Genomic DNA, 57,671 nt, shown 5'->3' with positions numbered 1-57,671 from the left:
TCCGGGGGAGCGTCTCTACCGGACCGGCGATCTGGTGGCCCGCAATCGCGACGGTGAACTCGAATACCTGGGCCGCACCGATTTTCAGGTGAAGCTGCGCGGCCAGCGGATCGAGTTGGGCGAGATCGAGTCGGTGCTCGCCGCCGTCGACTCGGTGGTGCACGCCGCGGCGACCGTGGCCATCGCGCCTGCGGGCGGCGAGCACCTCGTGGCCTATCTCGCCGGTCCCGCCGTCGACCTGGAATCCGCGAAAGACGCGGTCGCGCAAGCGCTTCCCGAGTACATGCGTCCGACCGTGTGGACGGTGCTCTCGACGGTGCCGTTGAACTCGGCCGGCAAGCTCGACCGACGTTCGCTGCCCGAACCCGACTTCGCGTCGGCGCGCACGGGCACCGAGTTCGTCGCACCGGTGGGTGCGGTCGAAGCCCGGATCGCGGAACTGGTCGCGGCGGTGCTGGGCGTGGAGCAGGTCGGTGCCACCGACTCGTTCTTCTCGCTCGGCGGTGACTCGATCATGTCGATCCAGTTGTCCTCCCTGCTGCGCGGTGCCGGTTTCGCGTTGGCCCCGCGCGATATCTTCGAACGTCGCACCGTGCGCGGCCTGGCCGCCGCGGCCGCCTCGGCCGGTGCCGCGGTGCTCGCCGAACTGCCCGGCGGTGCGATGGGCGACGTGGACATCACGCCAACCATCGCGTGGATGCTCGAGAACTCGGTTGACGCCGCAGCTTTCGCCGACTACTCGCAGGCCATGGTCCTGACGCTGCCGGCCCGGATCAGCGACGCCGACGTGAGGACCGCACTGACCGCGGTGCTGGCCCGACATCCGATCCTCGCCGGGGCGCTCACGCGCGATGGCGGCTCGTGGCGGATGGTCGCCGGTGCACCGAGCGATCCACGTCGCCTCCTCCGGTTCCGCACCGTCGAGTCGGCCATCGGAACCGAGCGTTTCGACGACGAGCTGCGCCGTGCCCACCGCGACGCGCTCGAGGCCCTCGATCCCGCCGCCGGCGTCATGGTCGCCGCCGTCGCCGTCCGCACGGCCGATGGATCGGGTCGTCTGGTCCTCACCGCACACCACGCAGTCGTCGACGCGGTGTCGTGGCGCATCGTAGTGACCGATCTGGCAACGGCCGCAGCACAATTGCGCAGCGGACTGCCGGTCGAACTGTCGGAGTCGAGCACGTCGATGCGACGGTGGGCGCGCGTGCTGACCGACCTGGCGGCCACCCGGATCGCCGAGATTCCGCTGTGGCGCAGTCACCTTCCGGCCTCGCCGGTGTGGGGTGACGCACCGGCGGCGCGGGTGGCGGAGGTGGCGAGCGTCGTGACCGCCGTCGACCCAGCCGTCACCGAGGCGATCCTGCGTGACGTGGCCGCCGCCTACCGCACCGGCGTCGACGACGTCCTGCTCGCCGCTCTGATGGTCGCTGTGGCTCGACGGCACACCGGGACAACGAATCTCGGGGCCCAAGCGATCGCGGTCCTGATCGAGGGCCATGGGCGCGAGGAATCGATCGCCCCGGGCGCCGACCTGTCGCGCAGCGTCGGGTGGTTCACCAGCGTGTCACCGGTGTCCGTGCCGCTCGACGAGCTCGGCGCGGGCGTGTCCGCGGCGGTCAAGGCCGTGAAGGAGGCGCTGGCCGGGCGTCCCGACGACGGGATCGCCTTCGGGGCGCTGCGCTGGAATCTGGCGGACTCGCCGTTGGCGCGGTTGCCGCTGCCGCCGATCGTGTTCAACTATCTCGGGGCGGGTGCGGCGTCGCGCCCCGGACCGCACACCGCTTCGGCAGCCGCGAATGCCGAGGACGTCGCCTACGCGCCGGTCGCCGACGCGCCACGCCTGCCTGGGTCGGTCCGCGGCGCGATGAACGCACCGGCGCTGACCGTGAACATCAACACCATCGGGAACATCAACACCGTCGGCGCCGGGACATCAGCAGCGGGCCGACGATTCGACATCGACCTCGCCGCGGCGCCGGCGGTGCTCGACACCGCGGCGCTGTCCGCCCTGGGCACCGAGATCGGCGATGTACTCGCGGAGGTGGCCGAGCACGTCCAAGCCGTCGGCGATCCGGGCCCGAGCCCGTCGGATATTCCGGGAACCGAGTTGTCGCAGAACGAGATCGACGCGGTGATCGCGCGATACCCGGGTGCGGGGCTGTGGGCTCTCTCGCCCCTGCAGCAGGGGTTGTTCTTCCAGACCGAGCTGATCGGACGACTCGCACCCGGCGCGGCCGCGCCCGACACGGCCACATCCGACGACGAGGTGATCGACCCGTATGTGATGCAGGCGGTGATCGAGCTCTCGGGTGACCTCGATGCGGAACGGATGCATGCCGCCGCCGCGGCGCTGGTGTCCGCGCACGGCGCGTTGCGCTCCGGCTTTCTGCGTACCGACGAGGGACACGGCCTCGCCGTCGTCGTTCCCGAGGCCGAACCAGGCTGGCGTACCGCGGATCTCGCCGATCTCCCGGTCGATCAGGCGCAGCGTCGTGCCGACGGGATCGCCGCGGCGGAGCAGCGCACGAGTTTCGATCTGTCCGCGCCGCCGCTGGTTCGATTCGTACTGGTCACGCTGCCCGGGGCCCGATATCGACTGGTGGTGACCAACCATCACCTCATCGCCGACGGATGGTCGTCACCGCTGCTGCTCGCGGGCCTCTTTGCGGCCTACCACGACAACGGACGACTTCCGGTTCCCGACCGTGACTACGGCGACTATCTGACGTGGGTGGCCGACCGCGACGTCGAGGCCGGCATCGCGGCGTGGCGCACTGTTCTCGCCGATGTCACGGGACCGACGCTGGTCGGGCGCGGTGAGATGCCGACGGCCGGGCAACCCGCGCTTGAGATCAGCCATCTCCTGGGGCCGACGACCGCGGTGGCCCTGGAGCGGTTCGTGCGGGAACACGAACTGACCGTGCCGACCATCATCCAATTCGCCTGGGGTGTGGTGCTTTCCCGCCTCACCGGCAGTGCAACCGTGGTGTTCGGTGAGACGGTGTCGGGACGACCCGCAGAGATAACCGGGGTCGAGCAGATGGTCGGCCTGTTCATCAACACCGTCCCGGTGGCACTCACTCTCGATGACGACGACACCGTCCTCACGGCCGTCGCCGGCCTGGCCGCCGTCAAGACCGCCGTGCTCGATCACCAGCACCTGACGTTGCCCGCCATCGCATCGAGTGTCGGCCAACAGGAACTCTTCGACACGCTGACCGTGTACGAGTCCTATCCGGTCGATGCCGACGCGGTGTCCGGTACGGGAGCGGCCATCGGAGTCGACATCGCCGGAGTGCAGTTCTCGGACGCCACCCACTACCCGTTGACCCTGGTCGCCGCACCGGTTCGTTCGCCCGGTGATCCGTCGGCGGGCGAGGACGTCTCGCTGAATCTGAAGTACCTGCCGGCCGCCTTCGACGCGACGGTGGCCCGATCGATCCTCGAGACCGTCGCAGCCGTGCTGACCGCGGTCGTCGACGGTTCTGCCGGCACGGTCGGCGAACTCCCACCCGGCGGTGGGCGCGACGTCGGTGACCTGACCCCGGTGGGCCGGGAACCCGGGCACGCCCCGGTGCTGCTGCGTGAGATCTTCGCCGACTCGGCAACGAGATTCGGCGACGCGGTCGCTGTCGTCGCCGAAGGGTCGTCGCTGACCTATCGCGCACTCGACGCGGCGTCGAATCGACTGGCGCGGTACCTTCTCGACCGCGGAGTGGGGCCAGAGGTCCTTGTCGCCCTGGCATTGCCGCGGTCGATCGATCTCCTGACCGCGATCTGGGCGGTCGCCAAGACCGGCGCCGGTTACGTACCCATCGATCCGGAGTACCCCGCACAACGCGTCGCGCATATGATCGAGGACTCCGGGGCGAGCATCGGACTGACCCGGAGGTCGGCGGGCGAACTCCCCGATCGCGGATGGCAGTGGCTGCGTGTCGATTCGCCAGAGTTCCTCGACGAGGTCCGCGGCCACTCCGATACGGCCTTGTCCGCAACCGAACTGCCGACCACCCTGGTCGAGAACACCGCCTACATCATCTACACCTCCGGATCCACCGGGCGGCCCAAGGGTGTGGTTGTGTCCCACCGTGGCCTGCGCAACTTCGGGATCGAGGAAATGCGCCGTGCCGACCTGCAGGCCGGCTCCGGTGCGCACGTGCTGGGATTCGCGTCGCCGAGTTTCGATGCCTCCGTGCTCGAGTACCTGCTGGCCACCCTGTCCGGTGGACGACTCGTGTATCGGTCGTCGACGGCCGTCGGCGGAACCGAACTCGCCGAGTTGATCACGCGCGAGGCCATCACACACGGCTTCCTCACGCCCTCTGTGCTCGCGTCGCTGGAACCGGGCGCGTGGCCCTCGCTGAAGACCCTCTACGTCGGCGGTGAGGCGGTACCGGAGGTACTTCGCGATCAGTGGGTGGCCGCCGGACATCGCCTGCAGAACCTGTACGGCCCCACCGAGACCACCATCGGCATCACCATCAGCGGCCCGATGGTCCTCGGCGAGAAGATGACGACCGGCGGTCCGATCGACGGTGTCGACCTGCTCGTCCTCGACGACCGGCTGCGCCCGGTACCGTGGGGCTTCCGCGGCGAACTCTACGTCGCCGGACGCGGACTGTCGCGCGGCTACCTCGACCGGCCCGGTCTGACCGCCGATCGTTTCGTCGCGAATCCTTTTGGTGCACCCGGTGATCGGATGTACCGGACCGGCGACGTCGTGCGCTGGGTGCCGGCCGGTGACGGCCGTCCGGTGGTCTCCTACGCCGGCCGCAACGACGACCAGATCAAGATGCGTGGTCTGCGCATCGAGCTCGGCGAGATCGAAGCGGCGCTGGCCGACGACGTCGGTGTGGCAGCCGCAGTCGTGGTCGGACTCGACGCGGACGGCGAACTCGTGCCCACCGGTGTCGGGGTGGTCAGCGCATTGGCCGCATACGTGGTCCCGGTGGGCTACGGGCACACGACGGACGATTTCGACGCCGCCGCCATGGCGGAACGACTCGCAACACGACTGCCGGGACACATGGTTCCCGCGAGCATCACCGCCATTGCCGAACTTCCGCTGACTCCGGTCGGCAAGCTCGATCGCGCTGCTCTGCCCGCACCGGCACCCATGCATACGGACGCCTACGTCGCTCCGTCCTCCGCCGCGGAGGAAACAGCCGCGGCGGTGTTCGCCGAGGTCCTCGGTGTCGACCGGGTCGGCGTCACCGAGTCCTTCTTCCTACTCGGCGGCACCTCGCTGTCGGCGACGCGGGCGGTGGCCCGGTTGTCGTCGGCGCTGGACACCGAGGTCAGCGTCCGCGACCTGTTCGACGCGCCGACAGTGCGGTCGCTGGTTGCGCGGATCGGTGAATCCGACTCTGCCGCAGTGCCTCCGGTGGTGCCGGTACGGCCACGGCCGACCCCGATACCGCTGACCTTCGCCCAGCAGCGCATGTGGTTCATCAACCGCTTCGATCCCGATTCGCCCGCCTACAACCTGCCGCTCGCGTTGCGCCTGGTCGGGCCCGTCGATTCCGACGCACTGCGCGCCGCCGTGGGCGACGTGATGGCTCGGCACGAGGTGCTGCGCACCGTCTTCCCCGAGGTGAACGGTGTGCCGCAGCAGCAGGTCACCGCGGTAGAGGCGGCGCGCGCCGCACTGAACTGGGCCGTCGTCGACAGCGCGGAAGCTCTTTACGCTGCCGCCACCGCGGGCTTCGACGTCACCGCGGACCTGCCCATCCGGGTCCGGTTGTGGTCCCCGGACGCCGATTCGACGGTGGTGCTGGTGGCCCTGCACCACATTGCCGCAGACGGAGAGTCGTTGCGTCCCTTGGTCGGTGACCTGATCGCGGCCTACCGCGCCCGGGTCGCCGGTGGGCAACCAGACTTTCCCGACCTGCCCGTTCAGGTCGCGGACTACGCACTGTGGCAGCAACAGCACCTGGGCTCGATCGACGCGGTGAACTCGACGGTCGCCGGTCAATTGGATTACTGGCGTGGACAACTCGCCGGCCTGCCCGACATCGTCGAGGTGCCGACCGACCGCCCACGCCCTCCGGTCGCGTCCGGCGCCGGGGCCGACCTCGGATTCACGATCCCCGCCGACATCACCACCGCCGTCGCGGAATTGGCGCGGGCGCGCGCCATGACACCGTTCATGATCGCTCACGCCGCGCTGGCCGCCGCACTGGCCACCGTGTCGGGGGAGAGCGACATCGCTATCGGCACACCCATCGCCGGGCGTGGACGGGCCGAGATCGACGATCTGATCGGCATGTTCGTCAACACCCTGGTGCTGCGTACCGACGTTGCGGGCGACGAACGGTTCGCGACCCTGCTCGACACGGTGCGCACCACCGATCTCGACGCCTTCGCTCACGCCGATGTACCCTTCGAATCGGTTGTGGAGGCGCTGAATCCGCCCCGGACCGAGGCCGCCGCACCGCTCACCCAGATCCTGCTGTCCTTCGGTGAGGTGTCGGACACCGCGGCCGTCGCCGCACTCGACGACGCCGGCGTGGTGGTGGAATCCTACGATGTGGGCGTCTCGGTGTCCCGCGTCGATCTTGCGGTCACCCTCGATGCCGCCGACCTCTCCACGGATGTGCGGGGCCGGATCACCTACGCGACCGATCTGTACGAACCGGAGACCATCGGCCGATTCGCCGACCTCTACGTCCGGATGCTCGGCGCGCTGGTCCGTCACCCGGACATGGCGATCGGCTCCGTCGAGGTCCTCGACCCGGTCGCGCGCGCCGAACTCGTACCGGCCACCACCGGCCCGGGAGCGGGGGCGGGCACGATCGCCGGCTCGATGAGCACGGTCGCCGGCATTCGGGGCGATGCCATCGCGATCGAATCGGGCGAGCGTCGCATCACCTATCGCGAACTCGACCAACGAGCATCGCAGTTGGCACGGTTCCTGATGTCGCAGGGCGCCGGACCGGACACCTTGGTGGCGATCGGCATGCCGCGCAGCATCGAGGAGGTCACCGCGATGATCGCGGTGATCAAGTCCGGGGCCGGATACGTCCCGGTCGATCCCGCCTATCCGCAGGACCGCATCGTGCACATCGTGACCGATTCGCGGGCGCTGATCGGTCTCACCACCTCCGCCGCCCCCGACCTACCCGCGGCGGGTGCGATGAGGTGGCTGACGATCGACGACCCGGACACCGAGAACCTCTGGCAGGCATTCGCTTCCGGCCCCATCCAGAACGCCGAACGGGTGCGGCCCATCCTGGGCAAGGACATCGCCTACGTCATCTACACCTCGGGCACCACGGGCCTCCCCAAGGGCGTCGCCGTGACCCATCGCGGTGTGCGCAACTACGGCGTGGCGGCCTTCGCGCGGGCCGGCGCCGACGAGCACAGTCGCGTATTGCACTTCGCCTCACCGAGTTTCGACGCGTCTGTGCTGGAACTGCTGCTCGGCCTCCTCGGCGGCGGCACCGTGGTGATCCGCCCGGAGGAGATGATCGGCGGGCCGGAGCTGCGGGAGTTCCTGCTGCGCTCACGACTCACGCACGTCTTCCTGACCCCGAGTGTCCTGGCCACCATGGACCCGGTGCCCGCCGGGACATGGCGCGCGTTGCTGACCGGCGGCGAGGCGCTCTCGGCGTCGCTGCGCGACGAATGGGCCTCGCGCGTACCGATGTTCAACGGATACGGGCCGACCGAGGCGTCGGTGGCGGTGACGATCAGCGAACCCCTGAAGGTCGGAGAACCGGTGCGGCTCGGCACGCCGCTGCCGGGAGTCCAACTGCTGGTGCTCAACGCGCGGCTCAACCCGGTGGCCGTCGGTGCCGTCGGTGAACTATATGCGGCGGGCCCGGCGCTGGCCCGCGGATACGTGCGTCGGATGGCGCTGACCTCCGAACGGTTCGTCGCCAACCCGTTCGGTTCGCCGGGCGAGCGAATGTACCGCACCGGGGACCTGGTGCGCTGGCGGTCCACCGAGTCCGACGGATACGTCCTCGAATACGCCGGGCGTGCCGACGACCAGGTGAAGCTTCGTGGTCTGCGTATCGAGCTGGGGGAGATCGAATCGGCGCTCGGCGGCATCGACGGGGTCGATGCCGCGGTGGTCGTCGGCGTCGGCGGTTCGGTCGCGACGTCGCTGGCCGCCTACTACTCGGGTGCAAGCGAGATCGACACCGCGGATCTGCGGGCCGCGCTGCGCCGCACGATGCCCGACTACATGGTGCCGGCGAGCTTCACCCATCTGCAGCGACTGCCGCTGCTGCCGTCGGGGAAGGTGAACAAGCGGGCGTTGCCCGCACCGGTCCTCGTCGCCGACGGTCCGCGCGCCGAACCCGTGGGTGAGATGGAAGCCGTTGTCGCCGAGGTCTTCTCGAACGAGCTGTCGGTACCTGCGGTGGATGTCACCACATCGTACTTCGAACTGGGTGGCAGTTCGTTGTCGGCGACCAAGGTCGCCGCACAGTTGCGCGACCGCCTCCGACGACAGCTGTCGGTCCGCGACATCTTCGACGCGCCGTCGGTCCGCGAACTCGCCGCGCTGCTCGACGACGCTGCCGCGGTGTCGAGTTCGCCGCTGACCGCTCGGCCGCGGCCGGCTCGGATCCCGCTGTCGGCGACCCAGCGTCGCATGTGGTTCCTGAACCAGTTCGACGTGTCGTCGAGTGCCTACAACATCCCGCTGCCGGTGCGGCTTCGTGGTGAGGTCGACCTCGACATCCTGCGCATGGCAGTGGGCGATGTCGTCGCCCGTCACGAGGTGCTGCGCACCCGCTACCCGTCCGACGACTCCGGTCCCTACCAGGACATCCTCGACGCCGACGATGCGCGGGCACAGCTCGATTGGGTCCAGGTTGGCTCACGTCAGGCCCTTCTCGACGCGGCGACCGGCGGGTTCGACGTGGCATCCGAGCTCCCGCTACGGGTCCGGGTACACGCGGCCGACGATGTGCAGGCAGGCGTGGACGATCACCTCGACGTGCTCATCGTGCTGCACCACATCGCCTTCGACGGCCAATCGACCGGGGTTTTCCTACGCGATCTCCTCACCGCCTACGCAGCTCGTGTCGCCGACCCCGACCGCAGCGGGCCGGTGCTGCCGGAATTGGACGTGCAGTACGCGGATTACGCGTTGTGGCAGCTGACCGAGCTGGGCGACGTCACCGACCCGCACAGCGAACTCGGGCGGCAACTCGCCTACTGGACAGACCATCTCGCCGGGCTTCCGGCCGTGACCGATCTGCCGATGGACCGACCGCGTCCTGCCGTCCTCGATCCGGCGGCGGGCCGTTTGCGGATCACGGTGGACCCCGAACTCGTCACCGGCCTGCGGGAGGTGGTGACACGTGAAGGTGCGACCGCCTTCATGGGATGGCATGCGGCACTGGCGGTGACCGTCGCCCGACTCGCGGCGACCACCGATGTGGTGATCGGTGCTCCCATCGCCGGCCGCGACGACGTCGCCCTCGCCGATCTCGTCGGGATGTTCGTCAACACCCTGATCCTGCGGACCGAGATCGACCCGAATATGCCCGTCGCCGAGCTGCTCGCCGGGATACGCTCGATCGACGTCGATGCGTTCGCCCACGCCGACGTCCACTTCGAGCAGCTCGTGGAAAGGCTTGCGCCGCAGCGATCGACCGCACACGCACCGCTGTTCCAGATCGCGCTGACACATACCGTCGGCGACCTCGACACGGGCGGCCCCATCGACCTCGCGGCCGCCGGTGTGGTGGTGGAGCCGGTGGACCTCGATGTCGCGGAGGAGAAGGTCGACCTCACCGTCAGCGTGCACGAGGGTGAGACGGTCGACGTCGAATTCTCCTACGCGACGGCACTGTTCGACGAGCCGACGATCCGGCGCCTCGCCGACGTGTGGTTGCGGGTGATCGTCGCGATGGTCACCGACCCGGCGATCGCGGTGGGCGACATCGACATCGTCGGCTCCGCCGGTCCGGCAACGGTGCGCCCGAGCGATGAGCGCCGCGTCACCGCCCGCGGCGGTACGTCGGAAGCCGGCACCCTGGTCTCGATCCTGGCCGAACGCGACCTCGACCCCACCCATCCGGCGCTCATCTGCGCCGGCGACACCATCGACTACGCGGAGTTCGAAGCCCGCACCAATCGGGTTGCCCGCGCACTGATCGCGCGCGGCGTCTCGCCCGACGACGTGGTCGCGGTCGGGCTCGAACGCTCCATCGTCTCGGTGGTTGCGGTGTGGGGCGTCATCAAGTCCGGCGCCGCCTACCTCCCGATCGACCCGGCCTACCCCGACGACCGCATCGCCTACATGCTTTCCGATTCCGGTGCGCGAGTCGGGATCACCGATGCCGGTACGCGAGAACGGCTGGGCGACTCGGGTTGTGAGTGGCTCGCCCTCGACGATCTGCTCGATGCCGAGCACGACGGCGCGCAACTGCGAGCGGAGGAGCGTCGTGGGTCGGTCCGACTCGCCAACCTCGCCTACCTGATCTACACGTCGGGCTCAACCGGCCGGCCCAAGGCGGTGGGTGTGGCCAACGCGGGCATCGCCGATCTCGTGGCTGCTCACCGCGCGGTCACCGGCGCGCGCGACGACGATCCGGACACCCGCATCCTGCACGTCGCGTCACCGAGTTTCGACGCCGCGTTCTTCGAGATGATCTGGGCCATCGCGGCCGGGCACACCCTGGTCATCGCACCGCAATCCGATTATGCGGGCGACGCTCTGGCGGAGATCCTCGAACGCGACGAGGTGACCGACCTCGTCATCACACCGTCGGTGCTGGCCACTGTCGATCCCGACCGCGCGCCTGCGGTGCGGACGCTGGCCACCGCCGGTGAGGCCTGCCCGCCCGAACTGGTGTCCCGATGGGTTGCCCGCGGTCGCCGGCTCTTCAACTTCTACGGGCCGTCGGAGACCACGGTCTGGGCGACGCGGGCGCGGATGCTGCCCGACAAGCCGATCTCCATCGGACGGCCGATCGGCGGCTTTGCCGCGTACGTGCTCGACGCCCGCTTGCACGAGGTGCCCCAAGGTGTGGTCGGCGAACTCTATCTCGCCGCGGACGGCCTGGCCCGTGGCTACCTCGGCAGGCCCGGGCTGACCGCGACGAGCTTCGTGGCCAATCCGTTCGGGGCCGGCGGGTCACGGCTGTATGCGACGGGTGACCTCGTCCGCCGCACCGCGGCCGGCGATCTGGAGTTCGCCGGCCGGTCCGACCATCAGGTCAAGATCAACGGTCAGCGTGTGGAACTCGGCGAGATCGAGGCCGTCCTCGCCGAGCAGCCCGGCGTCACCCAAGCGGTGGTGCTCGGTGACGAGGGTGCGGGTGGACGTACCCGCCTGATCGCTTATCTCGTTGTCCCTCACGGTGATGTGGATACCGGCGAGGTGAGTGCCGCCGCCTCGACACGGCTCGCCGCGCACATGGTGCCCGCAGCGCTGATCACGATCGCCGAACTGCCGCTGACACCGTCGGGCAAGCTCGACCGCGACGCACTGCCCGCACCGGATGGCGAGGTGGAGGCAGAGTTCGTCGCGCCCGACACCGAAACCGAACGCCAACTCGCCGAGATCGTCGCCGGACTCCTCGGCGCTGAACAGGTCAGCGTCACCGAGTCGTTCTTCGCGCTCGGCGGCGACTCGATCATGTCGATCCAGCTGTCGTCGGCGGCCAAGACGATCGGTCTGACCCTCTCGCCGAAGGACATCTTCGCCTACCGAACCGTCCGAGCGATGGCGCAGGCGGCGGCATCCGGCGACTCGACGCCACTGCTCGCCGAACCGGAGGGCGGAGCGAGCGGTGCAGTGCCGCTGCCGCCGATCGTCGGCTGGATGCTGGAGAAGTCCTCGACACCAGACGATTACGCCGACTTCTCGCAGTCGATCGTGCTGGCCGCGCCCAGCGGCGTGAACGCCGAGAGCCTCGGTGCCGTGCTCACCGCGGTCGCGGACCGGCATCCCGCGCTCCGCGCGACGCTGTCCCCCGGAGATCCGGCCACCTACACCACCGGTGCCGTGCCGGCCGCCGCCGCGGTCCGGGTGTCGGTGGCACCGACCCCCAGCGCTCCCGGCACGCCCGAGTTCGACGACGCGATCCGGGCAGCGCATGCAGAAGCTTTGGCGTGGCTGAATCCCGCTGCCGGGCAGCTGATCTCCGCTGCCCTCGTCGAAGGGCAGGAGTCCGCGGGTACCGCCGCCGGACGCATCGTCCTGGCCGTTCACCACCTCGGCGTCGACGTGGTGTCCTGGCCCATCCTCATCGAAGACCTCGCCACCGCATGGGCCCAGCACACGGCGGGCCGGCCGATCGAACTGCGTGCCGAGACCACTTCCGTCCGTGCGTGGTACACGGACCTGTCGGCGCAGGCGGCGTCGCGCGCCCGCGCCGAGGCCGAGTACTGGCGCGAGCGGCTGCCGGTGGCACCGGATTTCGGGGCACTCGATCCGATCCGAGACCGATTGCGCGAGAACGGTTCCACGTCGGTGGTGGTGCCGACAGAGCTGACCGACGCGATCCTCGGACCGGTGGCCGCGGCCTTCGGTACCGGCGTCACCGAGGTCATGCTCGCCGCGCTGGCACGCGCGGTGCGGGGTGGTTCGGACAACACTGCGCGCCTCGCCGTGCTGCTCGAGGGTCACGGGCGCGACGACGACATCGTGAGTGACCGCGCCGACCTCACCCGCACCATCGGATGGTTCACCACCATCGCGCCGGTCGTCCTCGACCCGGCGGCCGACATGGTCCACGCGGTCAAGGCGGCCAAGGAAGAACTCCGCGCACAACCCGACGGCGGGGCCGGATTCGGCATCCTGCGCTACTCGGCCGAATCCCCAGACCGTGACCTCGCCAACCGGCCGCTGCCGTCGATCGGTTTCAACTTCCTCGGTGCCGGGCGAACCGGATCCCCGGGCGAGACACCGCCTTCCGACGCACTGCTACCCGTCGCCGACGGCCCGACGCTGCCCGCCACCATATCCGGCGCGATGACCGCCGCCAATGTTCTTGCCGTCAACGTCAGTACCGTTCCGGTCGACGGCGGCCGGGAGCTGCGGGCGGACTTCGCCAACGCTCGCGCCCTGCTCGACGATGACGCCACCGCCGGCATCGCGCAGCGGTGGCTCGCCGAACTCGCCGCGGTGGCCGCGCAGGTCGCTGCCGACGGCGACGTGGGGCTCAGCCCGTCGGATGTGCCGGGTTCGACGGTGACGCAGGCCGACCTCGACGACCTCGCCGGCACCCACCCGGGCGCCGACATCTGGGCGCTGTCACCGCTGCAGCAGGGCTTCTACTTCCAGCACGAGATCGCCGAATCCGACGTCGATGTGTACACGACGCAGACCGTCCTGCGATTCGAGTCGACCGTCGACGCCGGACGACTGCGCACCGCGGTCGGCGAACTCTTCGGCGCGCGTCGCGTGCTGCGCACCGGCTACGTCCGCACCGACAGCGGTGCGGTGGTCGCGGTGGTACCGCCGAGCGTGGCCGTGCCCTGGCGGGTCGCCGAGGATGTCGCCGCGGATGCCGACGTCGACGCCATCGCTGCCGCCGAGCGGGCGCAACCATTCGATCTCGGTGCGCCGCCGCTGGTCCGGTTCGTCCTGGTACGCACACCCGATTCCGACAGTCTGGTGGTCACCAACCACCACATCCTCTACGACGGCTGGTCGGGCCCGATCGTGCTCGCCGAACTGCTGGCGCGGTACACCGGTACGCCGGTGGCGGATTCGGCCACCGACTACGCGGCGTATCTCGCGCGCATCGCCGAGGTCGATCGCGACGAGAGCCTCGCTGCGTGGCGGTCGGTGCTCGCGCAGCTCGACGGACCGACCCTCGTGGGCACCGGAACCGGTGTGGCACAACCGGATGCGATGCCGACACAGCTGGCCACCCGGTTGGGTCCGGAGCTGACCGGCCGCATGGGCACGTTCGCGCGCACGCAGCAGGTCACCGTCAGCACCATTCTGCAGGCCGCGTGGGCGGTGTTCCTGTCGCGACTGACCGGCAACCGGGTGGTGTGCTTCGGCGAGACGGTGGCGGGCCGTCCCGCTGATCTCGACGGCGTGGAATCCATGGTGGGTCTGTTCATCAACACCCTGCCGGTCGCGGTAGACGTCGACCCGGTGGCCACGGTGGGTGAGGTGCTGGCCACGATGCAGGCCGACAAGGTCACGGTGCTCGACCACCAGCACGTCAGTCTCGCCGAGATCGGACAGATCCTCGGCCACGGGACGCTGTTCGACACTCTGACCCTTCACGAGTCGTACCCGATCGATGCCGAGGGCCTGGCCGGTGCGGATGCCGGTGGCGACGCACTGCGCATTTGTGACGTCGGCATGTACGACGCCACGCACTACCCGCTGAATCTCTACACCGCGCCGACCGGCGACGACATCACGGTCACGCTGAAGTATCTGCCGTCGGAATTCGGTGCGGCACAGATCGATGAGTTCGCGGCCACCTACGAACGCATCGTCGGTGAACTCATCGCCGATCCCGACCGGGCACTGGGCGACATCGACATCCTCACCCCGGCCGCGCGTGACGCGGTACTCACCGTCGCACGCGGTGCGGATCGGACCGACTCGGCCTGGGTCGCCGAGAATCTTGCGGATGCGGTTGCGGCGCAAGTTCTCCGAACCCCGGACGCCATCGCACTACGTTTCGGCGACCGCCAGGTCACCTACCGCGAGTTCGGCGATCGTGTTGCCGCACTTGCTCATACCCTGATTGCCGAGGGCGTGGGTCCGGACGTTCCCGTCGCGCTCTGCCTGCCCCGGTCGGTGGAGATGCTCGTCGCCATCCACGCGGTCGTCGCCGCGGGTGGCCAGTACGTCCCGGTCGACACCGAGACCCCGGCGGACCGGACGCAGTACATGTTCGACACCGCGGGCGTCGAACTGGCCCTGGTGATGGCCGACGAACCGGCGCTGCGGTCCACGTCCGCGCGGACACTGACGATCGACGCGAGTGCCCCGCTCGAGGTGACGGCCACGAGTGTGACCGACGCGCAACGACACTCGCCGCTAGACCTGTCGAATGCGGCCTACACCCTGTTCACCTCGGGATCCACCGGACGCCCCAAGGGTGTGACGCTGCCGCACGATGCCGTGGTGAACCGCCTGCGCTGGGGTCTGTCCGAACTGCGCTGGGGCCACGCAGATGTGGTGATCCAGAAGACCCCGTACACCTTCGACTGTTCGGTCACCGAGTTGTTCGCGCCGCTGATGGTGGGCGCCACCCTGGTGATCGCTCGGCCCGGCGGGCATGCCGATCCGATCTATCTGGCCGAGCTGGTCGCCGAGACCCGGGCCACCTCGGTGCATTTCGTGCCGTCGATGCTGGCGGTGTTCAACGACGTCGTCGGTGGTGTGCCGGGGCTCGTCGACGGGCTGGACACACTGCGGTATGTGTCGACCACCGGTGAGGCACTGCCGCCGGCTGTTGCGGCCCGTACGCACGAGTTGATCCCGGGAGCGGAGTTCTACAACCTGTACGGTCCCACCGAGGCGGCTGTCGAGATCACCTACGCCAAGCTGGCCGGTGACGAGTCCGTGGTCCCGATCGGTGTGCCGGTGTGGAATTCGACCGCCTACGTGCTCGACGAGCGATTGCGCCTCGTCGGCCCGGGTATGCCCGGCGAGCTGTATGTCGGCGGTGTGCAGTTGGCGCGAGGCTATGCGGCGCGCCCCGATCTGAGTGCCGAGCGATTTGTCGCCAACCCGTTCGGTGAACCGGGCGGACGGCTCTACCGCACCGGCGATCTCGTCCGGTGGTTGCCGGGACCCGATCCGACGCTGGAGTATCTGGGCCGCACCGACTTCCAGGTGAAGCTGCGCGGTCAGCGGATCGAACTCGGGGAGATCGAATCGGCGATCGCCGCCAGTCCCGGAGTCGTGCATGCGGCGGCGACCGTGGTGGCCGGCCCCGGTGGGACGGAGCATCTCGTCGGCTACTTCGCGCCGTCCGGTGTGGCGACGGATGTCGTGAAACAGACGGTGGCCCAGGCGCTCCCTGAGTACATGCGGCCGTCGCTGTGGGTGCCGCTGGCCGACGTGACACTCAACACCGCGGGCAAGCTCGATCGAAAGGCATTGCCCGATCCGGAGTTCGGCGCGCAGGACGAGTACCGTGCGCCCGCGCCCGGTGCCGAGACCGCGGTCGCCGAGCTTTTCGCGGAACTGCTCGGGGTGACCCGCGTCGGGGCCGACGACGACTTCTTTGCCCTCGGTGGCAACTCGCTGTCGGCGACCCAACTGTCCGGGCGATTGAGCGCCCTCACCGGCAGTCGGGTGGGGGTCCGAACCCTGTTCGAGGCACCGTCACCCGCCGCACTGGCCGCGGTTCTGCCCGTCCTCACAGCTCCGCACGACGCTGCGAGAGAGGTGATGTCCGATTCCGTGCAACCTCGCCCCGACGTTCTTCCACTGTCGCTTGCGCAGCAGCGGATGTGGTTCCTCAACCAGTTCGACCGTGGCTCGGCGGCCTTCAACCTTCCGTTCGCGTTGCGTCTCGTCGGGCCACTCGACGTCGAGGCGATGCGCGCCGCGGTCGGCGATGTGCTCGAACGGCACGAGGTGCTGCGGACCCGGTATCCGTCGACCGACGGGCGTCCGCGCCAGGAGGTCGTTCCCGCCGAGACAGCTCTCGCCGACGCCGGCATGCAGGTCACCGACGTCGCGCCCGATGAACTCGCGGCAACCATCGGCACTTTCGTCGCCCAGCCGTTCGACGTGGCCACCCAGATACCGGTGCGCAGCACGCTGTTCCGCACCTCGGGTGACACCGGCGCGACCGAGCACATCCTGGGCGTCGTCATGCATCACATCGCGTCGGACGGAGCGTCGTTCGCGCCGCTCGCCGCCGATCTGGTCGCTGCCTACACCGCTCGCGTCGATGGCGCCGCACCCGACTGGGCGCCGTTGCCACGACAGTTCGCCGACGTCGCGGTGGCGCAGCGCGAACGCTTCGGCGAGCTCGACGACCCGTCGTCGGAGCTGGCCACCCAGCAGAAGTACTGGCTGGACCGACTGGCCGGACTGCCCGATGTTCTCGATCTGCCCACCGATCGTCCGCGCCCGCCGGTCGCCACCATGCGCGGCGCCACCCGCACCTTCGACGTCGGCGCCGACCTCGTCGAACGCGTCCGCGCACAGGCCCAGGCCGCCGGTGTCACGGACTTCCAGTTCGCCCACGCGGCACTGGCGCTCCTCCTGTCGCGGGTGTCCGGGTCCACCGACATCGCGATCGGCACGCCCACCGCCGGACGCGCCGACCCGGTCACTGCCGGGATGGTCGGCATGTTCGTCAACACCCTCGTCCTGCGCACCGAGGTCGAGCCGACCACCACGGTCCGCGAACTACTCGGCGCGGTGCGGAAAGTCGACACCGAGGCGCTCGATCACGCCGATGTGCCGTTCGAGTATCTGGTGCAGGCACTGGCCCCGGTGCGGTCGGAGGCACACACGCCGCTGTTCTGTGTGCAGCTCGCCTTCCAGAACTTCGAGCGGGCCACCGCGGAACTGCCCGGCGGCCTCGTCGTCGAGCAACTCGAGTCGGATACCGCCACCGTCCAGACCGATCTCACCTTCGTCCTCGGCCCCGATCCGACCGGACACCACGGCTGGACCGGCCAGTTGTCTTATGCGACAGACCTGTTCGACGATCCCACCGCGGGTGAGCTGATCGAGCGTTACCTGCGGGTCCTCGACGCCATGACCACCAGATTCGACACGCTCGCCGGAGATCTCGACATTCTGTCGACAACAGAACGAGACCGCCTGGGCGCCGAGTCGCAGGGACCCGACGTGACACTTGTCGCCGGCACCCTCGCCGATCACATCAGCGCGCCGGTGCACGCCGACGGTGTTGCCGTGGTCTTCGGCGACCGGGAACTGAGTCACCGTGAGTTCGGGGTCCGAGTCGCCGGCGTCGCCCGTGACCTCGTCGCCGCCGGCGTGGGGCCCGACATGGCTGTCGGAGTGTGCATCCCACGCTCGGTCGAGATGATGATCGCGATCCACGCCATCGTCGTGGCGGGCGGACAGTACGTGCCCATCGACCTGTCCACACCGGCCGAACGCGCCGAATACATGATCACCACTGCGGGTGCGCGGCTCGTCCTCATTTCCGCCGACGGGTCGGCGACACCCGAGATCCACGATGCCATTCGCGCGGCGGGTGCCACGGAGTACGTCGTCGACGCCAATGGCGAGGCCGACCTGAACACCGCGCCGTTCGAACCCGAGGAGCGGACCGCGCGCCTGCACCCCGACCACGCGGCGTACACGCTGTTCACGTCCGGGTCCACCGGACGACCCAAGGGCGTGACCCTCAGTCACCGTGCGGTGCTGAACCGCCTGTGGTGGGGGCTACGGGAATTCGGCTGGGCTCCCGACGACGTCATCCTGCAGAAGACGCCGTACACCTTCGACTGCTCGGTTCCGGAGCTGTTCGGCCCGTTCATGATCGGCGCGCAGATGGTCCTCGCGCGCCCGGGCGGTCACGCCGAACCGCGATACCTCGCGTCGCTGGTGGCGCAGCGGCAGGTCACCTCGATCCACTTCGTGCCGTCGATGCTGTCGGTGTTCGCCGAGGTGCTCGGTGAAGCGGGGATGAGCCGGCTGACCACGCTGCGTTACCTGTACACCACCGGCGAGGCGCTGCCACCGGCTCTTGCCCGCGAGGTGGACTCCGCGCTCGATGTGGCCTTCTACAACCTGTACGGCCCCACCGAGGCGGCGGTCGAGATCACCTATCAGCGCGTCGAGCGCGACGCCGACACGGTTCCGATCGGCATCCCGATGTGGAATTCGTCTGCACTGGTGCTGGATTCGCGGCTGCACCCGGTGCCCGACGGTGTGCCCGGCGAGCTGTACCTCGGCGGGGTGCAGCTGGCCCGGGGCTATGCCGCGCGTCCCGACCTGACCTCCGACCGGTTTGTCGCCAACCCGTTCGGGCCGGCGGGGGAGCGGATGTACCGGACCGGAGACCTGGTGCGCCGGCGCCGCGACGGTGTCCTGGAATACCTGGGCCGCACCGATTTCCAGGTGAAGTTGCGCGGGCAGCGCGTCGAGTTGGGCGAGATCGAGTCGGTGCTCGCGTCGGCGCCGGGCGTGGTGCATGCCGCCGCCACCGTGATGACGGCGCCGGGCGGAGCCGAACACCTCGTCGCCTACCTGGCCGGCGCGACCCCAGACGCCGACATCGATCTCGACGCAGTCAAGAACACCGTCTCGGCGGCGCTGCCGTCGTACATGCATCCGACCGCGTGGATGGTTCTGGACGACATCGCCCTCAACACCGCGGGCAAACTCGACCGTAAGTCGCTGCCCGCACCGGTTTTCGCGGCCGAAGCCGAGTATGTGGCACCCGCCGACTCCGTCGAGGAAGCGGTCGCCGAGATCTTCGCGGACGTCCTCGGCGCCGAGCAGGTCAGTGTCACCGAATCGTTCTTCGACCTCGGGGGCACGTCGCTGTCGGCGGCGCGGCTCGCTGCGCGGGTGGGGGAGGCCTTCGACACCGACCTCCCGGTCCGGGCCGTCTTCGACGCCGAGACCGTGCGAGACCTGGCGCGCAGCATCAACGCCGGCAGTGGAGCCCGCACGCCGATCGTCGCGGGCGAGCGTCCCGAAGCGGTGCCCCTTTCGCTTGCCCAGCAACGCATGTGGTTCATCAACCGGTTCGAACCCGCGTCGCCCGCCTACAACATCCCGGTGGCGCTGCGCTTGACCGGACCGCTCGACGTCGACGCTCTGCGCGCCGGCTTCGACACCGTCTTGGCGCGACACGAAGTGCTGCGCACCGTCTTCCCCGATCGGGACGGTGTCGGGTACCAGGAGATACTCGGGCCGCAAGAGGCCTCGGCTCGGCTCGACTGGCGTGTCGTCGACTCCGCCGACGAGGCGATGGCCGCGGCCACTCGCGGATTCGACGTCACCTCGGAGCTGCCGCTGCGAGTGCGAGTCTCGTCGACCACGGTCGGCGGGGTCGCAGAGCATCTGCTGGTGATCGTGCTGCATCACATCGCCGGCGACGGCCAGTCCGGCCCGGTCCTGGCGCGTGACCTGCTCACCGCCTACGCGGCGTCGGGGCGCGGCGAAGAACCGGATCTCGCACCGCTGGAGGTGCAGTTCGCCGACTTCGCGATCTGGCAGCAGCGGGAACTCGGCTCGGTGGACGATGCGGACTCCGTTCTCGGTCAACAGATCTCCTACTGGCGTGACCAACTCGACGGTGTGCCCGAAGCGCTCGACCTGCCGTCGGACCGGGCCCGCCCGGCGGTGGCGACCCTGCGCGGTGCTGCGGCAACATTCGACATCGGCGAGGACACCGTCCGTGGAATCACCGAACTGGCCCGCGCACACGGGGTCACGCCGTTCATGGTGTGCCATGCCGCGTTGGCAGTGCTGCTGAGCAGGGTGTCGGGGTCGGCGGACATCGTGATCGGCAGTCCCATTGCCGGACGCGGTCAACGGGTGCTCGACGACCTGGTGGGCATGTTCGTCAACACCCTCGTGCTGCGGACTCCGCTGCAGCCGGGGAGCGGGTTCGACCAGCTCCTCGAGCAGGTACGACGCACCGACCTCGACGCTTTCGCGCATGCCGATGTGCCGTTCGAGTCCCTGGTGGATCTGCTCGATCCCGTTCGGTCGGAAGCCTTCGCGCCGCTCGCGCAGGTGCTGCTGACCGTCGAGGACACGGCGCCGACAGCACTGAAGCTCGACGACCTGCACGTCGAGGTCGTCGCGACCGAGAACGCCTCGGCCAAGGTGGATCTGACGGTGGGGGTGGCGCTGGGTGCGGCCCCAGGTGGCACGCAATCCGGCGGCACGCTGTCGGTCGTGTATGCCACCGACCTGTTCGATGCGCCGACGATCGAGACGTTCGCCACCCGGTATCTGAGGGTCCTCGACGCGATGATCGCCGACCCCGCCGCCGTTCACGACGGCGTCGACCTGCTCCTGCCGCAGGAACGGGCGTTGGTGTTGCCCGCATCGGACCGGGTGGATGCCACGCCGTTCCTGCTGCCCGAGTTCCTCGCCGAGGCGGCCGCCGCTGTTCCCGCCGCGGTTGCGGTGGTCGACGCGGAGATGCAGTTCACCTACCGCGAACTCGATGAGCAGAGCAATGCGCTCGCGCGCGAACTGATGTCGCGCGGCGTCGGGCCCGACACGGTGATCGTCAGCGGCCTGGCGAGATCGGCAGTCCAGCAGTTGGTGCTGTGGGCGGTGGCCAAGACCGGAGCCTGCTACGTGCCGGTGGATCCGCGCTACCCCGTCGAGCGGGTGGCCGGCATCGTCGCCGACAGCGGCGCACGGATCGGTATCACCGAACCGTCGAGCGTCGGATCGATGCCGACGCTGCTGGATTGGCTCGTCCTCGATCGGGAGACCAGACGCCGTATCACGGCCGTGCATTCGACCTCGCCGATCACCGACGCCGAACGCGGACGCGCTATCGCCACCGACGACGCCGTGTACATGATCTTCACCTCCGGCTCCACCGGCCGGCCCAAGGGCGTGACCGTCAGTCATCGCGGCCTCGCGAATGTGGCTGTTACGCTTCGCGATCACCACCACTCGATCGGTGGTGCGCGCTGGCTGGGGGTGAGTTCCCCGGCCTTCGACGCCGCGATGATGGAACTGCTCGGCACCTTCTGTGCGGGTGGCACTCTCGTGGTGGCACCACCGCACGTGTTCGGTGGACGGGAACTGGCCGACTGGATTCTGCGCCACGAGGTGACCCACGCCTTCATCGTGCCCAGTGTCGCCGCGTCCATCCCGGCGCCGGACACGCTGCCGTTGCGTCACCTGCTGTTGGGTGGGGAGGCACTGTCGGCCACCGAACTGGCCCGGTGGGCCACTCCTGGCCGGTCGGTCTACGACGTCTACGGTCCGACGGAAGCCACCATCATCTGTCTGACCACCGCGGCACTGGCATCCGGCGATCCGATCACCTTGGGCCGCACCATGATCGGCACCCGGGCACTGATCCTCGACGATCGTCTGCAGCCGGTACCGCCGGGCGTCGACGGCGAGCTCTACCTGACCGGTGCCAGCTTGGCCCGCGGATATCACGACCGTCCGGGGCTGACCGCCGAACGGTTCGTCGCCAACCCGTACGCACCGGGCCGGATGTATCGCACCGGTGACGTGGTGCGCTGGACGTCCACCGGCGACGTCGAGTACGTGGGCCGGTCGGACTTCCAGGTCAAGTTGCGCGGGCAGCGGATCGAACTCGGCGACATCGAAGCGGCACTGACCACGCACGATGCCGTCGAGAAGGCCGTGGTGATCGGAGTCGGCGAACCGGTGGTCACCGCACTCGCCGCCTACGTGGTCACCGCGGCCGATCCGAAGGACCTGCGTGACCATCTGGTGGATACGCTTCCCGCGCACATGGTTCCGTCGTCGATCACCGTGCTCGACGACCTGCCGCTGACCCCGGTCGGCAAGCTGGACCGGCGCGCCTTGCCCGCGCCCGACCTCACCGCCCTCGTCACCGAATCCGTCGCACCGGTGGGTGCGGTGGAGATCGCGATCGCGGGCGTGTTCGCGGAAGTCCTCGGCGTGAGCGAGGTCGGTGCCACGGAGTCGTTCTTCGACCTCGGCGGCAACTCGCTGTCCGCGACACGGGTGACTGCACGCGTATCGGAGACCCTGGGCGTGGACGTCGCGGTGCGCGATCTGTTTGCCGCCCCCACCGTCCGCGGGCTCGCCGCAGTGGTCGGCGACGCGCGGGCCTCCGACGTCGAACCCCTTGCCCCACAGGCGCGTCCGGAGCATATACCGCTGTCGTTCGCGCAGCAGCGGATGTGGTTCATCAACCAGTTCTCGCCGGCGTCGGTGGTGGCCTACAACGTGCCGTTCGCGTTGCGGCTCACCGGAGAGGCAATCGACGATGTCGCCCTGCGGGCCGCGTTCGGCGATGTACTGGCGCGTCACGAAGCGTTGCGGACGATCTTCCCGGCCGACACCGATGGTGTTGCGTATCAGCGCATCCTGCGGGCGGACGAGGCGATCGCGGCGTTGCACTGGAGTCAGCTCCACGCGGGTGGCGCGGTCGAGAACGCGATCAACGAACTGACGCTGGCGCCCTTCGACGTCACCGTCGACCTGCCGCTGCGTGTTCGGCTCATCACGGTGGCGCCGGAGGACGCCGTCCTGGTGGTCGTGGCGCATCACATCGCGGCCGACGGCGAGTCGCTCCTGCCGTTGGTTCGGGACGTGCTGACCGCCTATGCGGCGCGTCGGTTCGGTGTCGCCCCGGACTACCCGCCGCTGCCCCTGCAGTACGCCGACTACGCGATCTGGCAGCGTCGGGCGCTCGGGGCCCTGGACGACCCGGAGTCGATTGCCGCCCAGCAGGTTTCCGAATGGGCAGATCGGCTGTCCGGCCTGCCCGATGTGCTCGACCTCCCCATCGACCGCCCCCGACCACGGGCCGCGTCGATGCGCGGCGACGCGGTGGCCTTCGCGGTCGGTGCCGATGTTCGCGCCATGGTCACCGAGGTCGCGCGCCGGCACGGGGCGACCGAATTCGTGGTGGTCCATGCCGCCCTGGCCGTGTTGCTGGCGCGGATGACCGGCTCCGACGACATCGCCATCGGCACCCCGACCGCGGGCCGCGGCCGAGCCGACCTCGACAATCTGGTCGGCATGTTCGTGAACACCCTGGTGTTGCGCACCCAGGTGGAGCCCGACGTGCCCTTCGACGACCTGGTGGCGCAGGCCAAGGACGTCGACGTGGCCGCGTTCTCGGCGGCCGATGTGCCGTTCGAGCATGTCGTGGAGGCGGTCAACCCGGTGCGCTCGGAAGCGTTCGCGCCGTTGACGCAGGTGATGCTGACCTTCGATGACAAGCAGCGACGCGACGCCACCACCGGGCCACTGCGGATCGAGCCGCTCGAGCCCGGTGCCCCGTCGGCCAAGGTGGACCTGCAGTTCGTGATCAGCGCCGCACCGGACAGTCACGACGCCATCAGCGGTTATGACGGTCACATCGTGTACGCGACCGACCTGTTCGAGCGGGCGACGATCGAGGCCCTGGCGTGGCGTTTCGAAGTCTTGCTGCACGCTCTGCTCGAGGAACCGCAGCGTGCGATCGGCGACCATCCGATACTGACCACCACCGAGATCGACCGCCTGCAGGCGACTCCCGAACCGGTGACCTCGACCGTCAATGCCGCTGCGACCCTGGTGGATCTGTTCGCCTGGACTCACCACCAGCACGCGGCACGGCCCGCCGTGACCGCAGGCGCCCACACCGTCGACTATGCCGCGCTGGATGCCCGACGCCGACGACTCGCCGCGAGCCTGCAACAACGCGGGGTGCGTCCGGGCGATCTCGTCGGCATCGCGATGTCGCGCGACACCGACCTGATCGCCACCATTCTGGCCGTATTGAGCTGTGGCGCAGCGTATCTGCCGCTGGACACCGGTAATCCGGCGCAGCGGCTGCAGTTCATCGTGTCCGACGCCGCACCCGTCTGCGTGGTCACCGACGATTCCACCGCATCGGCCATCGGTGCTCTCGGTGTCGATCTGGACGTGGTGCACGTCGACGAGCTGGCGGTACCGGGATTCCTGCGTCGCGTCGACATCCGCCCCGACGACCGCGCGTATGTGATCTACACGTCCGGGTCGACGGGAACCCCCAAGGGCGTGGAGATCACGCATCTCGACGTCGTGACTCTCATGGATGCGGCGCGCAGCGAGTACGACTTCCGGGCCGACGACGTCTGGACGATGTTCCACTCCTACGCCTTCGACTTCTCCGTGTGGGAGATGTGGGGTCCGCTGCTGTCGGGTGCGCGGTTGGTGGTGGTCGACCGTGACGTCGCGCGATCGCCGGACGAGTTCCTGACGTTGGCCGCCGAACAGGGCGTGACCGTGCTGAACCTCACGCCGTCGGCCTTCTATCAGTTCGCCGACGCACGTCGTCGACGCCCGGGCCCACTCTCGTTGCGGTACCTCATCTTCGGCGGCGAAGCCCTCAGCTTCGACCAAGTGGGCCGCTGGTTCGACGACCACCCGGACGAGCCGACGCGCCTGGTGAACATGTACGGCATCACCGAGACCACGGTGCACGTCAGCTTCCGCGAGCTGACTCGCGCCACCACCGACGCACGCGGCCCGAGCTTCATCGGACGCCCACTCTCGTCGTTGAACCTCCGGATCCTCGACCGCCGGCTTCGTCCGGTACCCGATGGTGTTCCCGGCGAGATCTACGTCGCCGGTGGGCAACTGGCGCAGGGTTACCTCAACCGTGCCACGCTGAGCGCCACCCGATTCGTCGCCGATCCATCGGGTGTGCCCGGCGAACGCCTCTACCGCACAGGCGATCTGGGCCGGCGGGTTCGCGGCGACATCGAATACCTCGGACGCGGAGACACCCAGGTGCAGCTGCGCGGCTTCCGCGTCGAGTTGGGTGAGATCGAATCTGCAGTGACCCGCCACGACGGTGTCGCCGCCGCTTCGGTCACGGTGATGACGGCACCGGGCCGCGGGCAGCAGCTGGTGGCGCATGTGGTTGCCGATCCGGGCACCGACCTCGATACCGATGCCCTGCGGGCAGCCCTCGGGAAGAGCCTGCCCGGCTACATGATCCCCGACGCGGTGGTCGCGATCGACGCGCTGCCGCTCACGGCGAACGGCAAGCTCGACCAGCGTGCGCTGCCCCTACCGGATTTCGCGTTCTCGGCGGTCGGCGAGGTGGCCGACGGCCCGATCGAGGAAAGCGTCGCATCGATCGTCGCCGACGTCCTCGGACTCGACGAGGTGGGCGCCACCGCGGTGTTCTTCGACATCGGCGGCAACTCGCTGTCGGCGACCCGGGTGGCGGCCCGGGTGAGCGAGGCGTTCGGCGTGTCCGTCACCGTGCGTGATCTGTTCGAGGCGCCCACGGTCCGAGGTCTCGCCGCGCGCGTCGTGAGCGCGGGCGACGGCGTCTCCGGCAGTGCTGCGGGCCCGGCCCCGCTGACCGCACGCTCACGGCCCGAACACATCCCACTGTCCTTCGCGCAGCGGCGCATGTGGTTCGTCAACCAGTTCGACACCGCGTCACCGGCCTACAACATCCCGATCGCGTTGCGGCTGACCGGTCCTCTCGATCCGGCCGCCCTGCGTGCCGCGATCTCCGACACCATCACCCGGCACGAGTCGCTGCGTACGCGTTACCCGGCGATCGACGGTGTCCCGGAGCAGGTGATCGTCGACGTGCCGACCGCGCTGGACGAACTCGTCTGGCACCAGAGTGCCGATGCCGACGAGGCGATTGCGCTCGCGGGCAGCGGATTCGACGTCACCGGTGACCTGCCGATCCGGGTGGCCCTGGCCACCGACGGCGCCGACGAGCACGTTCTCGTCATTGTCCTGCACCACATCGCCGGTGACGCCGAGTCGATGCCGATCCTCGCGCGCGACGTGATCACCGCCTACGCCGCGCGCACCTCCGGTGGCGTCGCCGACGACTCGCCGGTGCTGCCCGCACTCACCGTGCAGTACGCCGACTACTCGCTGTGGCAGCGGGAGACGCTCGGTGCGGCCGACGATCCGTCGTCGGTGCTCGGGGCGCAGTTGGCCTACTGGACGACGCGTCTCGCCGGGCTGCCCGACGTGACCGAACTCCCCGCCGACCGTGGCCGACCCGCGGTGGCCGACCCCACCCCCGGCGTCCTGACCTTCGATCTGGGCATCGATCGCAGCGCGCGCGTCACCGCGGTCGCCCAACGTGATTCGGCCACCCCGTTCATGGTGTGTCACGCCGCGCTCGCCGCGACCGTGTCCCGGCTGGCCCGCACCGACGACGTCGCCATCGGAGCGGCGATCGCCGGCCGCGGCCAATCCGGCACCGACGACCTGATCGGTATGTTCGTCAACACCCTCGTCCTGCGCACACACCATCGGGCCGGTGACACCGCAGGGGAACTGATGCGTCAGGTGCGCGCAACGGATCTCGACGCGTTCGCCCATGCCGACATCCCGTTCGAGGCGCTAGTCGACGAACTCGCGCCGCAGCGCTCCACGTCGCACGCACCGCTCTTCCAGATCGGCATGAACTATCTGAGCGGCTCCGCGTCGACCGCCGATACGGTTGCGGGTCTGACGATCACACCCGTCGAGCAGGGGCCGGCGTCGTCGAAGGTCGACCTGACGGTGGCCTTCAGCGAGGTGCGCGAGCCCGGCGGTGCGCGGATCGGCGCCGAGATCACCTACGCCGCAGCCCTGTTCGACGAGTCGACCGTCGCCCGCCTGCGTGACGTATTGCTCGCGGTGCTCGACGCGATGCTCGCCGACCCCGATGCCGTGATCGGCGATCTGGACATTCTCACCTCTGCCGAACGCGCCGATCTGGTGCCGGTGGCCGGACCGGGCGCGCTCGTCGAACCCCGGACCCTGCCCGACCTTCTCGCCCAGCGCGCGCCGGTGCCCGCGGATCTGCCGGCCGTCATCGAGGGCGGACAGTCGATGTCATATCGAATGTTCGAATCGGTGACCAACAGCCTGGCGCGTGAGTTCATCGCCCGCGGTGCCGGCCCGGAGCGGGTGATCGCGGTCGGTATGCGGCGCAGTCTCGATGCGGCAGTGGTGATCTGGGCGGTCCTCAAGTCCGGCTCCGCGTACCTCCCGGTGGATCCGGGGCTGCCTGCCGAGCGCATCGAGCACATGATCGCCGATTCGGGCGCGATCTTCGGTGTCACCACCGAGCAGGCACAACCCACCGTCGCGCACGCGCAACTCGGGTGGCTGGTGGCCGGCGGATTCGCCGAAGTCGGCGCGACGATCCCCATCCCGGTGGGACCCGGCGCGATCACCCCGGACATGCTTGCCGCGCAAGACAACACGCCGGTTCCGTCGGCTCGCGACCTCTCCGTCGACAGCCTGGCCTACCTGGTCTACACCTCGGGTTCGACGGGCGTGCCGAAGGCTGTGTCGGTGACGCACCGCGGCCTCGCGAACCTTCTCGAGGCGCAGCGGGCGTGGACCGGCGACCTCCCCGACACTCGAGTCCTCAACGTTGCGGTCCTCAGCTTCGACGGTGCGTTCTTCGAGTTCCTCGCCGCCTTCGGGCTCGGCAAGACCCTGGTGGTCGCGCCGAGCGACGTGTATGCAGGTGCCGACCTCGTCGACGTCATCGAGCGGCACCAGGTCACCGACGCCACCATCACTCCCGCGGTGCTGGCCACCATGGACCCCGCACGAGCGGTGAGCCTGCGGCACCTCGGCACGGTCGGCGAGGCCTGCCCGCCCGAGGTGGTCGCGGCGTGGGCGCCGTCGCGCACCATGTTCAACGGGTACGGTCCCACCGAGACCACGGTCTGGGCAACGCAATCCGCGCTCACCGCGGGCGCCCCGATAACCGTCGGACGACCGATCCGCGGCATGTCCGCGGTGGTGCTCGACGACCGGCTGCGCCCGGTGCCGATCGGCGTCGTGGGCGAGCTGTACCTGTCCGCCGATTCCCTGGCGCGCGGGTACCACAACCGATTCGACCTCACCGCAACACGTTTCGTCGCCAACCCGTTCGGCCCGGCCGGCTCCCGGATGTACCGGACGGGAGATCTGGTGCGCTGGAGCGCCGACGGCGGGTCGCGGGCGCGTCTCGAGTTCGCCGGGCGCGCCGACTTCCAGGTCAAGATCAACGGCCAGCGTGTCGAACTCGGGGAGATCGACGCCGCGCTGACCGCCCATCCCGGGGTGGTCTCGGCGTCGACCATCGGTACGACCGGTCCGGGCGGCAACGCCGCACTCGTGAGCTACGTCGTACCTTCGGAGGGGACCGTCAGTCCGGACTCATTCGGCCCGCTCGCTTCGCTCCCGGCGCCGGAACAACTTCGCGAGGCCCTGCGCGCGCGACTGCCCGCGTACATGGTGCCTGCCGCAATCGTCGTCATCGACGAGATGCCCCTGACGCCGGTCGGCAAGCTCGATCGTGGCAGGCTGCCCGTGCCGGACTTCGGTGAGACCGACGACTACGTGCCCGCGGCAACCGAATTGGAGGCCACGGTCGCGGAAGCGTTCGGCGAGGTCGTGGGTGCGCAACAGGTGAGCGTGACCCAGAGCTTCTTCGAGCTCGGGGGCAACTCGCTCTCGGCGACGCAGGTCGTCTCCCGGCTGCGCGCGTCCACCGGCCGCGAGATTCAATTGTCGTGGGTGTTCGCCGAACCCACCGCGCGTGGTCTCGCGGGCCGCATTGCGGGCAACGCTGGTGTCGCGGACGACGTGCTCATCACGCTTCGTGCCGACGGTGCGCGGGCACCCCTGTTCTGTGTGCACCCGGCGGGCGGGCTGGCCTGGTTCTACGGCGGACTGGCGCCCTATGTCGCCGACCGCCCGATCTACGGCCTGCAGGATCCGCATGTGGTGACCGGAGCGGAGAGCGCGTCGTCGGTGCAGGAACTCGCGGACCGCTACGTCGCCGAGATTCGACGGGTGCAGCCGCACGGTCCCTATCACCTGCTCGGGTGGTCGATCGGCGGCTACATCGCGCACGCCATCGCGGTCGCGCTCAGCGCGGCAGGGGAGCGGGTGGCGTTCCTGGGCGTGATGGACTCCCAGGCCGGCGCCGAACTGCCGGTCGGTGACCCCGACGGGCCGGCCACCACCACCGCCTCCGACCTGCTCGGCGGCTGGCGCGATCTCTTCGATCTCGGTGACGACGTCACGGCGTCGACCGCCGACGAGGTGGCAGCTGTGGTCCGCGACCAGATCGCGTCGCTCGGGCTGCTCGACGCGGCGCAGGTCGACCGCATCATGGACAGCTTCGCCTCGGCCGCCGACATCGGCTTCGCCTACCGGCCGGAGGTGTTCGACGGGTCCATGCTCGTGTTCACCGCGACCCGCGATCGCGACGACCCGACCACGGTCGCCGCGAGTTGGCGCGACCACGTGCGCGGCACGATCACCAACGTCGACGTCGACACTCACCACCTCGGGATGGCGGATGCGGAGTCACTCGCGATCATCGGACCGGTGCTGGAAGCCGGACTAGCGCACGCGAATGGCGAATCCACTGTGGAAGCATCAGAAGAAGGCCCTGCTAAGGAAGGAACACCATGACCAACCCCTTCGACGACGAGAACGGCCGTTTCTACGTCCTTGTCAACGACGAGAACCAGCACTCGCTGTGGCCGACGTTCGCCGACATCCCGGCCGGCTGGACCAAGGTGTTCGGTGAGGATTCGCGGGCGGCGTGCCTGGAGTATGTGGAGCAGAACTGGACCGATCTGCGGCCCAAGAGCCTCATCGATGCGATGGAGGCCGACAAAGCGGCGCCAAATCAGGACCAGCCCTGACGGGTTGAGCCGGATCGGCGGGAGGACACGACACGGTCACAAATTCACATCAGTCACATCTGCCACTGCAGTAACGGCAGTCGCGTAGGTAGCATATTAGATGTGGCGGAGGTCGAATTTCACTGTGAAATAGGCAACAATTGCCACGAGAGCGATCGCAACATCCGAATGAATGACAGACTGGTGCGTCAACAGGCTCACATGCAGCAAGGGCCGGGGCGAGGGAAATTATGAGAGATTCTGCCTACTCGTGGGAGCAACAGCGCACACGGGCCATCATCGACCAGGTGTTCGCCAAGGCTGACCTGACCCCGAGTCTCACTGCGGTGCGACACAGCGGACAGGCCGCGACCTATGGCGCGCTCGCCGAGGCGCTGACCCGCTACGAACAGGTCGCGTCGAAACACTCCATCAACGCCGAAGCCGCTCTGCCGGCGTCCGTGCTGCACTGCCTGCCCAACGTCGGCAAGCTGGGTTCGCCGGATGCGGTTGCCGGAGCCCTCGGTGAGATCCTCAGCTGGCTGGGCCGCGACGTCCCGCGGGGCGACGAGGGACGCGGCCACCTGCGCGCCGTCGGCTGACGAAGAACCACAGACCAACAAGAAGCGGGGCCCGATGTCGATCGGGCCCCGCTTCTTTGCTGTTGAAGCTCAGCCGCCGTGCTGTGCACCTTGGGCGGCGAGCGCGTTGACCGCCTCGGTGGACAGCTTCCACTTGCCGTCGACCTTGACGTAGGTCAGCGTCATCGGCGCGCCGTCGGGCATCGGGATGTGCGGGCTCTTCACCGCGATGTCGACCTTGGCCTGGTTGTCGCCGTCCTTCGAGACGTTCTTCACCGTGAAGGTGTAACCGGCGGCCGAGGCGCTCTTGGCGAAGGCCTGCATCGCGGGGACGTTCGCCGGGTTGCTGGTGTCGACGACGGTCGCGAGGTCGGCGGCCGACGTATTCGGGTTGGTGGCCTTGTCGAGGATGTTCTGGGCGTCGCTGACGCGCAGGCCGATGACGGCGTCGGCGACCTGGCTGCTCACCGACTGCGCGACGCTGGTGACCTTGCTGCCTGCCTGGTCCACCGCGCTGCTGGCGGCGTTCTTGGCGGCCTGCTGGTCTTCCTCCGTGCAGCCCACGACGACGAACAGGGCGGTGCCGGCCAGTGTTGCGGCGGCGATGGACTTGCGAAGCTTCATTGCGACTCCTGTGGTTCGGGTAAGCCAACACTAACGCGTCCTCGGTGCCGGACTTGCACGCGGGAATCAAACGGACCACGGTCCGGTTAGGTAGGGTGACAGCCACAAATTCAGGAGGCGCGAGATGCAATTCGGACTGTTCAGCGTCAGCGACATCACCGTCGATCCCACCACCGGCATCGAGCCGACCGAGTACGAGCGGATCAAGGCGATCGTCGCCATCGCCAAGAAGGCCGAGGACATCGGTCTGGACGTCTTCGCCATCGGCGAGCACCACAACCGGCCGTTCTTCTCGTCGTCACCGACGACGACCCTGGCCTACATCGCGGCGCAGACCTCGACCCTGCAATTGAGCACGGCCACCACGTTGATCACCACCAACGACCCGGTGAAGATTGCCGAGGACTTCGCGATGCTGCAGCACCTGGCCGACGGTCGCGTCGACCTGATGCTCGGCCGCGGCAACACCGGGCCGGTCTACCCATGGTTCGGGCAGGACATCCGGCAGGGCATCCCGCTGGCCATCGAGAACTACCACCTGCTGCATCGTCTGTGGACGGAGGACGTGGTCGACTGGAAGGGACAGTTCCGTACCCCGCTGACCTCGTTCACCTCGACCCCGCGTCCGCTCGACGACGTGGCGCCGTTCGTGTGGCACGGATCGATTCGGAGTCCGGAGATCGCCGAGCAGGCCGCCTACTACGGCGACGGCTTCTTCGCGAACAACATCTTCTGGCCCAAGGAGCACTTCCAGCGCCTCATCGGGTTCTACCGCGAACGCTACGAGCACTACGGCCACGGCCAGGCCGATCAGGCCATCGTCGGACTCGGTGGTCAGTTCTTCATGCGTAAGAACTCGCAGGACGCGGTCCGCGAGTTCCGGCCGTACTTCGACAACGCACCGGTGTACGGACACGGTCCGTCGCTGGAGGAGTTCACCGACGAGACCCCGCTGACAGTCGGCAGCCCGCAGGAGTTCCTGGACAAGACCCTGAGCTTCCGCGAGAGCTTCGGCGACTACCAGCGTCAGCTGTTCCTCGTCGACCATGCCGGGTTGCCGCTCAAGACGGTGCTCGAGCAGTTGGATCTGCTCGGCGAGGTGCTGCCCGACCTGCGGGCCGGCTTCGAGGCGGGCCGCCCGGCGCACGTGCCGGACGCCCCGACCCACGCATCGCTGGTCGCGGCGCGCGACGCCAAGGCTGCTGCCGCGGATGTCGCCCAGGATGCCGAGGAGGTCGACGCATGACTCGGGTTGTCGCAGTCAACGGCGGTCTCGGTGATCCGTCGTCGACCAGGTTGCTGGTGGACCGGATCGCAGAGGCGGTCGGGGCGCGACTCGGTGGCGGGGCGAAGGTCGAGATCATCGACCTGCGCGAGGCCGCCGTCGACATCCCGCGGTCGATGACGACGGGGTTCGCGTCGGGCGCCGCACGCGACGGCGTCGACGCGGTGGAATCGGCCGACGCGCTGATCGTCGCGTCGCCGGTCTTCAACGCGTCCTACAGCGGTCTGTTCAAGTCGTTCTTCGACCTGGTCGACGTCGAGGCGATGGCCGGCAAACCCGTCCTCATCGGGGCCACCGGCGGTAGCCCCCGACATTCGATGGTGCTCGACCACGCGATGCGCCCGCTGTTCTCGTATCTGCGCAGCGTCGTCGTGCCGACGGCCATCTACGCGGCCGCCGAGGACTGGGCCCCGACCTCCGGTGACACCGCCACGCTGTCGGGTCGAATCGACCGCGCCGCAGGCGAACTCGTCGCACTCCTGGGCGTACCCGCGCCGGAGTCGCCGGCACCGGTCGTCGACAAGGTCGAGCGTCGCCAGATGGCCACCGAGGCTGCCGGTATCGCGAATTTTGCTCGGCTGCTGGGTAATTCGACTCCCGCCGGCTAGGGCGTGTTTCCCGAGGTCAAGCGCGGCCGGGGGTGTTCTGGCGCGGCTTGAGATGCGAGTGGGGGAGTGCCGGTGCCGGAAGGTGCTGGATGTCGCCGTCGTACCCGTGGACCTGGCCGAAGCGTTCGCTGTGCGCCATCCACTCGTCGCGGTAACCGACAATGTCGTCGTGGGTGCGACCGATGAAGTTCCACCACATGATGATGTCCTCGCCGAGTGGCTCTCCGCCCAGGAGGATCACCCGGCCCGGTTTCTCCGATCGGTTGGTCAGGGAGATTCTCGACGCCCCGAGTCCCACGTACCCCATCTCCGTGCGCTCCAGCGTCGTGTCGCCGGCTTCATTGATCGCGAATGTGCCCGTGTCCACGAGGATTCCGTGTTCGAATTCGGTCTTCACCGCGATGTCGAGCGACGCGCCCGGCTCGAAGACGAGTTCGGCCCCGAGGAGTGGAGTGAAGGTGTGTACCGGTGAGACAGACCCGAACAGGTCGCCGAGAAACACCTTGACGTCGACGCCGTCGCGTCGCAGTGTCTCCGGCGCGTAGTGGGCGAAATCGCGTGCGGTGTCCATGCTTTCGGCGGGCAGTGCGACCCACAGCTGGACTCCGTGCAGCACAGTGGTCTCCGGCGTCGACACCTCGGTGTGTGCGATCCCGTGCCCGGCGGTCATCAGGTTGATCTCGCCGGGCCGGACCATCGCGTGATTGCCCATGGTGTCCCGATGCTCGATCTCGCCGGTGAAAAGCCAACTCACCGTTTGCAATCCGGTGTGCGGGTGGGGTGGGACGTCCATCCCGCCGGTCACCGATACATCGTCGGGTCCATAGTGATCGGCAAAGCACCACGCGCCGACGAGGGATCGGCTGCGCTGGGGGAGGGTTCGATGAACGGTCATCGCCCGTGGACCACCGAGCGGCACGTCACGTGCCGTGAGTACCTCGACCGTGATGGCCCCGTCCGCCGTCGACGCCTGGGGGTCCTCGTCGGAGTGGCAGTCGATCTCGGCCGGGCTGGTCTCGAGGTTGCTCATCGCGCTCCCTTGTGCTGTGGCAGCAGGGCTGCGCTGCCACAGCCGAGTCTAGGCCGTCACGACTGCCTCACGCTCCGACGACGGCCGCGTCCTCGAAGGTCATGGTGATCTTGCCGACCGACGAACTCATCAACGCACGCCGGCCGAGATTCAGCGACCGCAGTTCGTCGGCGATCGCGCCGTCGCCCAGGACGAGGCGCGCGCCGCCGAGTCGGGTGCGGGTGCCCGTCGTCGACGTCAGCCGCCAGGGCGTCACCCGCAGGACGTCGTCGAGCTGGGAGTACGCGTTGAGCACGGTGTCGGCTGCCGAACTCGGGACCGGAAGTCCGCGTCGCACCCGGAGATCGACCTCGAGCCGGCCATCGGTGCTCACCCGTCCGTGTTTGATTGCCGAGTCATGGTCCACGTCGAACTCGGCCAGTGTCTTGGGGAATCCCCAGATGCCGCGACCGGCAGCGAGGGTGAACTCGCCGTCGACGGGGAGTCGGTGGATCAGGGCCCGCGCGTCGCCGCGCATGAGCTTGCGCAGCGCGTCGAGGCGGGATGCGGGAGGTGTGGTGGGGTCCTCGACCAGGAAGCACACGCCGAACTCGTTGTAGGGGCCCAGATCGCCGTCGATGTAGTCGACGAAGACGAGCATGCACAGCGCCCGGTTGGCGCGGATCCGCAGCGGCCGGAGCGAGCCCGGTGACGGGGCGGCCGAATCGATGGCACGTTGCACCGCGTCGGCATCCGCGGTGTACCCGGCGACGAAGCATCGCGCGTTGCGAATGTCGACCGGCATCGTCACAGGGGTGCCCAGGACGTCATGAGTGGGCGGTGCGGTCACACGTTTCTCCTCGCCGGCGCAGGCCGTTGTCGAAGGAATGAGAACGTGTTCTAGTTTGGCATATTTTGGCCCCGGCGGGTGTGAGAATGCTGCGGTTCGCATCGAGACCTGGCTCCCCGTCGGGCCGTGTCCACAAAAGTGTGGACATGCGAGAGAACCGTACTTGACCTGCGCAAATACATCTGAAACGGTCAACGGTGTCGGTTGTTCAGCCGACGTCTGAGTCGTGGGCTAACGTACCTGTGAGTTTGGCCTATTCAACCTGTGAGCGCGGTGAGCGTCACCGCGGTACTGGGCGAGATGCCGGATTCGAGAAAGGGGGCGTCGGTGACAGACGAGGACGCGCTGACGCCATTGCGTGTCGGCATGGTCGACGACCATCGATCGCCGATCTGGGGGATCGAGCGAGTCCTCGATTCGGTCCCCGACATCGACCTCGTGTGCGCGGCGCCCACCGTCGCCGACGTCCTGGACGAGAAGCCGTTGGACGTCGTTCTCCTCGATCTGCGACTCGACGACGGCACCACACCGCGCGAGAACGTCACCACGCTGACCGAACACGGCATCGCCACCGTCGTCTACACCTCCGGTGAGGATCCGTCGCTGCTCCGGTCGGCGGCACGGGCGGGAGTCCTCGGCATCGTCCTCAAATCGGCCGACGAATCGATGATCGTCGACGCCATCCGCGCGGCATCGCAGGGCCGGGAGGTCCTCACCACCGAATGGGCTGCCGCCATCGACGGCGACCCCGAACTGGCCGCGGTGGACCTGTCTCCTCAACTGCAGAATGTCCTGGCCCTGTACGCATCCGGCGAGACCTCGGTACGGGTGGGGGAGATGTTGGGGGTCTCGGCCGAGACCGTCAACGAATACCTCAAACGCATCAGGCAGAAGTACGCCGACGCGGGCCGGCCCACCAAGACCAAGATCGACATGTTCAAACGCGCCATCGAAGACGGGTGGCTGCCCGTCCCGCAACGCAGGCGCCCCCGACAACCGGCCCGGGAGAAGTGACGGATGCCCACCGAACCAGCGAGTGGTCCCCCTTTCTGGGTCTACCACCCGGCCAACCGGACACCTAGCGTAGTCAGCACATCGCTTGTGATGCGAGAGATGTGCCCCCCGGAGAAGTTCCGACCGCAGCCCGCTGCGCTCGGATCGACTCGCAACTCTCGTATGAAGAAAGGGATCAACCAGTGACGGCGAGTACGGAATTGCCTCACGACGGCGCGGAACCGATCCGACCCGTCGTCTCCACCGGAGGAAGTGCTTCGCCGGTTCGCACCCCGGTGATCCGGCACAACGGGGTGACCCGTCTCGCCGACTATCGGCACCCGGGTGAAGCGGTGCCTGCGCCGCTGCCGCGGCCGAATCTCTCCGACCGCGAGGTCGAGGTGCTGCTTGCCTGGCTCGCGGCAGAGTCGAAGGAGGAGGCCGCCGGCCGACTCTTCATCTCGGCGTCGACGGTGAGTACCCACCTCGCCCGGATTCGCGCCAAATACACCGGCGTCGGACGGACGGCGCCCACCAAGACCCACCTGTTCGCGCGGGCACTCCAGGACGGTTACACCAGCCTCGACCGCTGGTGATCTGATTGTCACCGGGCCTCATGGCCGGCAAGCAACGGAGCACGTCGCCCGGCAGGCCGCCGCAAGAAAGTAGGGGAAGAAGCTTCTTCCCCTATCCTTGGTGTCTTCCCCCAGAAATTTCTAGCGGAAGACTATGAACCCCGGGGAAGAAGTTCTTCCCCTAGATTTTGCGGCACCGCGCTGACGCATTTCCCCAGCTCAGTGACTTCCTCACACCGCAGGCAGCAGGGATGACTCCGCGCACCTCACCGTAGATCGCGTGCGAGCTTGGGCCAGGTGTTGTGCAGGTCGTCCTCCCAGTAGCCCCACGAGTGGGTTCCGTTCGGGCGGAAGTTGACCTGGAACGGGATGTTCAACTGACGCAGACGCTGCGCCATCTGCCGCGTGCAGATGTCGATCGCAACCTCGATGCCGCCACCGAGCAAGGCCTGATTGGCGAGCGTGAACGGGTCGCCCTGGATCGACTTGTCGGAGAGTTGCTCATGTTGACCCGGGAGTCCGTTGCCGGTGGTCATGTACACCTTGGTGCCGCGTAGGCGCTCGGCATTCAGGTACGGGTCGTTGGCGCGCCAGCCGGGCCCGTTGAGCGGGCCCCACATGTTGACCATGTTGCCGCCGCCGCGGTCGGACACGACCATGCGGATGTACTGCTGCCCGACGGGGTCGCTGGTCCGGGCGCAGCCGCTGAACCCGGCCACCGAGCGGTAGAGCTTCGGCGCGGAGATGGCCAGGTTGAGCACCGAGGTGCCGGCCATCGAGATGCCGGCGAGTGCGTTGACCCGCGTGGTCGGGAACCGCTTGTCGATCAGCGGCGGCAGTTCCTTGGTCAGGAAGGTCGTCCACTTGTTGCGGCCGAGGACCGGGTCGTCGCGGAACCAGTCGGTGTAGTACGAGAAGGCGCCGCCGATGGGCGTCACCACATACACGTTCTTGTCGGCGAAGTAGCGCTTGTAGTTGGTGCGTGCGTCCCAGGTGGCCGAGTCCTCGCCGCCGCCGGCGCCGTTGAGCAGGTACAGCACCGGCCGCGGGCGGGAGCGATCACGCGGCATGAGGACGGTGACGGGGATCGATCGGCCCATCGACGCCGAGTACACGATCAGCGTCACCTGCTGCCGGTCGTCGTTGTAGGTGGCCGTGATGCGCGACGAGGGCGCCGCGTCCGCCTGAGCAAGGCCGATGGTGCCGGCACCGAAGGCGGCCATCGCCACGACGATCGACAGCAGTGCTGTCCATCGCAGCGTCAGCCGCGACCCGATCTCATTCCGCACCGTCATCTCACACGCACCGTCATCTCACAAACCTGGAACCACACGAGCTTCCGACCACCCGTACCCGGGCACTTCCCGCCAGTGTATGCACGCCGATCGGTCACAACGGGATCTGGGCGAGGATAGGGGTCGTGGGCTGCGGCGATCCGCCACCGGGTTCGATGGTGACCGCCAAGACCTTCGACGATCCGAGTTCGTTGACGACCACCGGGGCCTGCGGACCGGTTCCGGGAATCAGGCCGGCCGAGACCGGGTTCTCGGTCTTGCCGACGAGCCACAACTGGAAGGTCTGGTCGGACGCGATCGGGTTGGTGGTGTCACGCAGCAGGGTCACCGCGCGATTCTGCGACTTCGAGTACACCACCGAGATCCGGCCCCGATCGTCGGCCAGATCGGTGAACGACACCGTCGCGTCCGGCGCGCTCAGCACCTCGGAGATCTGCTGCTGGGCCTCCGTCGAAGCGACCGGCGGCGCCGGCTCCGGTGCAGTGGTGCGGCCGATGAGGACGCCCGCGCCCAGCGCCACCGCGACGACGACCGCTGCCGCCGCGAGCGCGGCCGCGATCCGGCCCCGGTTCGGCGACCGCAAGGGAGTGACGTTCTCAGGGAGCGAGGTGACCGGCTCCTCGGCGGGCGTCGCGTTGTCCGGGGCCGGGCCGGCGAAGACGCGGTCGAGAACCCGGGACCGCAGGTCCTCGGGTGCGGTGAGAGCGTAGGAGCTCGCCATTCCGGCGATGGCCTGCTGGGTTTCGGTGATCCGGCCGTCGTAGATGGCCCTCTGCACGCCAGGAAGTGCGTCGAGGTCCTGCTCCACCCGAGCCGTCTCGTCGCGCGTCAGCACATCCACGGCGTACAACTCGATGTGGTCGTCGAGCCAATCGGTGTCCGGGGAATCCGGTGCGTCGTTGTCACTCATCGGCTTCGCTCCGGAGGCAGTTCTTCAACCGTCGCAATCCGTCACGGATGCGTGACTTGATGGTCGGCAGCGGAGTCGAGGTCTCCTGGGCCACCTCGGGGTAGCTCAGGCCGTTGAAATACGACATCTCGATGCTGCGGCGTTGCAGGTCGGTGAGCTCGTCGAGGCAGGTCCGCAGTGAGGCGGCCTCATCCCGATCGACCACGATCTCCAGCGGAACCGCTTGCGGCGGAGCCACATTCGACGCGCCGTAGTCGGCGATCTTGCGATGCTGGAGTTCCTCGGACCGCACTCGGTCCACGGCCCGCCGATGCGCGATGGTCATCATCCAGGTGATCACCGAGCCGCGCGCGGGATGGTACTCGGGGGCCTTCTGCCAGTACTGCAGGTAGGCCTCCTGCACGATCTCCTCGGCGTAGTGCCGGTCCCGCACGATCCGGAACGCGAGGCCGTAGATGCGCGAACTCGTGCGGTCGTAGAGGGTGGCGAAGGCGGCGCGGTCGCCACCGGCCGCGCCCGACAGCAATGTCGCCAGGTCATCGGCATCCCTGTCCGACCGGGAACCCGAATGGGCTGATCCTCGGCTGGATGTCACGCCCCCACGGTAGCCAACCCGTGCGGGTTCTATCGACGGTTCCGGCGTCATGGCAGAAGTCCCCTCGATCAACGGTGCGCGGCTCGCCGGTAGAGGACCAGCGAGACGGGCACGCAGATCGCCAGGATCGCGAGACTGCAGCCGATCGAATAGCCGATCGCATGGTCGGCGACCCATCCGGTGGCGGGCGGGAAATCGGGTGGCGCGGTGTTGCCGAACAACTGCCGGCTCGCAGTGGCCACCGCGGTCACCGGATTCCACTCGGCGATGGTGCGCAGCGGTCCCGGCAGGCTCTGCGCCGAGATGAACGCGCTCGACAGGAACGTCACCGGGAACATCCACAGGAACCCGATACTCTGCGCGGCTTCGACGTTGGGTGCGACCAGACCGGTCACCGCGCCGACCCAGGCCATCGCCAGTGCGAACAACACGATCACGCCGAAGGCCGCAGCGGCATCGGCGGCACTGCCCTGTATCCGCCAGCCGATCGCCAGACCGCACACCACCATGACTCCGAGTCCGATGATGCCGAGCAGCATGTCCGACGACACCCGGGCCGCGATCACCCCCAGTCGCGACATCGGCAGTGACCGCAGGCGGTCGATGATGCCGTCGGAGGTGTCGGTGGCCAGCCCGACGGTGGTGAACGCCGCGTTGAACACCACGGTCTGCGTGAAGATCCCGGCCATCAGGAACTCTCGGTAGGTCCCACCGCCGAATGTCGCACCGAAGACGTAGGCGAACAGGAACACGAACATCAGCGGCTGGATGGTCGCACCGATGAGCAGAGTGGGAATTCGTTTGACGGTGAGAAGATTTCGTTCGACGAGGACGGCAGTGTCAGCGAACATGTGCCTGCTCCGTTTCTGTGGTGCGTGTCGAGGCCGACGACGGCGTGTCGTGATCGCGGCCCGTCAGCGCCAGGAAGACGTCGTCGAGGGTGGGTGAGGTCACGGTGGCATCGACAACGTCGACGTCGAGCGCTCCGAGGGCCTTGACCGCTTCGACCGCACTGCGCGAGCCGTCGGAGACCGGAACCGACCAACGCGTCTCGTCCACGTGCTCGGGCATACCCAAGCCGATCTCGGCCAGCGTCGTCGCGATGCGACCGGCCTTGCGCTCGTCCGATACCGCCTCGGAGATCTCCACCGTGAGAATCGACTCGACGGTGCTGGCCTTGAGTTGCTCGGCCGAACCCTGGGCGCGGATCGTGCCGTGGTCGATCACGGTGATCTCGTCGGCGAGTTCGTCGGCCTCCTCGAGATATTGGGTGGTCAACAGGACCGTGGTGCCCGAGGCCACCTGGTCGGCGATCACCTCCCAGATCTGTCGTCGGCCACGCGGATCCAGGCCGGTCGTCGGCTCGTCCAGGATCAGCAGTCGGGGGCGGTTGATCAGCGCGCCCGCCAGGTCGAGGCGCCGGCGCATGCCGCCCGAGTAGGTGCGCATGGGGCGGTCCGCGGCGTCGGTGAGATCGAGGTCGGAGATGAGTTCGCTTGCTCGAGAACGTGCCTCGGCGCGCGAGTGGCCATAGAGCTGAGCCACCATCCGAAGGTTCTCGAATCCGGTGAGGTTACCGTCGACCGCGGCGTACTGGCCGGAGACACCGATGATCTCGCGGGCGCGCTCCGGGTCGGCGAGGGCGTCGACGCCGTCGATCACCACCGACCCTTCGTCGGGTGTCATCAGCGTGGCGACCGCCCGCACGGTGGTGGTCTTACCCGCGCCGTTGGGGCCGAGCAGCGCGCACACGGTGCCCTTGGGAACGGTGAGGTCGAGTCCGTCGAGCGCATGGACGCGGGGGCCGCGGCCGAGGAAGCCCGAACGGAACGTCTTGCGCAGACCCCGGATACGCAGTGCGGCTGCCGGTTCAGTCATGCTGTGCCGTCCCATGTGTCTCCTCCTCGTTCTTTCCTGCGGCAGTCTGCCTCGCGGCGCCGGCCTGATCCATCGCGCGGATCAGGCTGGCGGGCCGCATGTCTCGCCAGTTCTCCTCGACGTAGGCGAGGCACTCGTCGTGACCCTCCGGTCCGAACACGGTGCGCCAGCCGTCCGGGACCGGGGCGAAATCGGGCCACAGCGAATGCTGGTTCTCGTCGTTGACAAGGACCCGGAAGACTCCGTCGGTGTTGTCGAACGGGTTGGTCATCGTTGTTCCTCCTGTTGTTCGGTGGGTGCCTGTTGGGCGTCTGCTCCGTCGATTGCGTGGATGTAGTCGACGACGTTCTCGGGCAGCAGCATTCGCGCATGCGTGCACGACGTCTTCACTTCGGTGACCTGGCCGGCGATGGCGGTGTGCCAGTCGTCCACCGCGCGCTGCCCCGCCGGCGGGTCGATGGTCGCCGAAACGAAGGTCGCGTCGCCGTCGTACGTGCGGGGCCGCCAGTCGGCGGCCAGCGGTGTTGCGTGCCGGAAGGCCCGATGCACCGCATCGAAGTCCTGCTCGCACATGGCGCCCAGAATGCCGCCGGCGGCCGCAACCGCCGTGCGCACCTCCTGCACGGTCGGCTCGACATCGACATCCGTTGTGGTGATGCCGAATTCCTTCATCAGCTCGGCCAGCGACGGCTCGGTGTGGAACTCGGGGCGGTCCGCGATGACGAACGAGTCGAGCAGGATCAGCTGTCCCACCTCGTCGCCCGACTCCTGCAGCTGCACCGCCATCTCCTGTGCGATCAGGCCGCCCAGCGACCAGCCGAGAAGGTGATACGGCCCGTCGGGGACGATCGCCCGGATCCGGCCGACGTAGTCGGCGGCGAGATCGCTGATCGTGTTCGCGGCCGGTTGACCCGACAGCATCGGATTCTGCAATCCGTACACCGCGCGATCGGCCGGCAGGTGTGGCAGCAGCGACGCGAAGCTCCAGGACAGACCGATCGCAGGATGGACGACGAACAGCGGAGCCGGACCGTCGGGTGCGCCGCGCCGCAACGGCAGCACCGGGGCCAGGGAATCGGCATGCGGTGCACCGTCCGGGTCGTCGGTCAGAGCGGCGGCCAACTCGGCGGGAGTGGGTGCGGTGAAGAGGATCTGGGCCGCGACATCGTATCCGGTCGCCTCGGTGAGCCGTGCCGTGACCGAGGTGGCCATCAACGAGTTGCCGCCGAGATCGAAGAACCCGTCGTCGGCCCCGACCGCGTCCTCGTCGATCCCGAGTACCTCGGCAAAGGCCTGGGCCACGGTGGTTTCCAGCCCCGGACGCGGCGTTCGGCGTTCGGCGATCACCGGCGCCGGGAGAGCGCTGCGGTCGAGCTTGCCGACCGGTGTCATCGGGATCTCATCGAGCACGGTGATCGTGGCCGGCACCATGTGCCGCGGCAGCGCGCGGGTCAGATGTCGACGCAACAGGTCGGGCTCCGGCGAAGTCTCCTGGGCCGCAGTCACATAACTGCGCAGGGTCGGTGCGCTGCCGCTGTCGTCGACGACGGTGACCGCGAAGTCGACCTCGCGATGAGCGGCGAGGGCATCGTCGATCTCGCCGAGCTCGATCCGGAAGCCACGCACCTGAACCTGCGTGTCGCTGCGTCCGACGTAGGCGATGCGCCCGTCGTCGGTCCACTGCACGAGATCGCCGGTCCGGTACATGCGGCGTCCCGCGTAGCGGGGGCCGGTGACCATGGGTGCCGGCACGAATCGCACCGACGTCAGGTCGGGGCGGCGATGATAGCCGCGGGTGACCTGCGCACCGATCAGGTACAGCTCGCCGGTGACGCCGGCCGGTACCGGATGCAGACGCTCGTCGAGCACCACGGCGGCGACCCCGTTGTTGGGCGTGCCGATCGTCAGTTCGCTACGCGCGGTGAGCGGTTGGCTGCCGGTGGTGATGATCGTGGTCTCGGTGGGGCCGTAGACGTTGACCATGGTGCGTCCCGGCGCCCAGCGTCGGACCAGTTCGGAGCCGAAGTCCTCGCCGCCGACCGCGAGCGCTCGCAGCGACGGCACCTCCTTCGGGTCCATGCTGGCCACGGCGGCCGGGGTGATGAACGCGTGCGTCACACCGTGCCGGTCGATGAAGTCTTCCAGTCCGCGACCACCGTAGACGTCGGTCGGTGCGATCACCAGCGTCGCCGAACCGCATGCGGCCAACAGGAACTCGAGAACCGAGGCGTCGAAACTGGGCGACGCGAAATGCAGGACCCGTGAGGTGGGTCCCGGCCCCAGCCGCTGCGCCAGCTCGTCGTGGACGGCCCGCAGCCCCGAATGCGGGACGAGCACTCCCTTCGGGATGCCGGTCGAACCCGACGTGTAGATCACATAGGCCAACTGATCGGGGTGAACCCGGCGCGACCGTTCGGCGTCGGTGATCGCGGCCGGCGACGAATGACCGATCCGGGTGCGAACCGCTCGGTCGTCGAGCCGCAGGGTGGGCAGATCGGTGTCGAGGCGCTGCGCACCCGAGGAGGTGGTGATCACCAGGCGCGCGCCGCTGTCGGCGAGCATGTGCGCCACGCGGTCGGACGGGTAGGTCGGGTCCACCGGGACGTAGGCGGCACCGGACTTCACGATCGCCCAGATGGCCACCAGCGCATCGATGGAACGCTCGACGGCCATCGCGACCACCGGTTCGGTGTGATCGGCGACCCCGCGACCGAGAAGTACCCGCGCCAACCGGTTGGACCGGGCGTCGAGCTCGGCGTAGGTGATCGACTCGGTGTCGGTGATGGCGGCGAAGCCATCGGGATTACGCCGAACCGCGTCGTCGAGCAGCGCCCCGAAGGTCTTCGGCATCCCCGGGTCGGGCCCCACCGCCGGGGTGAGGGCGGCGACCTCGAGCGGATCGGTGATGCGGACGTCGCCCACTGCGCGGCCCGGATCGCAGACCATCGCCCGCACCACCCGCAGCAGGCGAGTGATCAGCAGATCGGCGTCGTCGTGACGGTAGCGGTCGGTGTCGTAGGTGAGGGTGACCCGCGGCCGCTGCGCGTCGGCATGGACACCGGTGACGGTGAACTGGAGATCGAATTTCGCGGTCGGAGCGTCGATCTCGGACGCCGACAACCTCAGATCGTCATCCATCGAGAGATCGTCGCCGGTCATCCCGGAGGCGAAATCGTGCACCGACAGCGCAATCTGGAACAGCGGATGCCGGCCTTGCTCGCGTTCCGGATTGAGTGCTGCGACGACGTCGTCGAACGGTGTGGACCGACGGTCGAGCGCGGCCAGGTCGTCGTCGCGCGTGCGTGCGATCAACTCCGACACCGATTCACCCGGTGCGACGACGGTGCGCAACGCCAGGGTGTTGACGAACATGCCGATCACGCCGGAGTAGTCGCGCGCGGATCCCGCCGGGGCCTCCCGATTGGCCACCGGGGTGCCGATGACCACGTCGCGTCCCACGCCCAGTCGGTTGAGCAGGATTGCCAGGCCGGTGTGCAGCAGCGAGAACGGCGTGGTCGAGCGCGAACGGGCGAGCCGGAGCAGCCCGGCATGCAGTTCGGCGTCGATCGGGGCGCTGACCGACCCGGCGGTTCCGGGACCGTGAGGGCTCCTATCCCGCGAGGTGCGACGGCCCGCGATGGTGGTCTCGGCCGGCGCATCGGCCAGCGCGTTGGTCCAGAACGGCAGATCCTGTTGTGCGTCTGCATCGTCGGCCATCTCGAGCGCGTAGTCGCGGTAGTCGATGGCTGCCGCGTCCCAGCGCTGCGATCGACCGGCTCGCCGGCTGCGATACGCCTCGATCAGATCGCCGACCAGGGTTGGTAGCGACGCGCCGTCGGCCGCGATGTGATGCACGACGAGCACAAGCAAGTGTTCTTCGTCGTCGCCGCGGTCGGAAATGTCCCGCCACAGCGATGCCCGCAGGGAAGCATCCTCGGCAAGGTCGAAGGGGCGACCGGCGATTCGGGCCATCGCGGCACTCGGATCATAGGTTTCGCGCGGGGCGAGGTCGCCGATGACCGCGGCGGGATCGTCGAGAACCCGGGCCACCGGACCGCCGTCGCCCATCGGATACACCGTCCGCAGACTCGTGTGCCGCGCAACGAGATCGGTCAGTGCTGCCCGCAACGCCTCCCGGTCCAGTTCGCCACGCAGGCGCAGCGCGAACGGCATCACGTATTCGGTGGAATCCGGTGCGGCCGTGGCCACCGACCACAGGCGGCGCTGCATCGGTGCGAGGGGAACATCAACCGGCCGTTCGGTCGGCAGGTCTTGGGTTTCGGGCATGTCGGCCAGGTGGAGATCATCCGGGAACGACACCAGCGGGGCCAACTTCTCCGCGGTGGGATGGTCGAACAGATCGCGCACCCGGATACGCTCCCCGAGGTGATGACGGTTGATTCGGCTGACGACGGCGGTCGCCTGCAACGAGGTGCCGCCCACGTCGAAGAAGTCGTCGTCGGCGCCGACCTCTTCCGTGTTGCGACCCAGGACCTCCGCGAGGATCTCGACGAGCGCTGACTCGGTGCGCGAGGTGGGAGCGCGTCCCGCGGTGTCGGTGACGGCAGGACCCGGCTCCGGGAGAGCGCGTTGGTCGAGTTTTCCGTTACCGGTCAACGGAATCCGGTCCAGGATGACCACGGCGGCGGGCACCATGTGGCGCGGGAGCCGGCCGCGGACGGCGGATAGGATCGTGCGCTCGTCCGGCGCCGGACCGTCGGCATCGTGCGTCACGTACCCGACGAGCGTGGCGTCCGCGCCGCGGCCACGGACGACGGTGGTGGCGAAGTCGACGCCGTCGACCGCAGACAGGGCTGCCGACACCTCGTCGAGCTCGATCCGGAAACCGCGGACCTTGACCTGATTGTCGCTGCGGCCGTGATAGATCAGCGATCCGTCGAACGCGCGGTGCACGATGTCGCCGGTGCGGTACATGACGGCACCGGGTACCTCAGGATCGGCGACGAAACGGGTCGCGGTGAGGCCGCTGCGATTCAGATAGCCACGCGCAACACCCGGACCGGACAGGTACAGGTCGCCGGGCACGTGATCGGGCACGGGCCGCAGATGCCGGTCGAGAACGTGTACACCGCAGCCGTCGACCGGGGAGCCGATCGTGATCGCGTCTCCCGCCGCCAGCGGCTGCGACATGGTGGCGACGATGGTGGTCTCGGTGGGGCCGTAGCAGTTGATGTACCGGCGTCCGGGAGCCCAGCGCGCCAACAGCTCTGGGGTGGACGCCTCCCCGCCGACGCCGAGGGTGCGCAGGTCGGGCAGCGGATGTGCGCGTGCCGCGGCGAGCGCTGCGGGCGTGATGAAGGCGTGCGTCACCGCCTGTTCGGCGAGGAACTCGACGAGTTCGTCGCCACCGTAGATGGTCGACGGCGCGATCACCATCGTCGCCCCGGTGGAGAAGGCCAGCAAGAACTCGAGCATCGTGGCGTCGAAGGCCGGCGAGGCGAAGTGCAGGCTGCGGTCCCCGACACCGATGTCGTAGCGCTGTTGCTGCGCCACGGCGAAAGTGGCGAGTCCACGATGGGTGACGCTGACGCCCTTGGGCTTTCCGGTGGAACCAGACGTGTAGACGATGTAGGCCAGGCTGTCGGTGTGCCGGGCCGGCGGCCACCCGGTGGGCGGTGCGTCGGGTCCGGACTGGGAGAGCGATTCCGTCGAGAGCCACCAGATCCCGCGCGGCACCGTGTCGAAGCGATCGCTCGACGTGATGCCGAGAACGGCGCCGGAATCGGCGATCATGTGCTCAACGCGCTGCGCCGGGTACCGGGAGTCGATCGGCAGGACGGTCGCGCCGGCCTTGGCGATCGCCCACACGGCAACCACGAGATCCAGTGAGCGGTCGAGGGCGACGGCGATGACGTCGTCGGCGCCGATGTCCAGGGCGTGCAGTCGAAACGCCCACTCGTCGGACGCGGCGTCGAGGTCGGCGTAGGTCATCGTGGCCACGCCGTCATCGATTGCGACGGCGTCGGCGTGCTCGCGTGCCGTGCGTTCGAAGATGTCGGCGAGATGAACCGGCTCGGTCGGCGCCGGCACGGCGGAGGTTTCCCGATCGGTGAGGATCGGCAGACTGTCGATAGGTGCGTCGGGATCGTCCACGATCGCCCGGGCCAACCGGATGAAGGTATCCGCCAGCGCGGTGATCCGCTCATGGCCGAAGACATCGGTGGCGTAGGTGAATCGGGCGACATCGCCGCGCATACGCAGCTCGAGGTCGAATCGCGCCGCTCCGGTGTCGATCTCGTCCGTGGTGACTTCGAGCCCCGCCAGGCTCGGCCCCGACGCGGCGGGCGCCGGGTTGTCGGACACCGCGGCGTCGAGCGCCAGTGCGATCTGGAAGATCGGATGCGTCTGTGTCCGAGGCGGGTTGAGCATGGAGACGATCTCCTCGAAGGGCATGTCGGCCTGCGACAGCGCTTCGAGATCGGTGGAGCGGATGGTGTCGAGCAGCGCCGAGAAGCCGGCGTCACCGTCGACCTTGGTGCGCAAGACCACCGAGTTGACGAACATGCCGACGAGGTCGGCGAGCCGGGGATCGGCGCGCCCCGCCACCGGGGTGCCGATGACGACATCGGAATCCGCACCGGCGAGGTGCACGTCCGGGTCGCCGTGCAGCCGGTGGAGCAGGGCCGCGAACACGGCATGAACGGTCATGAACTCGGTGGCCTTGCCGCCGGCCAGCGACACCAGCTTGCGGCGCAGGTCGGCGTCGAAGTCGACCTCCACGACGCCCGCGGTGCGGATGGCCGCGGCGTTCGAGTCAGGCACCAGGGTTCCGGTGGCGTCGAGGCCGTCGAGCTCTCGACGCCACCACCCGGCGAGGTCGGCCATACGCGAGCCGTCGGCTGCCGGACCGAGATTCTCGGCCTGCCAACGCAAGTAGTCGCGATAACCGACTCGAAGTGCAGCCTGAGCCGGTGATCGACCGGCGCTCAGGTCCGCGTAGGCGCCGGCGATGTCTCGCCCGAGCGGCGCCATCGACCATCCGTCGGCGGCAATGTGGTGCACGACGATGGTCAGCTTGTGATGTGCCCGATCACCGTCGATGCGGTGGAGTCGGACGCGCAGCGGCACCTCCTGCGTGAGGTCGAACCGCGACCTGGCGAGGTGCTGCGCCTGTTCGTTCCAGTCGGCGTCGCTGACGTCGACGGGTGTGAGCGTGAGGTCGACGTCGTCGGCGGGCCGGACGTCCATGACGGGAAGTCCGTCGTGGTCGGGGAACACGGTGCGCAGCGGCTCGTGCCGATCGACCGCGTGGCGCAGTGCGCCGGCGAGCGCGTCGACGTCGAGGTCACCGCGCAGGTCGAGGGCGAACGCGATCGAGTATGCGGCGCTGGTGGTTTCGGTCCCATCTGATTCGACGTCGTCGGAACCGTCGAGCTGGTTGAGGAACCACAGCTGCCGCTGTGCCGGACCGACCGGCACGTCCGCATCGGGGTCATGGTGCAGCGTCGCGAGCGGCCGTGGGTCGGCCGGCCCGGTGAGCCGGGCGAGATCGGCAACCGTGGAGTGCTCGAACACCTCGCGCACCGTGACCCGGCGTCCGGCGAGTTGCTCGAGGGCGCCGACGATCTGGGTGGCGAGCAGCGAGTTGCCGCCGAGATCGAAGAAGTCGTGGTTGCGTCCGACGCTGCCGGGGTCGAGCTCCAGGCGCTCGGCGATCAGATCTGCGATCCGGCGCTCGGCCTCGGATTCGGGTGCCACATAGGCGATGTCGCCTTCCGGGCCGACGAGTGCGTCGGGCTCGGGCAGGGCGCGCAGATCGACCTTGCCGATCGGGGTCTTGGGGATCTCGTCGAGTTCGATGATCGCCGACGGGATCATGTGCCGGGGCAGACGCTGCGCGAGACGTCCGCGAATGTCCCCGACGGCGTCTGCGTCGGCGACGGTCGTCACGTAGGAGACGAGACGCGTTTGCGCACCGGAGCCGTGGGTGGTGGTGACGGCCGCGACCACCGCGTCGTCGTCGGCGAGTGCGGCGTCGATCTCACCCAGCTCGATCCGGTGTCCCCGGATCTTGGTCTGATGATCGGCGCGGCCACGGAACTCGAGCTCGTGGTCGGAGGTCCAGCGCACCAGATCGCCGGTGCGGTACATGCGCTCGCCCGGATGTCCGTACGGGTTGGCGATGAATCGCTTGGACGTCAGAGGGCGCACACCGTGGTAGCCGCGGGCGAGATGGTCGCCGGCGATGTAGAGCTCGCCCACCGCGCCCGGCATGACGGGACGCAGGCGCTCGTCGAGCACCATCGCGGCGATACCGCGGATCGGACGCCCGATGGTCAGTGTCGAATAGTCGGGGCGGATCGCCGACGACACGGTGGCGACCACGGTGGTCTCGGTGGGGCCGTAGGCGTTGAACAGTGCCGGACCGGCCGACCATTGGCGCACCACAGCCGGATTCGGGTGCTCGCCGCCGATCACGAGCGCCTGCAGGTCGGGTACCTGCTCGGGCGACATCGTGGTCAGCACGGACGGGGTGAGGAAGGCGTGCGTGACGCGGCGATCGCGCATCAGGTCGGCGAGTTCGGATCCGCCGACCACGCCGGGCGGCACGATGTGCATTGTCGCCGCCGCGGAGACCGCCATCAGCACCTCGAGCACCGAGGCGTCGAAGCTGGGGGAGGCCATGTGCATCGTGTGGCTGTCGGGTGTGATGCCGAAATCGGTCACCTGCTGCGCCGCGAAGTCGGCGAGACCACGGTGTCCGACGACCACTCCCTTGGGTGTTCCGGTGGTTCCGGACGTATAGATCAGGTAGGCCGGATGGTCGACGTCTCGCGGGAGCGACAGTTCGGCATCACCAATGGGCCCGGCGGATTTCGCGTCGCGCGCGGTCTGCACCTCGGCGTCGTCGAGACGCAGCGTGTGGATGGCTGCGCCAGGATCGGAGCCGGAGTCGGTGACGAGGAGCCGTGCCCCCGAGTCGGTCAGCATGTGGGTGATGCGCGCGGTCGGGTAGTTCGGATCGATCGGCACCCATGCCGCGCCGGTGCGGGCGATCGCCCACAGCGTGGTGATCCAGTCGATGCCACGCGGAAGGGACACCGCGACATAGGTTTCCGGGCGCGCGCCGTTGGCGATTAGCAGCCGCGCGAGCCGGTTGGCCGCCGCGTCGAGCTCGCGATAAGTCAGCGTGGTGGTGGCGTCACTGATGGCGACGCGATGCGGTTGCGAATCGACCGCGGACGTGAGCAGCCGCGACAGGTGTTCCACCGGGCGGCGTCCGGCGCCCACGGCGGGCACCAGGTCGAGCCGCTCGTGCAGATCGAGCATCGGGATGTCGCCGATCGTCACCTGCGGGTCGGCGGTGACCGCGTCGACGGTCCTGGTCAGCCGGGAGGCGATGCCGCGCACCGTATCGTTCTCGAACAGGGCAGTGGCATAACCGATCTCGACGGAAACGCCGCTCAGCTCACCGGAGTTCGAGATGTTCTCGGTGAAGGTGAACTGGAGATCGAACTTCGTGTGCCCGGTGTCGATCCGGGCTGCGGTCGCCGTGAGGCCGGCGAAGTCGAGCGCGATCGCCGAGTTGTCGTCGAGTGCGACCGACACCTGGAAGAACGGGTGCAGGTTGGCCGATCGTTCGGGGTTGAGTCGCTCGACGATTCGGTCGAACGGCACGTCGGAGTTCTCGAAGGCACTCAGGTCGGTGTCGCGCACGTCGGCCAGCAGGTCGGTGAAGCAGGCATCCTTGTCCACTGCGGTGCGCAGGGCGAGGGTGTTCACGAACATGCCGACCATGCCGTCGACATCGGCGTCGCCACGACCGGACACCGGCGTGCCGACCACGATGTCAGAGGTCTGGGACATGGTGCGCAGCAACGAGGCGACAGCAGCGTGCAGCACCATGAACACCGTGACGTCATGCGCCTCCGCGATGGCTCGCACCGCGCGATGGGTCTGCGGCGAGAGCATCGCGTGGACGGTGTCGCCCGCCGGGTTCGCGTCGATCGTGCGCGATTGATCCAGCGGCAGTTCGGTTTCGGCAGGGGCGTCGTCGAGAGCTTTCGTCCAGAAGCTGAGTTCGTCATCGACGTCGATGCTTCGGGACGCACTGATCTGCGAGTAGGTGGTGGGCAGCGGCGCCCAGTCGGGCTCGTTCCCGTCGCGGCGGGCGCGGTACGCGGTCGCCAGGTCGACCGCCAGCGGGCCGAGCGACCAGCCGTCGGCGGCGATGTGGTGGATCACGATGGTGAGCCGATGATCGTCGGTGCCGGAGCGGACGAGGCGTGCTCGGATCGGCAGATCGGCGGACAAGTCGAAGGGTACGGATGCGAAGTCGCGCTCGCTGGCCAGGTCCGACGACGCGTCGTCGACGGGCAGGTCGAAGCGGACCGAGTCCGCATCGAGCGGCGCGATGTACGGTGTGCCGTCGCGCTCGTCGACCAGGCTGTGCAGCGGTTCGTGCCGGGTGACGACATCGGTGATCGCCCGCTGCAGCGCGTCGGTGTCGAGCTCGCCGACGAGCCGTACGGTGAACGGGATGTTGTATGCGGCAGCCGAATCGGGATCGAGGCGCGCCGCCAGCCACAGGCGTTGCTGTGCCGTGGACAGGGGGACCGGTCCGGTGGCCGTGTCCCGTGGTTCGGTGGTATCGGTTGTGAGCTCGACCCCCTGCTCCTCCAGGTGCGCTGCGAGGGAGGCGAGGTCGGTCGTGTCGAAGACCGCGCGCAGGCCGACCTTCGTTCCGGTCGCCCGGGACAAGCGGGCGGCCACCCGGGTCGCCGACAGCGAGTTGCCGCCGATTCCGAAGAAGTTGGCGGACATCGAGATCGGCGAGATCCCGAGTACGGCGGACACGGTGTCGGCGACGAGGCGTTGGAGCGGGCCGTCGGGCTCGACATGGCTCCCGGCGTCCGGCTGCGATGGCGCCGGCAGTGCGCGTCGGTCCAGTTTGCCGTTGCTGGTGGTCGGCAGCGCGTCGAGCACCATCACGACGGTGGGCACCATGTGATCGGGCAGAGCGTCGGCCAGTTCTGCCCGCAGGTCACGATCGTCGAGACCGCTGCCCGCGACGTAACCGACCACCGTTGCCGCATCCGCGACCATGTCGTCGCGCAGCAGCACGCCGGCGGCCCGGACACCGTCGAGCCGGCTCAGTGCGGCCTCGATCTCGCCGAGTTCGACGCGCTGACCGCGGATCTTGACCTGAGAGTCGGTGCGGCCCAAGTACTCCAGCTCGCCGTCGGCGCGTCGGCGCACGAGGTCGCCGGTGCGGTAGAGGCGGTCGCCCGAGCCGCTCGGGTCCGCGATGAAGCGGGTGGCGGTCAGCTCGCCACGCGACCGGTAGCCACGCGCGAGTTGCATTCCGCCCAGGTACAGCTCGCCGATGGCGCCCGGAGGTTGCGGAACCAGGCGGTGATCGAGGACATGCACGCTGGTGTTCCACACCGGGCGTCCGATGGGCACAACGTCCGCGTCGGGTGAGCAATGGTCGTGATACGTGACGTCGATGGCGGCTTCGGTGGGGCCGTACAGATTGTGGACAGGTGCGGGTGTCAGTCGTGCGGTCGCCCCAACCGTCGCCGGTGTCAGTGCCTCGCCACTGGTGAAGATCTGGCGGAGCGACGCGAGCTGTGCCGCGGTGTCGGGATCGGCGTCCTCGCCGGCGCCGGGATCGAAGGTGGCGGCAAACGCGGCCAGCATGGAGGGCACGAAGTGCGTTGTGGTGACACCGAACTGGCCGATGGTGTCACGTAGATACCACGGATCGCGGTGACCGTCGGGAGTCGGCACGACGAGTGTGGCGCCGGTGGTGAACGGCCAGAAGAACTCCCAGACCGACACGTCGAAGGTCGCCGGGGTCTTCTGCAGGACTCGATCGGCGGTGGTGAGCGGGTAGCGCGACTGCATCCAGCGCAGCCGGTTGACGATGGCGCGGTGGGTGATCACCACCCCCTTGGGCTTACCCGTGGAGCCCGAGGTGAACAGCACATACGCCGCGTGGTCGGGGTGCGGGGCGCGCGGAGTGACGGTGCCGGTCTCGGCGACGAGTTCATCCAGAGCGACGGTGTCAATCTGATCGACTCCGTCGGTGTCAATTTGATCGACTCCGTCGAGGTCGGGCAGTTCGTCGTCGGAGATCACGAGCGCCGGCGTCGCCGTGGTCAAGATGTGGCCGAGTCGTTCGGCGGGTTCGGCGGGGTCGATCGGCAGGAATGCCGCACCGGCACGTACCACCGCGTGCAGCGCGATGACCTGCTCGGCGCTGCGCGCAAGGCGCACCCCGACAACGCTTTCCGGTCCGACGCCGCGCTCGGCGAGGGCTGCTGCAGCGGCGTCGGCGCGGTCGGCGAGCTCGGCATGGGTGAGTGTGTGACCGCTCACCGCGTCGACGATGGCCGTCGCATCGGGGTGCAGGCGGGCGGCCTCGTCGAGCAGATCGACGAGCGAGCGCTCGCCGGTGACAACAGTCGGGCCATTCGTGTGCTCGGACAGGTCGTCGGTCTCGGCGGGCGTGAGCAGCCCCAACTCCACGACGTGGCGTTCGGGGTCGGCGAGGACAAAGCGCGTCAGGAAATCGATGATGCGCGTGTGGTGGGCCTCGATCTCCCACGGGGCGTAGACATTCGGGTTGGCTTCCAGGTCGAGCCGCATGCCGCCGGTGAAGCCGTCGTAGACATTGATCGAGGCGTCTTCGACGGGTCCGGTCGAGAGGACGTTCAGTTCGCCACGCAGGGAACCGAAGTCGATGTGTTCGAAGAACAGCATGACGTTGACCATCGGGCCGAAGAATCCTCGACGACCGCCCGGACTCGCGAGGACCTCCGCGGTGATGTCCTCGTGGCGGTACTTCTGGTGGCGCACAGCCTGTTTGATCTCGGCGTTGGTGTCACGCAGTACCTGTGCAACGGTCGCGGTCTCCTCGTCGATCGCAACCCGCACGGGAACGACATTCGAGGTGAGGCCCGCCGATGTGCGCAGGATGTCGCGGTCACGGGCGGCGACCGGAAGGCTGAGCATCGACTCGGAGCGGTCGTTGAGCCGGGCGAGGTAGGTGGCCACGGCGGCCGTGATCACCGATGCAGGCCGCACGCGGTGCTCCTTGGCCAGGGACCGGATGCGTTGCACCAGGTCGTCGTCGAGGTCGGCCGAACGCACCGTCGCGATCGGCGCGGCCGCCTCCGACCGTCCCGACAGCGACGTGGTTTCCGGGGTCGGGACCAGATGATCGGTCCAGTAGTCACGATCGCGGGTGAACTTTTCCGACGACCGGTAGTCGTGGTCGAGGTCGGCGATCTCGGCCATGGTCGCGGTGTCGGCGTCGGACGCGTCGTGGCCGGCGGAGATCGCTGTGTAGTGTGCGGCGACCCGCACCATCATGTACATCGCGGCGTATCCGTCGAAGGCGAGGTGGTGGCCCCAGCAGTACCAGATGACGTGCCGCGGGCCGACTCGCAGGAGGTAGGTCTCGAGCAGCGGGTCGGTGAACAGGTCGGTCGACTTCGAGCGGTGCTCGTCCATCCAGGCGAGGGCGGCGGCGCGCGGGTCGGCGGCGTCGGAGAAGTCGCGAGTGCCCAGCGCGATCGGTCGATCGTGGTCGACGAGTACGCGGGGTTCGTCGTCACCGTCGAGGTCGTCGACGAGCCGGAGCAGACCTGATTGGGTTTCGGTGCTCGTCGCGGCCACCGCGGCCCGCATGATCTCGGCGTCGACATCGTCGCGGAATTCGGCGTAGGCCACCACGGACATCGGCACGTCGGGGTCGATCTGCTGGGCGTAATAGATGCCGCGCTGAGCTGCGGTCATCGGGATCGACTGGTCGGCGATGATGGGCTGGATCGTGCTTTCTGCGGTCACCGGTGTGCCTCCCTGCCTCGCGAGCAATGCCGGTTGGGCGGTTGTCTCCACCCGGATGGCTTATGTGAGTGCTTCGCGCGAGGGGTGGCCGCAGATGGGTGCTGTTTTGATCGGATGACCCAACTGGCGAGTAGGCCGCCGACCGGATTTGGCTCCGACCTGCGGGTTCGCCTACACTTGTGGGGTTGCCTGCGGCATGAACGTGCCGCGAATCGGCGCACGAACCCACTGGGGAGGTCCGTTTCGGCGGAAAGGCCCAGGCAGGCGTGTGTCCGGTGGTGACAGACCGTGTGCGTCGGGTCGGAAATCCGGCGGACAGAAATACCAGGTCAAGGAGACCAACGAGTGATTCAGCAGGAATCTCGCCTGCGGGTCGCCGACAACACCGGAGCCAAGGAAATCTTGTGCATCCGCGTGCTCGGCGGTTCCTCGCGGCGCTACGCCGGCATTGGTGACGTGATCGTCGCCACTGTCAAGGACGCCATCCCGGGCGGCAACGTCAAGAAGGGCGAGGTCGTCAAGGCAGTCATCGTGCGCACCACCAAGGAGCGCCGTCGTCAGGACGGAAGCTACATCCGTTTCGACGAGAACGCCGCCGTCATCCTCAAGGGTGAGAGCGACCCCCGCGGTACCCGCATCTTCGGCCCGGTCGGCCGCGAGCTGCGTGAGAAGAAGTTCATGAAGATCGTGTCGCTGGCACCGGAGGTGATCTGACATGAAGGTGCACAAGGGTGACACCGTGATCGTCATCTCGGGCAAGGACAAGGGCGCCAAGGGCAAGGTCATCCAGGCCTTCCCGAAGGAGCAGCGTGTTCTCGTCGAGGGCGTCAACCGAATCAAGAAGCACACCGCCGCGTCGGCGAACGAGCGCGGTGCCTCCTCCGGCGGCATCGTGACCCAGGAAGCCTCGATCCACGTCTCGAACGTGATGGTCGTGGACTCCGACGGCAACCCGACTCGCGTCGGCTACCGCGTCGACGAAGAGTCCGGCAAGAAGGTCCGGATCTCGCGCAAGAGCGGGAAGGACATCTGACATGACTTCAACCGAAACCAAGATTCAGCCGCGCCTGAAGACTCGCTACCGCGAGGAGATCAAGGACGCGCTCAACAAAGAGTTCGACTACGCCAACGTGATGCAGATCCCGGGCGTCGTGAAGGTCGTCGTGAACATGGGTGTCGGTGACGCCGCCCGCGACGCCAAGCTCATCAACGGCGCTGTCGAGGATCTCGCGAAGATCACCGGTCAGCGTCCGGAGATCCGCCGGGCCCGCAAGTCCATCGCGCAGTTCAAGCTGCGTGAGGGTATGCCGATCGGTGCCCGCGCCACGCTGCGCGGCGACCGTATGTGGGAGTTCCTGGACCGCCTCGTGTCCATCGCCCTCCCGCGTATCCGCGACTTCCGCGGTCTGTCCGACCGCCAGTTCGACGGCAATGGCAATTACACGTTCGGCCTGAACGAGCAGTCGATGTTCCACGAGATCAACATCGACAACATCGACCGGCCGCGCGGTATGGACATCACCGTCGTCACGTCGGCCACCACGGACGAGGAAGGCCGCGCGCTGCTTCGCGCCCTGGGCTTCCCGTTCAAGGACAACAACGTTAAGGACAACTGACATGGCAAAGAAGGCTCTGGTCAACAAGGCCAACAAGAAGCCCAAGTTCGCCGTGCGGGCCTACACCCGGTGCAACAAGTGCGGTCGTCCGCACTCGGTGTTCCGCAAGTTCGGCCTGTGCCGTGTGTGCCTGCGCGAAATGGCGCACGCCGGTGAGCTTCCGGGCGTGCAGAAGTCCAGCTGGTGACTTCGCGCTAACCAGATGTCGCGTTCAGCCCCACCTCCCACCTCGGGCGGTGGGGCTGAACGCTTTTCACCCGCGGCGTGGCTGGGTTCGCTATGGAGTTCTCAAAGGGCGTGCGCGGTCCCGACGGGTCGGGTGCGCGAAAGGTGCTGCGCGGTGAAGTCGGTGAAATGCCTTCCCCGGCAGGGGGTCAGGCGGCGATGCGGTCGTCGAGGGTCATGGTGCGTCGGTTGTAGGCGGGCAGTGGGGTTCGTCGGGGGTCGATAGTGGCGGGTGGTACGAGCCAGGGGTGGCGGTCGGCGCCCATGATGATGGCCCAGTCGCTGGCATGGATGTAGGCGTGGCAGGACGGGCAGAGTAGGCATCCGTTGTCGAGGTCGGTGGGTCCGTCGTGGCTCCAGAACGTGATGTGGTGGACGTGGGTGCGCCCGGCGGGGGCGCCGGATTTGATGCAGCAGTGGTCGCGGATGATGATGGCTCGCCGTAGGTGTGCGGGGAACAGTCGTTTGCTGGTGCCCATCTGGAGGGGGACGGTTTCTCCGTCGATGACGACGTCGGTGACGGTGGAGTCGCACGTGAGCAGTGATGCGGTGGTGGGGCTGATGGGGCCCAGACATTG

The 57,671-nt window shown here is 68.4% G+C and carries 22 protein-coding genes (1 of these 22 running past the window's edge); 11 read left to right on the top strand and 11 right to left on the bottom strand.

The window, feature by feature from the left end; all coding sequences use genetic code 11:
• The 3 genes from ACWDTF_RS00110 to ACWDTF_RS00100 form a co-directional block, all read left to right on the top strand.
• Nucleotides 1-30,016, top strand: partial view of a non-ribosomal peptide synthase/polyketide synthase gene (locus tag ACWDTF_RS00110; protein ID WP_449753830.1) — the 3' portion only. The gene continues 7,955 nt to the left of window position 1, outside the view; only the last 30,016 of its 37,971 coding nucleotides appear in the window; its start codon lies beyond the left edge, outside the window; it ends in the stop codon at nt 30,014-30,016.
• Nucleotides 30,013-30,252, top strand: coding sequence for an MbtH family protein (locus ACWDTF_RS00105; RefSeq protein WP_355275938.1), 240 nt, complete (start codon nt 30,013-30,015; stop codon nt 30,250-30,252). The genes ACWDTF_RS00110 and ACWDTF_RS00105 overlap by 4 nt, the downstream gene beginning before the upstream one ends.
• Before the next feature lie 230 nt (nt 30,253-30,482).
• Nucleotides 30,483-30,833, top strand: a complete 351-nt coding sequence (locus ACWDTF_RS00100; protein WP_449753829.1) for a hypothetical protein — start codon at nt 30,483-30,485, stop codon at nt 30,831-30,833.
• A gap of 69 nt (nt 30,834-30,902) precedes the next feature.
• Here the strand turns inward: ACWDTF_RS00100 and ACWDTF_RS00095 are convergent, their stop codons facing one another.
• The gene (locus ACWDTF_RS00095) at nt 30,903-31,436 is read right to left on the bottom strand and encodes a DUF4878 domain-containing protein (RefSeq protein WP_449753828.1); all 534 of its coding nucleotides are present in this window, start codon (nt 31,434-31,436) and stop codon (nt 30,903-30,905) included.
• Nucleotides 31,437-31,560: 124 nt separating this feature from the next.
• Between ACWDTF_RS00095 and ACWDTF_RS00090 the strand changes: the two genes are divergently transcribed.
• Both ACWDTF_RS00090 and ACWDTF_RS00085 read left to right on the top strand, forming a co-directional pair.
• A complete protein-coding gene (locus ACWDTF_RS00090; RefSeq protein WP_449753827.1) occupies nt 31,561-32,682 on the top strand; it encodes an LLM class flavin-dependent oxidoreductase in 1,122 nt (373 codons plus the stop codon).
• The gene (locus ACWDTF_RS00085; protein ID WP_449753826.1) at nt 32,679-33,329 is read left to right on the top strand and encodes a CE1759 family FMN reductase; all 651 of its coding nucleotides are present in this window, start codon (nt 32,679-32,681) and stop codon (nt 33,327-33,329) included. The genes ACWDTF_RS00090 and ACWDTF_RS00085 overlap by 4 nt, the downstream gene beginning before the upstream one ends.
• Before the next feature lie 16 nt (nt 33,330-33,345).
• Here the strand turns inward: ACWDTF_RS00085 and ACWDTF_RS00080 are convergent, their stop codons facing one another.
• On the bottom strand, nt 33,346-34,359 hold the full coding sequence (locus ACWDTF_RS00080) for a pirin family protein (RefSeq protein WP_449753825.1): 1,014 nt from the start codon (nt 34,357-34,359) through the stop codon (nt 33,346-33,348).
• A 67-nt stretch (nt 34,360-34,426) separates the two neighbouring features.
• Nucleotides 34,427-35,188, bottom strand: a complete 762-nt coding sequence (locus ACWDTF_RS00075; protein WP_449753824.1) for an acetoacetate decarboxylase family protein — start codon at nt 35,186-35,188, stop codon at nt 34,427-34,429.
• Between the two features lie 366 nt (nt 35,189-35,554).
• On the opposite strand from ACWDTF_RS00075, the gene ACWDTF_RS00070 reads away from it, so the two are divergent.
• Nucleotides 35,555-36,202 carry a DNA-binding response regulator gene (locus ACWDTF_RS00070; protein ID WP_449753885.1) on the top strand — a complete coding sequence of 216 codons (648 nt, stop codon included), beginning with the start codon at nt 35,555-35,557 and terminating at the stop codon, nt 36,200-36,202.
• A gap of 224 nt (nt 36,203-36,426) precedes the next feature.
• On the top strand, nt 36,427-36,777 hold the full coding sequence (locus ACWDTF_RS00065; RefSeq protein WP_449753884.1) for a response regulator transcription factor: 351 nt from the start codon (nt 36,427-36,429) through the stop codon (nt 36,775-36,777).
• A 245-nt stretch (nt 36,778-37,022) separates the two neighbouring features.
• On the opposite strand, the gene ACWDTF_RS00060 is transcribed toward ACWDTF_RS00065, so the two are convergent.
• From ACWDTF_RS00060 to ACWDTF_RS00030, 7 genes are all read right to left on the bottom strand, one after another.
• Nucleotides 37,023-37,979 (bottom strand): alpha/beta hydrolase-fold protein, encoded by a 957-nt coding sequence (locus tag ACWDTF_RS00060; RefSeq protein WP_433259599.1) that lies wholly within the window; start codon nt 37,977-37,979, stop codon nt 37,023-37,025.
• A 166-nt stretch (nt 37,980-38,145) separates the two neighbouring features.
• Entirely contained in the window at nt 38,146-38,961 is an 816-nt protein-coding gene (locus ACWDTF_RS00055) for an anti-sigma factor (protein ID WP_355275952.1), read from the bottom strand.
• Complete coding sequence (gene sigK / locus ACWDTF_RS00050; RefSeq protein WP_355275954.1) at nt 38,954-39,556, bottom strand: ECF RNA polymerase sigma factor SigK; 603 nt, start codon at nt 39,554-39,556, stop codon at nt 38,954-38,956. Before sigK ends, ACWDTF_RS00055 begins: the two co-directional genes overlap by 8 nt.
• A gap of 68 nt (nt 39,557-39,624) precedes the next feature.
• Entirely contained in the window at nt 39,625-40,407 is a 783-nt protein-coding gene (locus ACWDTF_RS00045) for an ABC transporter permease (RefSeq protein ID WP_355275956.1), read from the bottom strand.
• A complete protein-coding gene (locus ACWDTF_RS00040; protein ID WP_355275958.1) occupies nt 40,397-41,449 on the bottom strand; it encodes an ATP-binding cassette domain-containing protein in 1,053 nt (350 codons plus the stop codon). The genes ACWDTF_RS00045 and ACWDTF_RS00040 overlap by 11 nt, the downstream gene beginning before the upstream one ends.
• Entirely contained in the window at nt 41,427-41,705 is a 279-nt protein-coding gene (locus ACWDTF_RS00035; protein WP_355275960.1) for an MbtH family protein, read from the bottom strand. The genes ACWDTF_RS00040 and ACWDTF_RS00035 overlap by 23 nt, the downstream gene beginning before the upstream one ends.
• Nucleotides 41,702-55,201, bottom strand: coding sequence for an amino acid adenylation domain-containing protein (locus ACWDTF_RS00030; protein WP_449753883.1), 13,500 nt, complete (start codon nt 55,199-55,201; stop codon nt 41,702-41,704). The genes ACWDTF_RS00035 and ACWDTF_RS00030 overlap by 4 nt, the downstream gene beginning before the upstream one ends.
• Nucleotides 55,202-55,597: 396 nt before the next feature.
• Here ACWDTF_RS00030 and rplN point away from each other — a divergent pair, with 396 nt between their 5' ends.
• From rplN to ACWDTF_RS00010, 4 genes are read left to right on the top strand one after another with little or no spacing between them, the layout of a single operon-like run.
• Complete coding sequence (rplN, locus tag ACWDTF_RS00025; protein ID WP_348809172.1) at nt 55,598-55,966, top strand: 50S ribosomal protein L14; 369 nt, start codon at nt 55,598-55,600, stop codon at nt 55,964-55,966.
• A 1-nt stretch (nt 55,967) separates the two neighbouring features.
• Nucleotides 55,968-56,285, top strand: a complete 318-nt coding sequence (gene rplX / locus ACWDTF_RS00020; protein WP_355275962.1) for a 50S ribosomal protein L24 — start codon at nt 55,968-55,970, stop codon at nt 56,283-56,285.
• A 1-nt stretch (nt 56,286) separates the two neighbouring features.
• A complete protein-coding gene (gene rplE / locus ACWDTF_RS00015) occupies nt 56,287-56,868 on the top strand; it encodes a 50S ribosomal protein L5 (protein WP_355275964.1) in 582 nt (193 codons plus the stop codon).
• Nucleotide 56,869: 1 nt separating this feature from the next.
• Nucleotides 56,870-57,055, top strand: a complete 186-nt coding sequence (locus ACWDTF_RS00010) for a type Z 30S ribosomal protein S14 (RefSeq protein WP_012835401.1) — start codon at nt 56,870-56,872, stop codon at nt 57,053-57,055.
• Between the two features lie 187 nt (nt 57,056-57,242).
• On the opposite strand, the gene ACWDTF_RS00005 is transcribed toward ACWDTF_RS00010, so the two are convergent.
• Nucleotides 57,243-57,671: HNH endonuclease (locus tag ACWDTF_RS00005; protein WP_449753823.1), on the bottom strand; the 429-nt coding region annotated here is incomplete at its 5' end.

Source organism: Gordonia sp. NPDC003422, assembly GCF_053588675.1.
Note: the sequence above shows the minus strand (reverse complement) of the source record. Positions and strands in the feature narration are given on the sequence as shown.

Bases quoted from the DNA above. Each gene is read 5' to 3' on its own strand.
- ACWDTF_RS00105 (WP_355275938.1), top strand. From the start codon at position 30,013: ATGACCAACCCCTTCGACGACGAGAACGGCCGTTTCTACGTCCTTGTC.
- ACWDTF_RS00100 (WP_449753829.1), top strand. From the start codon at position 30,483: ATGAGAGATTCTGCCTACTCGTGGGAGCAACAGCGCACACGGGCCATC.
- ACWDTF_RS00095 (WP_449753828.1), bottom strand. From the start codon at position 31,436: ATGAAGCTTCGCAAGTCCATCGCCGCCGCAACACTGGCCGGCACCGCC.
- ACWDTF_RS00090 (WP_449753827.1), top strand. From the start codon at position 31,561: ATGCAATTCGGACTGTTCAGCGTCAGCGACATCACCGTCGATCCCACC.
- ACWDTF_RS00085 (WP_449753826.1), top strand. From the start codon at position 32,679: ATGACTCGGGTTGTCGCAGTCAACGGCGGTCTCGGTGATCCGTCGTCG.
- ACWDTF_RS00080 (WP_449753825.1), bottom strand. From the start codon at position 34,359: ATGAGCAACCTCGAGACCAGCCCGGCCGAGATCGACTGCCACTCCGAC.
- ACWDTF_RS00070 (WP_449753885.1), top strand. From the start codon at position 35,555: ATGGTCGACGACCATCGATCGCCGATCTGGGGGATCGAGCGAGTCCTC.
- ACWDTF_RS00060 (WP_433259599.1), bottom strand. From the start codon at position 37,979: ATGGCCGCCTTCGGTGCCGGCACCATCGGCCTTGCTCAGGCGGACGCG.
- ACWDTF_RS00055 (WP_355275952.1), bottom strand. From the start codon at position 38,961: ATGAGTGACAACGACGCACCGGATTCCCCGGACACCGATTGGCTCGAC.
- ACWDTF_RS00045 (WP_355275956.1), bottom strand. From the start codon at position 40,407: ATGTTCGCTGACACTGCCGTCCTCGTCGAACGAAATCTTCTCACCGTC.
- ACWDTF_RS00040 (WP_355275958.1), bottom strand. From the start codon at position 41,449: ATGGGACGGCACAGCATGACTGAACCGGCAGCCGCACTGCGTATCCGG.
- ACWDTF_RS00035 (WP_355275960.1), bottom strand. From the start codon at position 41,705: ATGACCAACCCGTTCGACAACACCGACGGAGTCTTCCGGGTCCTTGTC.
- ACWDTF_RS00030 (WP_449753883.1), bottom strand. From the start codon at position 55,201: ATGACCGCAGCTCAGCGCGGCATCTATTACGCCCAGCAGATCGACCCC.
- rplX (WP_355275962.1), top strand. From the start codon at position 55,968: ATGAAGGTGCACAAGGGTGACACCGTGATCGTCATCTCGGGCAAGGAC.
- rplE (WP_355275964.1), top strand. From the start codon at position 56,287: ATGACTTCAACCGAAACCAAGATTCAGCCGCGCCTGAAGACTCGCTAC.
- ACWDTF_RS00010 (WP_012835401.1), top strand. From the start codon at position 56,870: ATGGCAAAGAAGGCTCTGGTCAACAAGGCCAACAAGAAGCCCAAGTTC.